General features: G+C 42.5%; 43 protein-coding genes (1 of these 43 only partly in view). 4 read left to right on the top strand and 39 right to left on the bottom strand.

Annotated elements, in window-relative coordinates:
* The 9 genes from DEALDRAFT_RS01960 to DEALDRAFT_RS01920 all read right to left on the bottom strand — a co-directional run.
* Positions 1–2,143, bottom strand: partial view of an ATP-binding protein gene (locus DEALDRAFT_RS01960; protein ID WP_008514341.1) — the start only. 3,086 nt of this gene lie to the left of the window's left edge; only the first 2,143 of its 5,229 coding nucleotides appear in the window; it begins with the start codon at positions 2,141–2,143; its stop codon lies beyond the left edge, outside the window.
* 5 nt (positions 2,144–2,148) lie between these two features.
* The gene (locus tag DEALDRAFT_RS01955) at positions 2,149–3,738 is read right to left on the bottom strand and encodes a hypothetical protein (protein WP_008514339.1); all 1,590 of its coding nucleotides are present in this window, start codon (positions 3,736–3,738) and stop codon (positions 2,149–2,151) included.
* Positions 3,735–8,309 carry a protein kinase domain-containing protein gene (locus DEALDRAFT_RS01950; protein WP_008514337.1) on the bottom strand — a complete coding sequence of 1,525 codons (4,575 nt, stop codon included), beginning with the start codon at positions 8,307–8,309 and terminating at the stop codon, positions 3,735–3,737. Before DEALDRAFT_RS01950 ends, DEALDRAFT_RS01955 begins: the two co-directional genes overlap by 4 nt.
* Before the next feature lie 28 nt (positions 8,310–8,337).
* Positions 8,338–9,138 carry a phosphoadenosine phosphosulfate reductase domain-containing protein gene (locus DEALDRAFT_RS01945; protein WP_008514335.1) on the bottom strand — a complete coding sequence of 267 codons (801 nt, stop codon included), beginning with the start codon at positions 9,136–9,138 and terminating at the stop codon, positions 8,338–8,340.
* 20 nt (positions 9,139–9,158) lie between these two features.
* Complete coding sequence (locus DEALDRAFT_RS01940) at positions 9,159–12,482, bottom strand: hypothetical protein (RefSeq protein WP_008514333.1); 3,324 nt, start codon at positions 12,480–12,482, stop codon at positions 9,159–9,161.
* Between the two features lie 10 nt (positions 12,483–12,492).
* Complete coding sequence (locus DEALDRAFT_RS01935; RefSeq protein ID WP_008514331.1) at positions 12,493–13,398, bottom strand: DUF4007 family protein; 906 nt, start codon at positions 13,396–13,398, stop codon at positions 12,493–12,495.
* A 169-nt stretch (positions 13,399–13,567) separates the two neighbouring features.
* Positions 13,568–14,341, bottom strand: a complete 774-nt coding sequence (locus DEALDRAFT_RS01930) for a hypothetical protein (RefSeq protein ID WP_008514329.1) — start codon at positions 14,339–14,341, stop codon at positions 13,568–13,570.
* 237 nt (positions 14,342–14,578) lie between these two features.
* Positions 14,579–15,721, bottom strand: a complete 1,143-nt coding sequence (locus DEALDRAFT_RS01925) for a hypothetical protein (protein ID WP_008514328.1) — start codon at positions 15,719–15,721, stop codon at positions 14,579–14,581.
* Between the two features lie 250 nt (positions 15,722–15,971).
* Positions 15,972–16,964 (bottom strand): hypothetical protein, encoded by a 993-nt coding sequence (locus DEALDRAFT_RS01920; protein WP_008514326.1) that lies wholly within the window; start codon positions 16,962–16,964, stop codon positions 15,972–15,974.
* 101 nt (positions 16,965–17,065) lie between these two features.
* Between DEALDRAFT_RS01920 and DEALDRAFT_RS01915 the strand changes: the two genes are divergently transcribed.
* Together DEALDRAFT_RS01915 and DEALDRAFT_RS01910 are read left to right on the top strand one after the other, a co-directional pair.
* On the top strand, positions 17,066–17,725 hold the full coding sequence (locus DEALDRAFT_RS01915; RefSeq protein ID WP_008514323.1) for a metallophosphoesterase family protein: 660 nt from the start codon (positions 17,066–17,068) through the stop codon (positions 17,723–17,725).
* A 26-nt stretch (positions 17,726–17,751) separates the two neighbouring features.
* A complete protein-coding gene (locus DEALDRAFT_RS01910) occupies positions 17,752–18,270 on the top strand; it encodes a hypothetical protein (protein ID WP_008514322.1) in 519 nt (172 codons plus the stop codon).
* Between the two features lie 127 nt (positions 18,271–18,397).
* Here DEALDRAFT_RS01910 and DEALDRAFT_RS15755 read toward each other — a convergent pair whose 3' ends face one another.
* From DEALDRAFT_RS15755 to DEALDRAFT_RS01890, 3 genes are all read right to left on the bottom strand, one after another.
* Positions 18,398–19,855, bottom strand: a complete 1,458-nt coding sequence (locus DEALDRAFT_RS15755) for a gamma-glutamylcyclotransferase family protein (protein WP_008514320.1) — start codon at positions 19,853–19,855, stop codon at positions 18,398–18,400.
* Positions 19,856–19,944: 89 nt separating this feature from the next.
* Positions 19,945–20,970: a hypothetical protein gene (locus DEALDRAFT_RS01895; RefSeq protein WP_008514318.1), complete on the bottom strand. Its 1,026-nt coding sequence runs from the start codon at positions 20,968–20,970 to the stop codon at positions 19,945–19,947.
* Between the two features lie 51 nt (positions 20,971–21,021).
* Entirely contained in the window at positions 21,022–21,378 is a 357-nt protein-coding gene (locus DEALDRAFT_RS01890) for a hypothetical protein (protein ID WP_008514317.1), read from the bottom strand.
* Between the two features lie 320 nt (positions 21,379–21,698).
* On the opposite strand from DEALDRAFT_RS01890, the gene DEALDRAFT_RS01885 reads away from it, so the two are divergent.
* Positions 21,699–22,496: a CPBP family intramembrane glutamic endopeptidase gene (locus tag DEALDRAFT_RS01885; protein ID WP_008514315.1), complete on the top strand. Its 798-nt coding sequence runs from the start codon at positions 21,699–21,701 to the stop codon at positions 22,494–22,496.
* Positions 22,497–22,504: 8 nt separating this feature from the next.
* On the opposite strand, the gene DEALDRAFT_RS01880 is transcribed toward DEALDRAFT_RS01885, so the two are convergent.
* The 23 genes from DEALDRAFT_RS01880 to DEALDRAFT_RS01765 all read right to left on the bottom strand — a co-directional run bounded on the left by DEALDRAFT_RS01880 (position 22,505) and on the right by DEALDRAFT_RS01765 (position 49,785).
* Entirely contained in the window at positions 22,505–25,216 is a 2,712-nt protein-coding gene (locus tag DEALDRAFT_RS01880; protein WP_008514313.1) for an AAA domain-containing protein, read from the bottom strand.
* Positions 25,217–25,357: 141 nt separating this feature from the next.
* Positions 25,358–25,873, bottom strand: coding sequence for a DUF2726 domain-containing protein (locus DEALDRAFT_RS01875; RefSeq protein ID WP_008514312.1), 516 nt, complete (start codon positions 25,871–25,873; stop codon positions 25,358–25,360).
* A 456-nt stretch (positions 25,874–26,329) separates the two neighbouring features.
* Complete coding sequence (locus tag DEALDRAFT_RS01870) at positions 26,330–26,938, bottom strand: DUF6789 family protein (protein WP_040378262.1); 609 nt, start codon at positions 26,936–26,938, stop codon at positions 26,330–26,332.
* A 964-nt stretch (positions 26,939–27,902) separates the two neighbouring features.
* Complete coding sequence (locus DEALDRAFT_RS01865) at positions 27,903–28,217, bottom strand: type II toxin-antitoxin system RelE/ParE family toxin (protein ID WP_008514308.1); 315 nt, start codon at positions 28,215–28,217, stop codon at positions 27,903–27,905.
* The gene (locus DEALDRAFT_RS01860; RefSeq protein ID WP_008514306.1) at positions 28,204–28,476 is read right to left on the bottom strand and encodes a type II toxin-antitoxin system Phd/YefM family antitoxin; all 273 of its coding nucleotides are present in this window, start codon (positions 28,474–28,476) and stop codon (positions 28,204–28,206) included. Before DEALDRAFT_RS01860 ends, DEALDRAFT_RS01865 begins: the two co-directional genes overlap by 14 nt.
* Positions 28,477–28,920: 444 nt before the next feature.
* On the bottom strand, positions 28,921–29,172 hold the full coding sequence (locus tag DEALDRAFT_RS01855; protein ID WP_008514304.1) for a hypothetical protein: 252 nt from the start codon (positions 29,170–29,172) through the stop codon (positions 28,921–28,923).
* A gap of 601 nt (positions 29,173–29,773) precedes the next feature.
* The gene (locus DEALDRAFT_RS01850; RefSeq protein ID WP_008514300.1) at positions 29,774–30,499 is read right to left on the bottom strand and encodes a class I SAM-dependent methyltransferase; all 726 of its coding nucleotides are present in this window, start codon (positions 30,497–30,499) and stop codon (positions 29,774–29,776) included.
* A 256-nt stretch (positions 30,500–30,755) separates the two neighbouring features.
* Positions 30,756–31,823, bottom strand: a complete 1,068-nt coding sequence (locus DEALDRAFT_RS01845; protein ID WP_008514298.1) for an alpha/beta fold hydrolase — start codon at positions 31,821–31,823, stop codon at positions 30,756–30,758.
* 367 nt (positions 31,824–32,190) lie between these two features.
* Positions 32,191–32,397, bottom strand: coding sequence for a hypothetical protein (locus DEALDRAFT_RS01840; RefSeq protein WP_008514296.1), 207 nt, complete (start codon positions 32,395–32,397; stop codon positions 32,191–32,193).
* A 315-nt stretch (positions 32,398–32,712) separates the two neighbouring features.
* On the bottom strand, positions 32,713–32,898 hold the full coding sequence (locus DEALDRAFT_RS01835) for a hypothetical protein (RefSeq protein WP_008514294.1): 186 nt from the start codon (positions 32,896–32,898) through the stop codon (positions 32,713–32,715).
* A 92-nt stretch (positions 32,899–32,990) separates the two neighbouring features.
* Positions 32,991–33,569 (bottom strand): hypothetical protein, encoded by a 579-nt coding sequence (locus DEALDRAFT_RS01830; RefSeq protein WP_008514292.1) that lies wholly within the window; start codon positions 33,567–33,569, stop codon positions 32,991–32,993.
* Positions 33,569–34,396 (bottom strand): hypothetical protein, encoded by an 828-nt coding sequence (locus tag DEALDRAFT_RS01825; RefSeq protein ID WP_008514291.1) that lies wholly within the window; start codon positions 34,394–34,396, stop codon positions 33,569–33,571. The genes DEALDRAFT_RS01830 and DEALDRAFT_RS01825 overlap by 1 nt, the downstream gene beginning before the upstream one ends.
* A 51-nt stretch (positions 34,397–34,447) precedes the next feature.
* A complete protein-coding gene (locus DEALDRAFT_RS01820) occupies positions 34,448–35,212 on the bottom strand; it encodes a hypothetical protein (RefSeq protein ID WP_008514290.1) in 765 nt (254 codons plus the stop codon).
* 460 nt (positions 35,213–35,672) lie between these two features.
* Complete coding sequence (locus DEALDRAFT_RS01810) at positions 35,673–36,545, bottom strand: SPL family radical SAM protein (protein ID WP_008514288.1); 873 nt, start codon at positions 36,543–36,545, stop codon at positions 35,673–35,675.
* Positions 36,538–37,338, bottom strand: coding sequence for a hypothetical protein (locus tag DEALDRAFT_RS01805; RefSeq protein WP_008514287.1), 801 nt, complete (start codon positions 37,336–37,338; stop codon positions 36,538–36,540). The genes DEALDRAFT_RS01810 and DEALDRAFT_RS01805 overlap by 8 nt, the downstream gene beginning before the upstream one ends.
* Before the next feature lie 173 nt (positions 37,339–37,511).
* Positions 37,512–37,718 carry a hypothetical protein gene (locus DEALDRAFT_RS01800; protein WP_008514286.1) on the bottom strand — a complete coding sequence of 69 codons (207 nt, stop codon included), beginning with the start codon at positions 37,716–37,718 and terminating at the stop codon, positions 37,512–37,514.
* A gap of 107 nt (positions 37,719–37,825) precedes the next feature.
* Positions 37,826–41,383: an SNF2-related protein gene (locus DEALDRAFT_RS01795; protein ID WP_008514285.1), complete on the bottom strand. Its 3,558-nt coding sequence runs from the start codon at positions 41,381–41,383 to the stop codon at positions 37,826–37,828.
* 300 nt (positions 41,384–41,683) lie between these two features.
* Positions 41,684–42,079 (bottom strand): nuclear transport factor 2 family protein, encoded by a 396-nt coding sequence (locus DEALDRAFT_RS01790; protein ID WP_008514284.1) that lies wholly within the window; start codon positions 42,077–42,079, stop codon positions 41,684–41,686.
* Positions 42,080–42,394: 315 nt separating this feature from the next.
* Positions 42,395–43,768, bottom strand: a complete 1,374-nt coding sequence (locus tag DEALDRAFT_RS01785; protein ID WP_040378321.1) for an aspartate aminotransferase family protein — start codon at positions 43,766–43,768, stop codon at positions 42,395–42,397.
* A gap of 269 nt (positions 43,769–44,037) precedes the next feature.
* Complete coding sequence (locus DEALDRAFT_RS01780) at positions 44,038–44,406, bottom strand: iron chaperone (RefSeq protein ID WP_008514281.1); 369 nt, start codon at positions 44,404–44,406, stop codon at positions 44,038–44,040.
* Between the two features lie 31 nt (positions 44,407–44,437).
* Positions 44,438–47,503 (bottom strand): AAA family ATPase, encoded by a 3,066-nt coding sequence (locus tag DEALDRAFT_RS01775; protein ID WP_008514280.1) that lies wholly within the window; start codon positions 47,501–47,503, stop codon positions 44,438–44,440.
* On the bottom strand, positions 47,503–48,804 hold the full coding sequence (locus DEALDRAFT_RS01770; RefSeq protein WP_008514279.1) for a metallophosphoesterase family protein: 1,302 nt from the start codon (positions 48,802–48,804) through the stop codon (positions 47,503–47,505). Before DEALDRAFT_RS01770 ends, DEALDRAFT_RS01775 begins: the two co-directional genes overlap by 1 nt.
* A 225-nt stretch (positions 48,805–49,029) precedes the next feature.
* Complete coding sequence (locus DEALDRAFT_RS01765; RefSeq protein ID WP_008514278.1) at positions 49,030–49,785, bottom strand: Uma2 family endonuclease; 756 nt, start codon at positions 49,783–49,785, stop codon at positions 49,030–49,032.
* Between the two features lie 335 nt (positions 49,786–50,120).
* On the opposite strand from DEALDRAFT_RS01765, the gene DEALDRAFT_RS01760 reads away from it, so the two are divergent.
* On the top strand, positions 50,121–50,462 hold the full coding sequence (locus DEALDRAFT_RS01760) for a DUF3221 domain-containing protein (RefSeq protein ID WP_008514277.1): 342 nt from the start codon (positions 50,121–50,123) through the stop codon (positions 50,460–50,462).
* Between the two features lie 39 nt (positions 50,463–50,501).
* Here DEALDRAFT_RS01760 and hepT read toward each other — a convergent pair whose 3' ends face one another.
* The 4 genes from hepT to DEALDRAFT_RS01740 form a co-directional block, all read right to left on the bottom strand.
* Positions 50,502–50,933: a type VII toxin-antitoxin system HepT family RNase toxin gene (gene hepT, locus DEALDRAFT_RS01755; RefSeq protein ID WP_008514276.1), complete on the bottom strand. Its 432-nt coding sequence runs from the start codon at positions 50,931–50,933 to the stop codon at positions 50,502–50,504.
* A complete protein-coding gene (gene mntA, locus DEALDRAFT_RS01750; protein WP_008514275.1) occupies positions 50,923–51,354 on the bottom strand; it encodes a type VII toxin-antitoxin system MntA family adenylyltransferase antitoxin in 432 nt (143 codons plus the stop codon). Before mntA ends, hepT begins: the two co-directional genes overlap by 11 nt.
* Before the next feature lie 82 nt (positions 51,355–51,436).
* Complete coding sequence (locus DEALDRAFT_RS01745) at positions 51,437–54,646, bottom strand: UvrD-helicase domain-containing protein (RefSeq protein WP_008514274.1); 3,210 nt, start codon at positions 54,644–54,646, stop codon at positions 51,437–51,439.
* On the bottom strand, positions 54,639–57,653 hold the full coding sequence (locus DEALDRAFT_RS01740; protein WP_008514273.1) for a PD-(D/E)XK nuclease family protein: 3,015 nt from the start codon (positions 57,651–57,653) through the stop codon (positions 54,639–54,641). Before DEALDRAFT_RS01740 ends, DEALDRAFT_RS01745 begins: the two co-directional genes overlap by 8 nt.
* Positions 57,654–57,671 lie beyond the last annotated feature (18 nt).

Raw genomic sequence — 57,671 nt, 5'->3', positions numbered from 1 at the left:
CATTTGTATTTAATATCTGATTTTTTTCCAACACCCCATAAATTGGCCGATTTAATGTAGCTAAATCCATCACTCGAGACCAACTTTTTTCTGTTAACATTTTACTTTTGGGTTGCGTCAATGCATCTTGCACATAAATCCGGAAACTGTCACACAAAAAAATGTGCTGATGACGAATCATTTCTAGCAATGCTGGATGTAGAGGAGTTACTACAGCACCCATTATATTATCTCTCCAGCCCCAATCAGTAAGTTTCATTTCTTCATCTGACACAATAAGAAACGCTTTAAAGAGAATAGGGGCTAATTCACTAGTAGACCGCGAATCTAAAAATGTAGTATAGGCATTAGTAAAATGTCTGCGAAGATTATCGTACTGTGAATTAAGCGCACTGAAAAAGCCCGACTCTACTGAGTCAAGTAAAAACTTTTGATATGAATAAGATAGATCTAGAAGCAGCTTCTTAACTTGGTCTTTTTTATCTATACCCGGAAGATTAAGAAGGTCGAAAAAGATAAAGTTTTTTTGTAACGCTGTATTCATAATTCGATTGGCTTCTTCTTCTTCACTGGCAGAAAAAATTTCAGACATATAGGGTAACCCAAATGCCGGCAGCGCATTACCCTTATAAACCTTAACCACATTTTCTATTAAGCTTGCTACAATACGGCACTGGTGATTAGGCGGTAAAGCCCATGTAAACTCTCTTTTTATCGACTTCGCTTGATCAGCGTGAACAATAACCTGAAACTTTAACCAAGGCTCTGCTGTATGTGATTTTTTATACGTTAAATCATCATTATTTTGAGGACTAAGGTTTGAAGCAAAATCAATCGCTACTTTTTCATCGTTTAGATCCAGTTCAATATTTATATGTTCTTTGAGGAATTCATCAATCCCACCAATAATTTGTGTTAGAAAGTATTTAGCTTTCTCATTTTCCGATAACTCATCGTCATCTCCGCCGCCTTCAAAATCATGACGAAAAGAGATACTACTAACAGTAATGCCTTTTAGATCTTCCCCAATAAACATGGAACTGGACTTCAGCTCGTCTTTGAAATCACCTAAAGTTAACCAGATCCCCCGCAGAAAAACATCAAGAGGCAGCCCTTTTAATTTTTTTGGGTTCTTTTTTGTTGAGCTTGTTGAGCCATTCTTCTTAAATTCAATTATTTTCTCAAGTAAAAAAACAAAGTCAACAGTATAAAGCTTTTTCTTTGATTCCTCTGAGCGTTTTTCTATATATTCCTTTAGAGTATCGACTACTTCCTCAATATTGTGAAACTCTCCCAAATGATCCTCGTCCGGCTGTTCTATTTCCCCATTGCCTAGCTCTTCTTTAAACTTATTAACCTTGCTGATAATTTTTTCTCTTGCATTAGATTCTAAAAACATGCTGTAACTAAAAAAGTTAAGCGAATTCTCTAAATAATGGGCAAATGTTTTTTTCTTTGCATATCGCGTAGAAAGGCCAATAAGCCGAGGCAATTTAAATGAGGAAAGATTGCTTAAAACCAATTTGTAAACGTCATTGCCATCCATAGCGACAGAAATGTCTTGCTGCTCCAAATAAGAACTTATTCTAATCAGATCTGCCAGACCATTAACGTGAAGCGTTATTAAAATATCTTCTATTTTATTTATGTCTTCTTCGCTATCATCCACATCAATTTGATTTTCTAAGCATTTTTTAAGCCAGCTCTTAAAAGATTTCTTCAGACATATATTCCACACCGCATGTTGATCGAGGTGAAAAAAGTCTCTTAAGCTTTCCCGATCGTTAATATACTCATAGCCAGCCATAACTACAACCAAATTGTCGTAGCCTTCTTGTTTTTGTGTATTACGGTATTCAGTTAAATTATCATCCTCATTATACCAGCCCTTATTCTTTACCAACTCAAAATTAGCTCTATCCGCAGAAGAACTGTTCTGCCATTTTTGACCCAACTTATAAGCTATCCCGTACTTGAATTGGATCTTCCTACCAGGGATATTTTCAAAATGCTCTTCAAGCTCACTTCCCACACCGAGCAATATTTCGGAAGTATAAGAAGGCAGTACAAAAACTACTTTGCCTGTTTTAGCTGTACATTCACCCTTTATAAAGTCAACAAGTGTTTCTATTAAATACTTCATAGTCATTACTCCTCGCCAAAGGGATTATTTACAATTGAACATGCATCAGACAGCTCTGTTAAAAATCCTCCTGCTCGTAACATTTCCGTTAGCCATGACGAACTAGTTTCCAAACCAGGAAGCCCTGTCCACAACATAGCATCATAAAGCTGCTCACCTTCAACCGCAATCCCAAAATGATTATAAATCCTTCTTAAAAATTCATCATAGGTACATTTGCTTCCTGGAGGCAAGACAGTAAGCACTAGATAACGAATAACTTTATCCGTCAGAATAAAACGTGCACCCCTGCCTGTATATGGCACTATAATTCCCATCTTTTTTCCAAGAGAAACAAAAAGCTTATGCCCGTATTTGGAATCAGCTTCCTTATAGTATTTATCTGCTCCCTTAGGCCCTTCTTTTGCATTCTCCACTAATGCTTCATACCTCAGGGCTTTTTGAATTAGACCCTGAACAGCAACCAGGCTCCGTTGTGAAGCTATCCGCTGTCCTCTCTCCGAAACTTGTGGATGTGAAAAAATCCAAGAATAACCAAGAGACCCACCGGAACCTAACTCTGAAACCTCCCCTGCATACCTAACACTCTGTGCACACAAACTCCTTAGCACTTGCAAAACACACCCTGTCATCAACATCTCCAACCTGTCAACAGGATCTAAGGTTGCATGGAGAATTCTATCCAACTCAATAGCAAACAAATACCCTTCCTGCCAACTTTCTTGAGGGCACCATTCGCATACTTGTAATCCTGCTCTCTCATTTGATAAACTATGAGTTTCAGGATCTAGCATCTCTATAAAATCAATCAGTTTATCAAAAGGGGTTAGATAGCTACTGTGCATATTTTCAAATCCATTTTGTAGGGATCTGTATAATTCATTTATAGGCTTGTTATCCTCAAGCGCAACACAAGAACTAGTTCTATATTCATTTAAAACTAAATCATCTTGAATAAAGGCATTACATAGCTGAAGATATAACAACTCTCCTCCCCTGGCCATAAAATTTCTCTTTGACCAAACGTAATAGTTGTTAAATCTGAGTATACTATCAATCCATGTTAGATCTTCATTTTTGGCTTTCGATGAACTCCAGATTGTTTCCCGTGTTAAAAGTGACTTGCTCAAAGGGAAAAAGTTTTTTGCACACCAGTCCCTAGAAAACCCTGTCCCAAGGAAACTCCTTAATAATACTTCTAGTTGGCCTACGATTTCATCAATAGTATCATCGTCTGATCTAATTTTTTCCTTGAGTCGTTTCGCTAACCTACTAAACTGCTCTTCGTGACTTTTATGTCTGGAATCAATACGTGAATTTCCGAGAAAGCTAAAAAGCTTTAAGTTTAATTTTACTGGCATATTGTAACTTAATTGAAAGTCATTTAGATATTTCAAATCTTCAAACTTAGCAAATGGAGTATTGAATGAAACATTGCCAACATTTTTTTCACTATAAATTAGTCCTAAGAATTCATTTAAAAACTCAGGTATTGTCTGGCCGTTATAAAATCTATTACCAAAAAGCCTTATTGCCGGGTTAGATTCATTTGATTCGTTATTCTTGGGAAATTTTAAGGGCAATCTGTCACTCATTGTATTACCTCCAGTTCACCGTCCTCAATGCTTATACTTATCATCCTAAAATCTCTATCATTACCAATGTTTAAAAGGCTAAGATTATTCGCATCTATGTTTTTATCTGCTATGTTTAGCAAATTGACCTTAAATTTATTAAGCCTGTCTGAATAGTACGATGACAGTTCTTCAGCAATCTCACCCTGATATCTTCTTGCTACATAATCAAGGAACGGCAGATCTAAATCTAAATTAACATTATTGTCTTTATAACTTAAAGTTAGAATATTATTTTTTTCTTCAGCAACCTGATATTTAGTTTTCACTCTTAATGTGAAATCAGATAGTCTAAAATCAGCTAATACAATCTGTGTTCCTGCTGCAAAACCTGCTCTATTTAAAGTAACATATAAATTGTCTGTTTTTTTCTCCCATTTCCCTTGTGGTAATCTAACATTGGTGATGAATTCCTGAAAGACCTGAAGTATTCTCATGCGGTATTTTTTTTCTTCCAATGAAGCTATTTTGGTATTTTTACCAGTATATTCTACATACTTTTCTAACATTGGAGATCGCAGAAATACTGACAGAAAATGACGTCCTTTCTTTTCTGTCATAGAACCATAAAAGTATAATAATCGTCTTACCTGTCGTCGCGAGCTATTCGTTTCCACATTATCAAACAGATATGACAATCTTTCAAGGAATTGTTCAGTAAGTTTCTCCTTTATGAGTGCATCCTTGTTTTGATTAATCCAAATTTTTCTTTCATATAAAGGATCTAAGAAAGAGCCAAAACCTACTGATTGCACGTGTCTAACGGGCAGCAACTGCTGAGCAATCGGAGAAGCATCTTGACCATCATCACCGAAAAATAGGTTGGAGAATAAAAATTTAGAGGTAGACTGCTTCAATTCAATTTTAGACATTGAAGCTATTTCCGTGCAAGTAAGACCTCCAGTTATTGAATAAGCTAAATGCCCAACCATTTGTCTCATTGTTAATCGAACATAATACTCATATAGTCGCCTATAGATTAATGCTATACGCTCAGTAACTATTTCTTCTTTTGCTTGTAATAACGATACATTAAAATGCATCGGGCAATCAGTATTTAAAGAGCATTGGGCGCACTTTTTCCAATTTTCGTTGGCTATCATACGCTTAAATACTTCACAAGCTGTATTAATACTATTTATACTCCCTATGTTGATAACTTCAAACTGGCCATCCAACAATCTTGATGGTTCACTACTTGAGAGAGCTTTTAATACAGTTTCTTGTTGAACCTTAACCCCTTTTTTTCCCAGTTGAGAAAAAGTATCTAGTAGAGTGCCTGAATTTGATATAAACAAATACCTATTTTCAGTGTCATTTATAGACTGATACACTATATCTAATCTTCTTTGTGTGTTCAGTTCACTCATATCTTTAACAATAATTAAATTCACTTCATTAAGCTCTTCAATATCTGCAAGTGGTTGTTTATCGCTTTGTATTTTATCCCTGATTTGTGAGGCGATAGTGGTTTTTCCGTCACCTGCATTACCGGTCAAAATAACATTACGTTTTTCAGAAAGAAGGACATTATGAATATACTCCGTTAAAGAGCTACGCACTGCTATTTTGGAAAAATACTTGCTTAGAGCTTGCGACTCAGCTGTAGCATTTTCGTTTCCTGCAGAAACATTAGACAAAGAATTTAGGTAAAAAACAAAGTCATTTTCGTAATCACCTTTAACTGTTAAGCTATCTTCATCAAGAGCATCTACCTGTTCTTCTATATGAGGCTCAGATTCATCTGCTTTTTCTTTGTCAAATTCATGGTCTTTGACTTTATCACTCGGTTTAAAAGCTGACTCCATTTCTTCAATGTTCTTGAAACGGGTATTAGCCTCAGATGCTACTGCTTTTAAAAACCAACTTTTTAAGTGCTCGGAAAGCTTAAAGGGTGCTTCTTTTGGAAAAGCAGGTATTGCTCCAATAACAGGATTATCATATGGCTTCTCACCAAAAACCCACTCCCATAATGTTACTCCCAACGAATAGAGATCTCCATCTTGAGAAAACTTCATATCTACTCCAAGAATACTATCCGGCGGTATATAATCACTCGTTCCCTGGAAGGAGTCAATCCTAGGCTCCCCTGCAATGCCAAAATCGATTAAAACTGGCTTGCCGTCTGGCAAAATAACTATATTATCTGGCTTGATATCATTATGCAGGTATGGTTTGGGAGTTTCCTCATCTACCTTGTAATTGTGGAATGCTTTTATTGCATCCATTATTCCATAAGCAACTTTCAAAAATTCATCCTGGCTTGGGTTAACTCCATTGTTAATATAATCCCGCAAAGTTTTGCCTTCAAGATAATCAAGGACGAGAAAATAACGGTCATTTTTTTTGTAACCTAATCTTTCACACCGGACGGTATATGCTGATTCAATAGCTTTAGTTATCCCATATTCCCTATATATTTTTTCTCTAGCAACTTCTTTGTTAAAAACTTTCAGAGCAACAATTTTTTCTTCATCTTCACCAATGTTTGGGTTAAATTGAAGGGTTTTTGCTTTATATATCTGCGCCTCTCCCCCTTCCCCTATTTTCTCAATGATCTCATAAAGATCATATTGCTCATATGGTTTTAATTCTAAATTCCCCGAGCTTATTGATAAACCTTGACTGTCTTTTTCAAAACCGAAAGCAGAAAAAATTACATTTGCATCCTTTAATCTTTTACTACGATCAGCAATGAGGAGTTGCTTAATAACAGATTTAACATTCTCTGGAGCATCTGAATTAGCGAGGATACGCGAAGCTTCCTCGCTTAAAATACCTCCCTGCGAATTAAATGCTCTGATGCTTGAAAAGGGTTTACGACCTGTATATAGTTCATAAGCAATAATGCCTAAATTGAAATAATCAGTGCTCTCATCTATATCCTGCCCTGACAAAATTTCTGGGGCAATATACCCGTCATCTTTTAATCGGCTAGCATCTGCGATTACCGTTACGCGGTTATCCTCAATCTGATAGGCTAAATCAAAGTTTATTAGTTTAGGGATATCATTGAACATCAAAACATTTTCAGGGCGGAGATTCCGATGTATTACTCCTGATTCATGTGCTGTATTCAGCGCCCTGGTAATAGAAAGACATATCTGCAGAGATTTTTCAACATCAGGTGCCTGGGATGAATTGTTGATAATATCCCGTAGGGTGCCAGTCTCAGACCACTCTGACCCTTCAACGATATCTCCCTCTTCGTTTTTAATAACCCATACCTTCAAAATATTAGGATGTTCACCTATTTGTGAAATACTGCTCATGGTGTTATAAGCACGCTTTTTAAAACGCTCTTTCTCTTCTGGAGAAGCGTTTAGGGGTGGTCTAAATATACGAAATCTATTTAGGCCATTTACTTTATTTTCAACAGGGCGAGCTATTAATTCAATGCAATCCTGCCTTTGCGAAATATATTCAAGCGTCTCATAGCCAGGAACTGTATATTTAATATCTCTCTTAGGTTGGTTAAGAGTTTTAAAATAATTGACTATATTGTCTACTTGTTGCTCATTTAATACTTTTTTCTTGGTTTCGTTGCTCTTTTTTATATAATCAATAAAATCTTGGATAGATGCAAAAGAGGGATTATGATTCTTCTCCTCAACTGCTGCCTTTGGGGTCGTATAACCTTCTACAGTAGCTTCAGGATTGGTTAATACAACTACAGATTGCACATACATACTTGGATATGTTCTAAATTCATTTTGGTAAATACCTTTTAATACTTTGCTCTTAAAGCTGTTAATTTTATGCGGATCGTTGCGATAACTATAATGATTTACTACCCAATTGTAAGGGGCTATTTCGATGTGTCCAGACCAATGCTTAAGTTCAACAACAAATACACCGAATTGAGTAACTAATACTACATCGTATTCTAAATAATTGTTAGATTGTTTATCGAAAAGTAGTAGGTTACTAATTATTTTGCCATAATTATTTTTTTCTATTGTGTTTCTTATAATGTCAATTGCGGTTTGCTCATGTTTAAATAAACTTTTTTCCTCTTTTAAGACGTCAGCATTATTGATAGTTTCTAAGTTATCATATCTCTCGTTTTTGATGCTGTGCTTTAACTTATTTTGGATTTCCATATTTAAAAATGACCTCACCTCTTTTTTTTTCAGCAGTTCAAAAATATCAGTAACAAAATAGCCGTACTCCACTGTTTCTTTTATTCTATTTTTAGTAAACCGTTTCTTATCATTTTTATAGTGATGAAAACGATGCTCTTGACTTGGCAAAACTTTGAGACTCCAAAAGCCATCGCCTTGCAAATAATAAAAAGGATGCTCCAGCATTTTTGTATACTCTGGCATAGATTCAAAATGATTATTAAAAAGAGATAAAAATACTGGCTCTATTTCGTCGAAAGAAAAACGATTTTCATGGTTAGGGTTTTCATCCAAAATTCTTATTATTGATAAAAGCATGATATATTTATGAGGGCTCACAATACCCCCTTTCCTCATAGATTTAATCTTATCAATAACCTCTTTAGCCTTGTTAATACTAACCGACATTTTAGAATCCCCCGATCATCTCTGTTTCCTAAAGATGACAAATTAGACAAGAAGAATCATCCTCATCATCGTCAAAAAGGTCTAGTAATTTCTGAGGCTTTGTCTCGCAACTATTTGCTTTCTTAGCCAAAGAATTTTGCTTAATTTGAGATACTCTGGATGGGTCAGCTAACTCATATAAACTCTCTCTTTCAATCCAAGTAAAGCGGCGCTCACCATTTTCTGGATTATCTTTCTCAAATGCAGCTGCTTTTTCAAAAAGATCGGGGTGCTTTTCTAATAAACCTACCCACTCTATTTTCTGTTGGAAGAAACAAAAATAGCATCCTGACCGTGATCTCCATTTATAATACTCAGGTATTCCAAGCCCGCTTTCTTCTAAAATTTGTATAACATCTTCTTTATTTAAGCCATCTTCAATAAAAGGGTATCGCGGTTCTATATTTGGTTTAGTTGAAATATAGCCTTTTCGATGCTCTTCATCAGCTCTAATTGCAATATAACTTACCACTTTATCAGTACCTACATAGTCTTCAAAAGGCTTAATTTTAAGCATTCTAGTGCACCATCTTGTTCTAGCATCTGGAAGAACTCCCCTATATATATCAAGATAATGCGTAAATGGCCTATCCGGATTAAGTCTAAAAATTTGCTGACCTAAAAAGGCTTCTAGCTTCTCTAGGTACTCATATGTTTCGGGAAGCTCTTCACCTGTATCACAGAAAATGTACTCTACATTTGGTATTTTCCCCTGCATATAGATAGCTAATGCAGTGCTGTCTTTTCCGCCGGATAGGGACAAAATATGTCGTTCTTTTTGTGTACTCATAATCTACTCCTTTGGGATAATCAATACTCTTGCAATAAACGAGAGAGCGCCACTCTAATAATTTGAGGAGATGAATCTTCTCTTAGGTTTGTTTTCAGTTGATCTATCAGCTTTTCACATGCAGCTTCTTCATCATCTGTTAAGACTGCATATTTCTGAGTAAACGTTATTAATTCGTTACCAATTTGCTTTGCTAGTTCAGGGAAATCATCAACCTCTTTGTCAGTCCAGCTACGAGGAGGTCTGTTTGCTATTTGAGCAAGAACACTTTCAACAACAGCATTTATTTCATTTGGGGTTGTAAGACGAGTAATCAATGGATTCAACTTATCGCTTACTGGCTTAGATTTTAAATCGTGCGCAGTCTGAATTAGCGCCTTCCAACCTTCTACACCTTCAGGCATGTTGCAAGCCGCTAATAGTTCTTTACTTGCCTTAGCTATGTGAGTGTCCGTAACTTCTCTCCACGATGTGATAGCTTCATTTAATTTATTGAAGAATCTAATGATGTGCTCATTGGAATCCACAGGCTGGTCTGTAAAAGGCTCTTCGCCTACTGCTTCAGGGATATCGACAAAAAGTAGTTTTTCAGGGGAGCGTGCTTGCTCAATAGCGGTGCGGAGTTTTAAAACCTCCCCGGGCAACTTACGAGTACGCCAAGCGTGGTCGGGTAGCGACTTGAGCATACCTATCAAAGCCCGAGCGACAGATAAAGTTGTCGGCCTAACTCTAAGACTATTAGCGATACGTTGAACCACCAACATGCGCTCACCCTCAAGACGGCTACCTGCAACTGCATATAATTCGGGGCGACGCATTAACACTTCAAAATCTGCTATATTAGGTTCTGGGATAAAAACACCTTCGCGGTAGAGACTGATTTCATCAGGAAAAGATAACATAAATGCTACTAGTAAAACGGGGAAAACGCCGGGCATAACACCGATTGGGGGGCCAGACAGATCTTTTAGCAGCTTTTCTATAGAATAAGGTTCATCTAAAGAACTAAAAACTAGTTCTTCCATGCGTTTAAAGGCTGGGTATAGATTTAGAGAATCGTTTGCAGAAGGAAGATTCCAGCATTGATCCCCAGGTTGATGAATTCCAGATGCTTTTAACACTGATTCATAAATACTACGTTCAGGGGGGTAACCTTCCATTCCTAGTAACAGTTCATTTTCATTAGAGAGCATCCGTTCTACCAGGTTACGACGAGCGGCGGCAGCAGCAGCTGAAATACCGCGTCTGTTTATCAACTCGTTTTTTATGGTGGGAGAATCGCTATACACTTTATCCATAACTCGTGATAGTAACTCTGAGATGCCACGCAATGATTCCACTTTCTCTATTTCGCCCATATAATACCATGCAGCATTGGAGCCATTAGGCTCTGGTCTAGGATCTAAAATATGTTGTACTGCTTGTGTCAGCATTTGTTCAATCAAAGTATTACGTTCTGCTAGCTCACGGCGTGCGATACGGTCATCACGCAGCTCAGGAGTATTTTGCCAAACCCAGTGAATAGCTCTTAGTTCAGAAGCAGCATCCCTCAAAGTTCCTATTTGTTGAGGAACCACTATCAAAACATTTTTGAGCTGGCAAATCTCTTCATTCTTTACCCAGTTAACAAAAGTATCAATTTGATCACGCATGCTTGGCAGACAACAAACAATAACACCGTCTATCCCCTCTGAAGGTAACAGATGCTTTGCTTGAACCATTGAGTCAATATAGCGAAGCTCGAAATAGCGCATAGCACCTTTTTCGTGGCTATGTCTCCTTGCTACCAAAGGACGCTTAGGCAGAAACTTTTGAAGGTCATCAGCTAAAAGTAACCCCTGCGTGTTTCTACGGCCATCTTCAAGGCGTGCTTCAATATCTACATCGCTACCTTCCCATATTTTATATGTGTTATTATAGCGACGAAAAACAATTAAAGATCTTTTCTGAAGTGATGCTAAACATTCTTCAATAGTTTTATCTTGAATCTCATCAGATAAAGCTATGCTGATAAACTCACGAGTTGCACTCATAAAGCTAATTTCACCTAAAATACCTAACAAGCCGATTGTCTTGAGCACGCTCACCTCTTCGGAGGTTAAATCTGGTGTTCTCTCGAGAGCATCAGCTACTTCAATCCAGCGTCTGCTATAAGCTTGTTTTGTAATATTATTACTAATATTAGCGTGGAAGTAATCAAAAAGATTCGGGAGACGGATAAAGTCTCCACTGCTTTTAGCTAACTGTTCTTGCAAGCCAAAAGTTTCCTTACTTAAAAGGTACGCAAATAGAGACCGTTCATTTTGAGCAAAACGCTTAAAAAGATGTGGAAGCGCAAATAGAACAGTTAGATGCAATGGGTAAGAACTAGACGCTATATCCTGTACTTCTCTTGGCTTTAATCCACTGGGTATATATCCCTTCTCGATCAACTTACGTGAAACACTAGATGCTCTTTCTTTCTCATCCGCGTGTATATCTATTTCAAGAGAAGAAATGGCCTGGACAGCTAAACGAATTTGCTGTTCTGGTGGCTCTATGAAAGCAATGTCGCAAAATCTTCCTTGTATTTTCGCCCACTCTTGACGAGCAGCATGATCTAAATATTCTCCATACTGTTCGAAAGACTGGTGGAGGATTCCGAACAACAGAAATGGTTTGTCTCCACTACGTGAAGCAAACTCTGCTAACTCTTGTAGTAAGTAGACATCTTCACCGGTATAACGCGCAGCATATTCAAGTGCTTTTCCTAGTTCATCTAGAACCAGTACCATTCCCTTGTAATGCTTAGGCAAAACATCAATGAAAGCAGCAATTCGTGCTTTAATTATTTCGCCGGAAAGGTTAGCGTGCGATAAATCGTTTTTAATTTCAACAATAAGATTGCGCACGCTCTTTGACTGCCGAACTTTGTGTAAAGCAAAAACAAGCCCTTCTAAAATAGAATAACTTAAAGGAGCTCTCCTCAATGTTAGAACAACAGGGTATAAACCATTGCCATCAAGAGTGTTTGCGTAGTTTTCGGATAGCCGTAAATCTTGATTTTTCAATAGATCAAAAGCTATATTCGAACCATCGTAACTTTTATTGTTTAACAGATGACATAGAAATAGAGCAAACGCTGACTTTCCGCTCCCGTATGGTCCGGTTAATGTAAATGCTCGTTCTTTGGCGTGATCATTTACCCCCTCTTCAATGCGTCCTAGCACATAAAGGACATGGTTTGTAAGTGAATAACCACTAAGGTTGTTTATGTCATTTATATCGCTGTCTAAACGAATTGAACGAAAGAACCTTTTTGGTCGCTCCATATTCTTCACAGCACTATTGTTTATATTAGTCATAACAAGCTCCTTAACCATAGTAAGTTTCTAAAAGTGACTCGGGGTCAAGTTCATTTTTAGCATAAACCTGCTTTAATCCCGCGGTTTCATCTAATTCGATACTTCCAGCAGTAGATTTCTGCAACTGTTCTACATACTCGACAAGAGAGTTTTCATCCAACTTAAAGACTTGTCCTGGACTTCCTGCTCTGTACAAACAATCACTAATAGAAATTGTCTTTCGCCTACTTTGCTCTAACTTTATGTAAGTTAAAAGAGCATATCCTATGACTTCAGATGGCAATGATGGCTTAGGGCCAATGTTAAACTGATAACTGTCGTTATCACGTAATTTACTTAACAATTCTAGCTCATTAAGCGGGCAACTAAACTTGTCTTCAACGCTCGTCTTTGCTTTCTGCACCGGCAAATAAGTACGTATGAAACAATCGACATCACGACCAATTGTTGTTCCCTTAATTTTAATGCTGTGGCGATCAGCATAATCTACAATGAATTCAAGAATCTGATCTTTTGTAAAATCTGGTCTTGGGTATTTATTAAACGCCAAGTACCAAACAGCTGCTCTAGAGGGGTTTGTTGCTAACAACCAATGTGTTAGCCAAAGTGAAGCAGGATCCTCTAAAAAAGGATCCCATTGGTTTAGTAATTTATGACCAAAATTTGATACTTTAAGTTCCTTGTTCTCCTCTTCAAGAACCTGAGTAGCAAGCCCCCAAAACTTAATACTTTGCACCATATTTTTTCCTACACCAAATTCAACAATAGCATCATCCCTTTTAAACACTTTTGGATCTGAGCCTATACCATCTACAGCTTTTTTTAACCACCCGTACCGAAAAGTAAAGGTCTCATGTCCTGCGAATTTGAAGGTAACACTATTTGCAGATTTGCTTGTAGGCTGAGACATTTGCATGGATTTCTCCTCTCTATATGTAAAGCAATTAATTTAAGTATAACGTTTATTCTGGACACAAGCGTGTCTCTTAAAAACACTCTACAAAACAATCAATCACCTATTTCGACAAAACCGTTTATATACCTCCCGGCAGAAAAACCTAAATGTAGACCTCTTGTTTTACAAATCACTTTGGTTGTTTTTGCTTGTTATTTTTTAGAACGAACTCCCAGTCCTTTTTGATAGTATTTACGTTATTTTTCATTACAGCAAGTTTTTTTGATATTTGTATTAACCTATCAAGCTCATCATAATCTTCTTCTGAATTTGCTAAAAGGGCCTTTTCTTTTTCAAGTTTGAACCGTTTTATTATTTCTATTTCGAGATTATTAATTAATGTTGAGATAGTGTTGTTATTAATAGAAGCACTGTCTTCATATAAAATATCTTTTAAAATATCGTTAAAAGAGTCTTCTTCACTCTGTTCCGATGGCATGCTTGTTCTTTCGTTTTCAATGGGTTGAAATTTTTCTGTATCAGTACAATTAACTTTGAGTGGTTTAATATTTTCATCAACTGTAAGCTCGGGCAATTCCCTTAGAAATATTTTTTCATCTCGCTTTATTAAGTTGATTTTTTTCTCTTTCTTCTTGTCCATTGAACACCTCATAAGCAAATTTTTAACCTCGTTTGGTTCAAGCAATAAATATGAGTCTCTATTTTCTTCATGCATAATAAAAGCAACATAAATGGGGTCATTTCTATAATCTTTTTCTGAGATTCCGTACCACCATTTCGAAGAGCCAGGAATAAAACTTGAAAACAATGCTACCACTTTTACTCCATTTTCAAAGTGAATCCATTTTCTATCCACAATAATTCCTTGACCCCAGGATTTAGCAGTAGAAAGCTGTTCGCTAAGTACTTCACGTAAGTGAATCCCTGTAGTCCTCTTACCCATAGTACCACTCCTTTTTCCCGGGAGATTGATCATATCTGTCTTTCATTGGGTGTTTAGTATATTTAAGTAAAGTTCTATTCTTTTAGAATGCCTTGTTTTGTCAGTCCCAAAGAAAGGCCCAGGTATTCTTCCACTTGCGAGCGTAGGTATTTTGGGTCAAGGTCAATGAGTATCATAATAGAGTAGAGCCGTAATAAGACCAAGCTATTTCTGTCATTGCAAATTAACAGATTAATCCTAACTATTTTTTAATTTATTCCACATATCATTAACTTCCAGAAGTTTAGAGTAAATTAGATCTATTGACTGTACTTGGTTAACTGATGATTTTGCTCGGTCGAAATTATCAGTCATAAGTGTTTCAGAAATTTCTTTTTTAAGAGCTGATTTCATATTACTAAAATCATCTATTAAGTTACTAATAACATTATCAATTTTGTCGAAATGTTTAATGGATAAGGTTTTGTCCTCATCTAGTATCTCATTACTCGTTTCTTTTTTTTCTGTAACCTTATTGTCTAGTATTATTTCAATTCTCGGGTTTTTCACAGAAAAATCACTCTTAGCTTCTTGACTAAAATCTGTTTTGCTCTGTTTTGGATCAATACTCTTGACTTTATTACTAATATTGAATTCTGGATACTGTTGAAAACTATATGTGTTTTCTTCTTTGACTATTGTAAAAATAAAACGGGAACCAACATTACATCGTTTCACTAGAGTTTTTAATTCTTCCGGCTTTAATAATAAATAATTATAAACATTTTCATGCTCCAAAATAAAAGCAGTATATATATCCCAAGAAAGATAATGATGTGGCAATCCATAAGTCCACTGATTTCCTTCATCACGAGAAAAAAGTGTAGCCACTCTTATACTTTGTGACTCTATCCATGTATCATTCAACTCTAATTCTTTCCAACCGTATTCTATACGTAACTGCTGACACAATGCTTTGCGTGCAGCTTTTATTGTATACTTTTCTCTATTGTTGGAAGATTTTATCTCGTCTTTAAAGCTAACTTGAAAGGCATCAATATCTTCGCTTTTATAAAATATCATATATGGCCCTTCTATCTTTCTCCCTTTATCTGCATTGCTATAGAAGCTTGGAAAGTTTTTTCTTAATAAATCAGCAAAACTTAGGGACCAAAACAGTCTGATTTCGGTGCCATTAGAAATTTCTAAAAAAGCATCGAAGGCTGTGTTATTTAACATTAACTTAATGTGCTTTGGGTACTTAGCTTTAGCTCGTGTAATGTGAAAAAAGTCTTGAACTTCAAGAGGAACTATAATACTTCTAAAAACAAAAGCTGATTTATCAAGCTTTTTTGCTAGCTGATTGCCACCTAATACAATCCAAGAATCAATAGTCTGCACCTTTGTTTCCCCCTTGTTCTATAATTCAAATAATAGGCTATGTTTTTACCAGCAACGAAATCCCGAACCAGGTCGGTTTTGGAGTAACCCGTCCACACCTTTTATCATAAAAAGCAAACGTATATGTAGAATTTTTTTTTATGATGTCAATATAGTTAGTCAGGTTAAAGAACAGAACAAAAATGCAGAAATTTATAAGCGCAAGAAATAAGTTATGGTATTAATTCCATATGTTGCCTACTATTTCCTTTCATTTATTTTTATACTTCATCGGATAATGATCTGCTGCTCTACAGATATTGACTACATCATCCATATACACATCTATACCCACACCATCCGCTTGAACAACAACCCTATCATATCCGCCCTCATCTAAATGAAGAGTTCCAATTACTTCAGCCTCTTTCCCGTTTTGCAGGTATGTTACCTTACAGGGTATAGGCTCTTTTAGGTAGTAGGCAAATGGCGTTCTGCTTTGTTGCATTAATGAGTATGTACCGATGAAGTCCAGAGTGCCGTCGTTGAAGGTTACCTTTTCACCGTCGGTGTGGCTGTCTGCTATTTGGGTTGCGTGGTCGGAGAGCTGTTTGTAGATTTTATCGGCTACGCGGTTCATGGATTCTTCGAAGACTGTGCCGTAGCTTAGTAGTTTTAAGCCTACGGTCATGGAGTAGATTTCTTCGGTGTTTAGGGCCAGGAATATGGGGTGGATCATGGAGGTGTAGGTGTTCTTTCCTCGCTCCAGTTTGCGGATTTGCATGTTACTGCCCATAAAGTCAAAGCCGTCTTGGAGGGTTTTTAGGTCGCTTGCCAGTGCCCTGTCGGATATTCCGAAGTTTTCGGCTATGTCCTGGCGGCTTTTTTCACCGGTGTGGAGGTATTTTAGGATCTTTAGCAGGCGCTCGTTTTTATCTTTGTGTTTGAAGTTCTCAAGGAGTGTGTCTGTTAGAGTGAAGTTGTTTTTGAGGTTTAGGTAGAAGATGAGTTGCTCTAGCCTGCAGGTCAGGGTGTACTTATCGTTGGGATAGGATTTTAAGCCTTCTTGGATGTCCAGAGCAAAATTGTTCTGGTCTTTTTTTATGTCCTGGATTGATTTATCTAAGATCGTGGGGTTTTGATTGTCTTTGCCGCCGTAGTAGTTCTCAAAGAAGTGGGTCACTGTGTTGACGTAGTCTTCTTTGGTTTTGCGGGTGTGGTGATAAAAATTGGCTGTGTTTGTGATTGCATCAAGCAGTTGCATCTTGTCCCTCCTTATCTGAATATGAAGCTGGGCTTCATCGTAGTTTCTCTGTGTTGATTCTATAATTAAGTCAAGAAAACACACTCAAGGGGGATGAACAAATGAAAACATTTGTGATTAGTGATGTACACGGTTTTTTTAAGGAACTGGAGAGTCTGCTGGATGTGATTGAGCTTGATCTGAGGTGTGACCGTTTAGTTATGTTGGGTGATTATATTGACCGGGGACCTGACAGCTACCTGGTGGTACAGAAGATTATGGAGCTTGAGCAGAAGTTTGGTAAGGACCATGTGGTGCTTTTAAGGGGCAATCATGAACAGATGGCGATTAATTATTGTGAGGGCACTGGCAGCAGCTTTTTTTACAACGGTGGTGATGAAACTATTCACGACTTCCACAGAAATGGTGATAACCTTGTAAACTATTTGGACTTTTTTAAGAGCCTGCGTACTTACTTTGAGGATGAGCACTTCATTTATGTTCATGCGGGTATCCGGTCAGGGGTTCGGTTGGCTGAGCAACGAGATCATGATTTGTTGTGGATTCGTGAGGAGTTTTATTTGAATCCTGTGGCTGAAGAAAAGCCGGTTATCTTTGGGCATACGTCATCGCTTTTTATTACCGGCTTGAGCCAGCCGTTTGTATATCAAGGGCGCATTGGTATCGATACCGGATGTTATTTTGGAGGTTGTTTAAGTGCTGTGGAGTTGGTTGAGGGAGAGCTTAAAAAGGTTCACCAGGTTAGAGCTGAAGCTGCGTAAGAGAAAATAATTAGGGGGTATGTATTATGATGAAGAGAAAAGATTTAGCGTTTGTTTACGGGTATTTGGTACATCTGTATTTTCAGGCGAAGAAAGCCTCCCCTACTTTGAAGAAATATCCTGATGGCAAAAGCGGGATAAAAGACAATATTCCAGGGGAGCTGCGGCGGAAGTTAAGAGTGCTCTATGAGATTTTGGAGATGGCCAGCGAAACGGCAATAAATATCTATGCTGAAGAGGGAACTAAAGTTATGCATGATGGGCATACAGGCTCCGCAGCTAATAACCTGGAGGAAAATGCCCGCAATCTGCTAGTGAAAGGCAAGATCTATACCATTGATACATCCTTGCCTGCTGACTGGTTTACACTGGTGCAACTTAAAGAGTTTCCCGGGGTATTGTTTAGTTCATCTGTATTTACTCCGGTTGAGAAATCCTCCAGGAGTTTTGAAGATTTATTGGCTGAGTATGGTCCTGATTTAGAGAGTGATTTTGAGGCAGCAAAATGGACGCATAGGTTATTAAAGAAGCAGGGTAAGATTTAATATATGGTATTAATTCCATATATTACTGATATCTCCTCCATTGAAAATCTAATGAAGCTGCTGCACCACGAGTGATCGCAGTGCAGCAGCTTTTTATAGTTCGGTTAACATGGACTCGCAACCTTCGTTATTGGGATCCGCATGCTACTAAATACTTCATTATCTCAAAATCAGTCATGGTGGGGTAGGTTTCTTTGAGCCCCATTTTTAACACGTTCAGGTAGTTGTCTGCGGGAGCATTTTGTGGCCGTTTTCCGCTGTTTGTTAATGTTACTATCTTTATTCCTTTGTGCTCACCCAGTTCCACCGCTTGGTTATACCAGTTGGGGCGGTTGCTTTCCTGGATACCCACTTCTCTCAGCTGCTCTTTTGTAATCAGATACATTCTGCCTAAGGTTTCGGCTTTAGTGTTTAGATCAAGGAAGGAAACGCCGCCATTGTTCCAGGAGCCGCTGTTGTTTCCGAAATACATTTTGTAGGGGATTGTGATGGGGAGACTGGCTTTGGGAGGGGTTTTGTCTGTGCAGCCGGGGTAGCTTCTATTGTTGAAACGGCTGGTGCCGCCTTCGATGTAGGTCATGAAGCGTTCGTACAGGAGGTTGGAGCCAAATCCGGCGTACCAAACATATTCTTTCTCGGGGGCTTTGCCCCAGGTTTGGGCTTCAAAGGGGATTGTGCTGTCTTTGGGGACTCTATTGTTGTAGATGTAGGTGCTCACATTGTAGAACTGCTGGGTGCCGCAGATTACGTCTGTGGTTTGGCGAAGATAGAGGCTTCCTTCGCCCTCAAGCATATCGATCTGGGAAAGGGTCTGGGCATCTACTTTGTACACTTCGCCTTTGACAAGGCCTTTTTTGCTGCGTTTAATGCCGGGATAAGAGCCCAGGTGGTGGAGCGTGAATCCATTGATGACACCTTCACCCAGGAATTTGGCGGTGGATAAAAACCGGTTGTGGTTGCTGCGGCCTTTTAGGAGGGTGCCATAGACAAAGATTAGTGTACCTTCTTGCAGGTGAAAGCCGGCAAGCGCTTTTTTTATGTCTTCCTGGTATTCTTCGCCCCAGTCGCCTCTGGTTTCACCTGACATTAAAGCATTGTTAAAACCCTCTGCAATTTTAGATATAAGAGTTGTAAAACCGGGGGCTAGATTGGGGTATTGCTCTAGGAATTTTATCACGTTACCCTTTTTAAATATTTCCACTGCCTGGATTCTGCCGCGGAGAGCATCGTGGCCGTGCCCATTCAGGCTACCTTTTGTAGATGCCTGCAATCCTTTTATTAGAGCATCTTCAATCAGGGATTTGTTCTTGGCATCGGCTTGTAGGTAGTAGTGCATGAGAAAGGCTGAGGCAATGTAGGTGGGCATAAACCAGTAGGCCACTCTGATATCACCGTCTACATTTGGGCTGGGGATCAGGGGCCAGTAGCCTTCCTCATTTTGTGTATGAAGTAATGATTGGATAAGCTGGTGGACCTGCTTATGTTCTGCTTTACCGCTGGCCAGTTCATCTAAGGACTGATTGAATTGGTTCATGAAACCTTCCAATTCATTAACGTTTAAGTTGCGCTTGAATTCTTTTAACATTGCTATCCCTCCGGTTATTGGTTTTCCCTTGCGGGTTAGTTAGATAATAGCATGGCAAAAAAAATGGAGTGCGAAAAATTTTTCGCACTTCATGTTAATATCTCTATCTCTAATATTTTAACTTCCCGCAAGTGGTGTTCGCCAAGGGGGGTGGACAATCTTATCTCAGATGCTACCGGGTTAAAGAAGCTTACTGTACAATCCTGCAGCTCGGCCTGTTGGCCCTTTTCGTCCTGGTAAGTCAGGTTAAAGGGCATCTGGTTTTTGGCCAGATACATTAATTGGCTCATGGGGTCGGTCTCAGACATTTTAGTCTCTGATAAAAAGCGGTTAACCATGTTGCTGTCAGAGCTTAGATTTAAGTACCAATCTATATTTGCATCCTGGCCCATAAGTTCTAAGGCATCTAAGATCTTGTTTTGTGCATACTCCGTCAACTGGTTCCAGATATTTATGGCAGTGTAGTGGGCAAAGGTGCTGTATGCCTGGACTTTTTCCATTGCTCTTAGGCCTTCAAGCAGGACCAGGATCTGCGAGATATTTTGCATAAGTACGATGGGGTGTGGCGTGGACTGCATGTTTAATACGCTGTTTTCCTCGTCCACTAACTTAATATTTTGTCCTAAGAGTTTAAAGCCGGTAAGGGTAATTCTTTTGATATCTAATTCCAGGGATCTTTTGCTGCAACCTAGTTTATCTGCTATTTCTGTGATCTTCATACTTCCTTGGCCGTGCTCACTTCGCTCTGTCTCCCGCAACAGATACACCCAGCGCTCTTCCGGGCTCCCTATAATTGTGCTGGTGGTATCACTAATATCAATATTAAAGCCGTATTTCCCTGCCAGATAATCTACAAACTCCTGGTAGACTTCCTTGGCTAAAACCTTATGATCAACTTTCTTAATCTTTTCAAAGGATGCTGCAATGGCCTCTGCGATTTGCGGGTTTAGCAGATCCTTATTTGTGGACTTGATGATGTTTTTATCGAGGATCTCGCTAATCTCCTCTTGATTGAGCAGGGAAAATTCTTCTTCACCAACCAATAATCCTTGTGCTCTTTTCTCCCAGTAAAGGCTTTCATTAAATTCAACAATCATATTACGTAACGTAGGCATAGGTCAACGCTCCCATTATACGTCTAGAAATACCTGTCGGTTCTATTAAAGTTACTTTCTCATTTGATCTACAATTGCTTGTAAACCTGTTAAATTCCCTTTTCCTAATGTAGAGTAGTACTCTATGTGTCTTTGAACTGCGTTTAACGCATTTTCAAAGAACTTCTCTCCATAATCCCGCCGAATACTTTCAAGCAAAAATTTATTTGTATCATTGTTAAAGGCTCTTTTATATTCATCTCCATTCATCATAGCCAAAAATATAGTAATGAAAGCCTGTGCAGAACCCTCATTCATAGACGTAACCCTGTTTATCTCAACCTTTCCCTCAGTTCTTGACAATTGTCCTGAATACACTTTTTTTGCCACTTCATAGGCACCTTTACTCATTTCCATAGTAATCTTCATCTTCTTCCCCCCGATTATCTGCCCCTATTAATTAGATTTAATTCCATATGTTTACTTCTATTTCCTTCAAATGGATATTAAATCCTCTAAGTTAATGTCACCGGCATTTGAGCCGGGGACATTGCCAATTATTATTTTAATTTTCCAAGATTTTGCCCGGGAAATCGTTCAGGTAGTCCTCCCACTGACACCTTTCGTTAGGTGACTTGTATCACCTGCATTTTAGTCCCAGTCTCTGCTTTCAAGATTATTGTTTTGTTTTTGTTCAGTATAGTAGTTTAGAATATGTTATAGCTCAATTAATGAAAGAGGTAATAAGAATGGAACTATGGATTCATCTGTTTATTTTTGGGGTTACTGGGCTTCTTATATATCTGGGTATCTTTTATGGTGTTCCAATACTGTTAAGACGGGGCGTGCCGCTTTTAAATGCGTTCTTTATGTTTCTTTGGGCGCCTGTTTTTCCACTGCTGCCCTTATCTTTGTACTTGTACATCATTAGGGAAGGGGGCACAATTGGTGGTGTAGCTGAAAGATTTCGTTTTACTCCTATTGAGGGAAGAGACTGGATCTGGGTTGGTGTTGCAATAATATTAACCATTGTCTTTGATGAGCTATTTAAGCCTATTGGAAAATACTTTGCAAAAAAGAGGTTTTTTGCACCGCCTGAATTTTTGCCGGCACCTTTTAATCCTTTAAAAGAATTCACCTTCCCACCTAAGGATTTTCTGGGGACGCAGTTGAAAGGTAATTGGAAGCTGCTGGTGGTATTCATTCCCCTGCACTTGTTGGCAATGTTTAGCGAAGAAATAATGTGGCGTGGCTATATGCTACCTTTACAGGAAGGTATATTCGGTGGTTGGGCTTGGGTATTTAATGGTTTTCTTTGGGCATGGGTGGTTCATGCAGTGTTAAAGTGGCATTTCATTGGGATGCTTCCCGGTATGTTAATAGCGCCACTTATTGCCCAGCATACGCAATCCACATGGGCTTCGTTTTTAACTCATGCGGTTCCTAACTCCATTTTATGGGTCCTGCTGCTAATAGGGGTTCTTGGTGTTGGCGATAAGAAGAATTCAAATAATAGCGAAGACGCTACCAGTAATAATGTTGCATAATGAATTTTCTAATTCAGAATCTGGCTGAGTTTAGTACGGAGCCTTCTTTCCTCTCCGCTTTCATTTGTTTTTAGTCTTAGGATGGGGATATTGTACTTTTCCAGGATGATGTCTTTCATTTTGTCACGTTCTAACTGTTTGGGGTTATTGGCGTGGTAGGCGTAGCCGTCCACTTCCACTACTAAGATGGGCATTTTGTTTAGCTTGTTGAAGATAACAAAGTCGGTGTGGGTTAAGACATTCATGGCAAATCTACATTCGTCATCGTTAAGTTTTTCGGCGTTGCGAATGAGCATCTTTAATGGTTGATGCATTACATGGGAGAGGTTTTGGTACTCTGGCAGGTCCAGGACTTTTTCTATTACGGCGTTGATTAGGTTTTCCGATTCGTATTGTGAGACTTTCTTGCGATGCTTCATGCTTGCTAATAGTTTCTCAGAATAGTTTTGGTAAAGCAGATCAAAAACCGAATATATCTCACTGTCGATGATCTCGTAATTGTTGTAATCTATGTATCTGATTAGATCACCAATGTTGGAATTATCGTTTTTCTCGTTGTCCGATACCACCAGGATTAACTTGTCCACTGCTCGGGAAACGGCCACGTTTATTAAGTTGGCATTGTCTACGAATTCATTAACTTCATTGACAACTGTTGTGAGAATGATAATATCCTTTTCCCGGCCCTGGTACTTGTGCACTGTATCTATTTCTACGTTTTCCAGGCCCGCCGCTTTAAGCTTTTCAGTCTGTAGGCGGTAAGGTGAGATAATCCCGACGGATTGCTCTTTGTTTTTATCAACGTGATTGGGGAGAATTTCTTCTAGAATCACGTCAATTTGACGCTGATTGTATTTACCCCGGGCGTGGTTACCCTTTACCGTTTTGTAAGCAACTAATGGTCTATCACGGTCGGCTTCATCAGTCAGTGCGATGAGCTGATTGTTGTAGAATTTCTGATTACAGAAACCGATAATTTTAGGATGGCAGCGGTAGTGCTCCTTAAGTAATGTTTTAGGAACATCGCCAAACAGTTTTACTACAGAAGAAAGAATGCTGTTGTTGGCATAGTGATAGGCATTATTTAAATCAAATTTATTAAAGATTAGAGTGGTCTCTTCCTTTTCCTGCTCTGGCACAACATTGGGTAATTGTTTCAGGTCACCGACAATGACAGCGTTTTTTGCACAGGATAACGCCAAAGCACCTGTAACAATATCAACTTGTGATGCTTCATCCATAATCACATAGTCAAACAGATAGTTGGCACTGGCACAGCTGCGTAAAGAATGTGTTGTGCTTAAAATAACCGGGTACTCTTTGTTAAAAGTACGGAAATCCTGCCAGAGAGATTTATCTGTGAATTTCGGTCTGGTAAAGGTGATGTAGCGAGTCGCAAGTTTTGCTTTAAACAGCTTCATTGAATCTTCACTGTATTTTTTCATAGCTTTATCGAACTGGTAATTCTGCAGCTGCTCCGAGAGTTTATTAATTTGTTGTTCTAATTCCGTCATCCTATATTCGTAATATTGCTTTTGGAAGAAAGCAATAATCTTATCATGTGTGTTGTTATAAAACGAAAAGCTGACGATGCCGTAACGAAGCAGATATTTGAGTTTATCCTTAACCGTTACTCCTCGGTCTTCTGCAATGATTCGCTGATAATCAATCCATAGAGCCATTACTTTTTCTGAGCTATGGCGATATAAAGAGCGATATGGCTTACTATCTTCGTTAGTCTCTTTATAATAAGTATCAAAATATTTCTTTTCTACTGACAGACTGGATAGTTCTTGCTTAAAAACGGCCATCTTGTTATTAGCCTCTAGCATGGCATTTAATTCCTGCCCTCTCTCTTGGAGGGTAGTCCTTAATTGATCATAATCATCGGAACTCATCTCCCAGGCAGTCATATCAGGATAAGTCTGCGTTTGCTCAGCCAGGAACCTATCTTTGTTTTCCTTATTTCCCAGATAGGCAGCTATTAAATCAACTTCATACTTGGTCAGTTTCTCTAAAACATTTGACGTGGCTGAGTTATTGTTAGACACCACGGCAACTGTTTTTTCATTTATCACTGCATTGGCAATGATATTTAAAATAGTTTGGGTTTTCCCTGTCCCGGGAGGACCCTCAATAACGCTAATTTGTTGAGACAGGGCGTTGTCGGTGGCCTCTTTTTGACTTAAGTTAAACCCAAAAGGAAAGATCGGTATTAACTCTGCTTCAGATTTATCCAGTTTTGTGGGATTAAGATATTTGGCTAAAACGCTGCTTGGGCTTACCCAGGTTAGTTTCTTAAATTGCTCACTTAATAAGCTCTTGCCCTCTTCATTGGAGATACCTACTTTGTCAGACAACTGTTTTAGATAAACAAAACAGCTGTGTGCATCTGCATTTTTCAGGCAGCTTTGTTCTAGCTTAAGTTCATTTTTGCTATACACTTTTTTGTACCCGGTTGCAAAACAAATTCTAATATGGTACTTAAAGACCATTATTTTTTGTACACCGGATAATGGTTCATCACCATGATAGACCACAGTTTCTGCTGGGTCGTGTATAGCGGGATTATTGAACCGCTCTACATTGCTGTAGCTATAAGAGAAGGTTTTGCCTCCCCCAAATTGAATCTGCCACTTACCATTTTTATATTCACATCTGCTTATCTGTTCTGTCTTGTCCTCACCTTTTACCAAGATAAGGTTATTGTCAGTATTCAATCGCAATCCTCCCCTCTCTGTTTTGTAAGGGAATGAAGCCATACTATTGCTTACATCCACCGCTAAAAGTGCCGGGGTGCAAAAAGAAGCAGTGTATTTTACTGCTTCTTTTTATACTCTTTCAGGGGTATATCCTGCCCCTTATCTACTGCTCTCATTTGTAGCCGCAGCTTCCAGCTGAGACAATGTTTGGCTTAAAGCTTGTTCAACACTCTCCTGGCTGTATGTTTGCTGCTTGGGAACCCGCACTAATGGTACCCCAGCAGCAGCAAAGACTTGTTCTACAAAGTCACTTTTATTATTTGCAGAGTTCCCCGCCTCAATGGCAAACCTAGGCCGCAGATAAGTAGCGTCACATATCAAAAAATCAATGCTTTTTCCCTGAATTTTATTCCAATATGTCTGTCTCTTTTCTGTATTATTGGGCAGATATAATATGTCCCCCATCCTGACCTTGGCAAACACATAATACCCTCGGCTACCCAATAACTGATTCAGGGCATTAAACAAAGCTCGATCTCCCTTGGAAAGTAAAAAATCCTTTTTCTTATAAGGTAAAACTTCACTGTGCTCGCTAATTGAATCTTTCGCCGGTGGCTTTTTTGCAAAAACAACAACTAATACAACAATAACGATTAACGCTCCTACCCAACCCATCCAAATGACCTCCAGTTATCTTTTACCCTTCCAAATTCCCTACTTTATGCATATGTCCTTCATAAATTGGAGTAAATTACAAAATCTGAGACTTGGGTCCTAACTATTAGTTGTTTTATGTGAACTATCGTCTTTGCATGGTAATAAAATAAAAAAAAGAAGCCATTGGTCTCATGACTTCTAAAATGCTTGAATATCTAAATGATGCTTAGCTTGTTTAATAATATTTTGTATTTGTAGACCAGGCATTTACGCTGAATCAGAGCATCTGTTACGGCAAAATTAAACATCCGTAACAAATAATATAATTGTTTTCGTTTGGGAGTGTTCCCTAGATTAACCGCAAGCCCGTGCCAATTTAGCAATTGAACTAATGTTTGGAAGCCACTATTTTACTTTACCGGAGCCACCTATTTAACGTATTGATACATAGCTCAGGCTGGGACTTTATTGTCGTTAGATTTTTTTTCTTCTCAAAAGCTTGTTTGCTGCTTTTCCGAAGATATTCGTTTTACGGTGATGGTGTAATTCTTTAGTTTGTTCAGAAAGCAGAGTATATTTTTTTGATGTTATTAGCGGCTTTTTTATTTTGACCTTTTCTGTTTCCAGAGCTTTGTCTTCACCTATTAATTCCTTTTCATCAAGATAATTATAGGCTACTGCCAAAACTAATCCATAAATCATGTTGGCAACTGTGTTTGCAATTGATGTAGTCAATGTTATAACTTCCACTTGTCCAACAATGGTCAAAAGCACAAAAGAGTACCAGAGATAAAAAACTATGGGACCGTAAAGGAGTCCTTTGAGATACAAGTATTTGCTATCAATGGCCAAGATTAAATAGGCAAATAATGCCCCAAATATTCCCGCAAACCCTATGCCAATAATTGTTGCCCAAACAATCTCACTGGTCATCATAGCAGGTCTGCCATAAAGCAGCTTAGCTGTAAAATCTACTGCTTGAACCTCAGCAAACCCCAAAGCTTGCAGTATAAAACTGATTGGAACCCCAATTAAGCTACCAACAATACCAGAGATGAATCCATTTGTAAATCGGTCTCTCACCAATAAGTCCTCCTGCTGGATCGTTGAACATAGTATTTCCCAAAATCCGAATTAATCATGTCTTCAGCAGTGAAGTACGGTTCCTAACTCCATTTTATGGGTCCTGCTACTAATAGGGGGTCTTGGAGTTGGGGATAAGAAGAATTCAAATAAAAATAGCGAAGACGCTACCAGTAATAGAACTGCCGTGTTACATAATGGATCTTCTAATTCAGAATCTGGATGAGTTTGTATGGGCATTTTGTTTAGATTGTTGAAGATAACAAAGTCGCTTTTGGATAATGCGGAATCCAGATTGTTTTTCGGTCGGGGACTCATGCATCATAATCCTGATGCATCCTTTCCCAAGAAAATAAAAAGAGGTCTGCAGCTATGCAGACCTCTTTTACAAGTAGCACCATCCCTATAGGTTTACCAAACAACTTGACAAACACACTCGAGAAACTTCTACTAACATTAACCTCTTAAAGATACTTAAAGCACTTCCTTACTTCTTACATCTTGCTTTTACTTGTTACTTTTAATCTTTACTTCTCACTAACTTCTCCATCTTACTTTTAATGCTTACTTCTCTTAACTTACTCTTACTGTTAACCTTTTACACTTACTTCTTACTCTTTACTTTTTACTTTTTAACTTCCAACCTCTTACCTTCTTAATACCAAATTGCTTCTTCTTACTTGTTAAAACACTAAACCGAAAACAAAAAAACACGATCCACTTAAAAGACTGGTAACTACTTCCTGCAAAAAACGAAATCGCTCTTACAAAAAATGTTTAACCTGACTTACTATAGGGATGGTGCTTAGTGACATTGTAGCAGATTATTTTTTTCATTGCAAGCGTTTTTATAAAAAAATTTTTGGGGTTTTTTAAGCAATATTTCCGCGAAATAGTAGGACCGCTGGTGTCAGAAAATATCCCTGGGGACAACATTCAAAGTGGCCGCAGACGGAAAAGACATTTAGAGGAAACGGTGCCAGTCGCGTCTTGTGTAGAGGATTCTCTCCACATCAACGACTTTTGACTTTTCGTTTATCGTGAAAAAGACAATATAGTTCTTTACGGGCAGCTTGCGATATCCTAACATTGCAAGTCTTTCATCCGTCACAAAAGAGCATTTTTGCGGCATAAGAGCAAGTCCCGCTATCGCTTCGTTCATGGTATCCATCATCTTAATTGCCGTCATAGGCGCAGACAGTTGCGCGGAGATATATCTAACAATGTCGCGAAGGTCGTTTTCAGCAGGTTCAGATATGTCAACCTTATATCTTGCCATCTTTAATTTCCTGGCGGATGTCTCTCATGACATCTTCGAGCGGACGCTTCCTGCCCTCTGCTACCGCCGCCCTTCCCTCGTCAAGCTGGCGGTATAGTTCAAGCTTACCGATTAGCATCTCATAAACCTCCATGCTCATAACGGCCAAATCACCCTGTCCGTTTTTCGTAATAAAGACAGGCTCCCTGCTTTCACGGCAGAATGTAGAAATTTCATTATAGTTATTCCTTAAGTCCGTACTGGATTTAATGTTTGGCATGAAACCATCCCCCTTACCAATCTAAAGATATTATATACTAATTTCTTTAGCCCAACAAGTCTGGTGGTATAACAAGCTGCTATTGTTGTGGTAGATACCGTAGGCGTAGCGATTTTTACATGAAGTACCTGGCAAGCTACGAACGTTGCTTTAGATTACTGCGGTCTTTTCTGTTTAATAGATACCTAGGATCCAGCCTTCACGCGTAACGATTCTATTTCTTCGTCTGTGAGGGATGGGTCCGGTCTTCACCAGAAGTTTGCCATTTTGGATCAGAGAATTGTGTGGTACGGAAGCATTAATTTACTAAGCTTTGGTCGGTCTGAGGAAAGTATTATGAGGCTAGACAGTTTGAGTATTGCCAATGAGCTGACGTGTTCCCTGGAAAAAGAAAAACAATGCTCATAGGGAACAAAATCCAGGTAGCTTCACCAACCACCTGGATTAAACGATTTTTCTTTTGGGATTTGCTTTTTTAATTCTACCATATTTTATCTTAACGCTAGGTGCGCATGTAGCTTTTGATTTTTTTTTGGACAGATCAATATCAGCTGCCTTAACTATTTTTTCCGGCATAGCTTCGTCCACAATAATGCATGGTGTATCACTGCACACTTGGGCAGCCCCACTTTTTAATCCTTTGAGAAATGAAGTCTGATACTTTTTAGGCAACTCTTTTTGTCCGAAAATCTTCATGACGGGTCACCTCATCTTTCATGCTTTTTCATTCTCTGTGGGGACCAGACTCTTTCTTCATCATTAATTTCCAGAGCATATAATTCTGTTGTTTCTTTCCCCAGAACTTCATTTTTACATACTTAAACGAGCAAACGATTAAGGAAACAAAGTTCTTCATTTTACCAAACATTTCCTCGCCCTTGCCCCTTCATTCTTTATACGTAGACAAATTATAACTTCTACAAAATAACTATTTCTTTTCAATACTACCAAATCCTTCTAATGCTCAATCTAATACCAGATATTTTGACAAAGAAAAGTGTGCACTAATAGGCCGTACGGGCGTACGGAAGCACCGGGTCTGGTTATAGATGCGAACATGCCATTGGTTTAGGTGTATGTATTATTTGACCGGGGGGGAGTCCAAATGCAGTACATGACAATGATTTGTGATATAAAAAATTCTGAGCAGCTTGAAAACCGTGAAGCTGTTCAATATTTGCTAATAAATTATAGCAATATTTACCTGTTTGCGCAATTTAAAACAACCAAAAATACAGACTGTTGATTCTTCTTTATAACAAACTACCGGCCTTTATGGCCGGCAGTTTGTTTAGTATTAGTCTGATTTCTGCATTACATAAAATACATATCCGTAGTTATCGGAATACCGGCGGTAAAGGTCAATTTCGGCTGCTACCTCATCAGCTATTGCTAATACGGCATTATTGCCGGAGTATTTTTTCCGAAACCACTCGATTCTGGAAAGAAGCGGGAAGTAATAGTCTTCCCACCAAGAGCTTTCCGGCAGTACAAAGTTGCCTATGTTGCGATATTCGCTTGATTTGATAGTTTTCAGGTTTTCTGCTACCGTCTTCATCTCAGGGTATGCAGCTTGCCAAAAAGACTTTGGCTCGTGATGTGGGTTATCATTTAACCAGGTAATTTCGGTAACAGCCATATACCCTCCGGGACTTAAGAAATCACGCCAGTAATTCAAGCCGTTTTCAAATCCCATTAAATAGATAGCACCTTCAGACCAAATCAAATCAAACGTGCCTTTGTCAAAGGGTAGCTGATCCATAGAAGCGTTAACAGTCTTTACATTGTGCTTGGCATTAGCCAGGAGAACATCGAGAAACGGTTGGTAGTTATCTACTCCTGTAACTGTTCCATTTGTCGCTCGGGCAAGTTCTATGGTCTGCATTCCTGAGCCGCAGCCGATATCTAGAATCAACGGCTTTTCCGGTAAAACAGGAATTAAGCTTAATGCTCTTTTTGTAGAGGCATTATCTCCAGGCCCTTGTCTTGGCAGGTCATTATACAACTCATATATATGTTCCATTACTGCTCCTCCTTGTAGGTTACAATTTATTTTTGTGTAACCCTGCCAGAGGAAACTCCGTTACTTAATTTGATGTGCAGGAGCTTTCTCTGGCTCCCGGCACCGACTGCAGTTTTTTAGACATAAAAACATTCCTCCCTTAAATTTCAATAAAATAATATCACGGCTGTTAATAAAGGTAAAGCACATGGTCTACAACCTCAACGTCACATTCTTTTCGTGCATACATAAGTGGCCAAAAAACCGTTAAAATAGTTTACTCTGTCCCAATTATTTCTTCTTTTACCCTGACCAATTCTTGGTTGAACTTCTCAGCCTCGGCCATAAATGGTGCGTGCGCCGATTCTTCAAACCGAACCAGTTGCTTACCGTAGGGAGCATCAAGATAGGCATAATACTGTTTCACAAGTTTGAAGGGCGTGTTATAGTCAAGGACACCGGAAAAAAAGTAAATCGGCACCATAATCTGCGGTACGTCTCTAAACATGTTGAATTCTCTGGTCTCCTCCCACATTGCGCCGCTACCCCGGGTTGAACCCTGCAGCCAGGAAACATAATCTGCCGCCCGATACTCTGGTGCACGCAGGGCGATTACGGCCAGCCTTCCAACACCCACGTCCAGACCGCCGCCCGCTGAGATGATCATTTGAGCGAACTTGACATACATTTGGTGGTCGGTGTACGGAGGTAGTCCCAGCTCCTCCAAGCGCTGCAATTCCCTGGTGTTGCCACTCTCTTCAAACTGTTCCCGCAGCCAGGCATAAGCAATGCTGCTACCCCTGGCAGAGTCGACCGTCTGGCTTACCCCCACGAAGGCATGATAATCCTCGGGATAGGACTGCACCACCTTAATTCCAAGCTGAGAACCCCAGGAATGGCCGACCAGGAATATCTGCTCCCGGTTGAAGCGCTCTTTCAGGTATTGTGTCAGTTCATGAGTATCACTGATAAACTGCTCAAAAGCCATGGACTGTTCATCAAAATCACGGGGGTTCGATTTACCGGCGCCGCGCTGATCCCAATGAACGACGATAAAATCGTCTTCCAGAATCCCGTTGTAATGCCGGGCTATCGGGATCTGGGCCGCTCCCGGGCCACCGTGCAGCCATAGCAATACCGGATTGGCCGTATCACGGCCCCGGATCAGAATCCATTGATCCATACCGCCGATTTGTATCTTCTCCAGAGTCGCGATGCTCTGTGGTACTATATTGCCCCGATCATCTTTTATTGGCGGAGTTGAAGCGGGATACAGCCCCCACAAAGCAATTATAAGAATCACCCCCAACACCACGCCAAAGGCAAGCTTTTGTCTGCGCAACAATTATTGTCACTCCCAACATACTTATCTGTTAACACTTACTGTCGATAGACAGGCAAACTTTGATTGATGCTTTACTTTATTAGAACAACCTTGTAAATTGCTCCATTACTAAATTCTTCCAGAAGGCCTGATCCCATCCAAATTATTCTATTGAGCACAGGGATTACCCTTTAAGAGGCAGACATCATCGCCCAGTTAGTAATCTTTACCTATTCGGCAGAGGGCAGAGGAATCCTTCTGGCATAGGAGTTGCCACACTGAGCAGAGGCAGCCTATTTTGTTGAACCAGCGTATCAGTCAGCGAGACGGTTTCTGTGTACGAAAGGGAAGAAAAAAAGCCCTAAGGTTTAGGGCCCAGGCGTCTATTCTAGCCAAAGAAGAATACTATAAAACCCACAACAATTAAGACAAGGGACATTAATCTGATGAACCTTACTGTCTTCGCTGTATAGCGAAACTCGGCTCCCATCACCTGATAGGTTTCTGTCTGAACCTTTAACAATTGTTCAGGGAAAAGCATGAATAACGCCGACACAGCCCACAGAACAATGGCGCCGATAAGAGCATCTTCCATTTGAGAACCTCCTCAAAGATTTTTACTGTCTTGCTTTTATCATAAAGGCGCTCTCTAAACAAATTCTAAACAATTTCAGAACCAAGGGGACGGTGTGTGCTTTATTGCCGGTGGCTATGTTTTACTAAGGGTAAAGAGTTCTTTTAGGTCTAATTTCCCAGAAGGGGTCAGTCCCTCACCCCTTTAAAGAATTGAAGTGATTTTTTCAATTTCTGCATTGAAATGCTCATCGCTTAGGCTGCTTATGGATAAAGGGTTGTGCTCAGCAGACCTAAAATCATAGACAGGCAAGAGGCACACTTTTTATGCACTCTTTCATTGTTTTGTAACCCTTTCTGAATAGGCGACTAATGTTCCAGCAAATGCAATCACTAATCCTACAACGAAAATCCAAAACAGTAAATCAGGAATAGGCTGATTAAATAAAACCAGAAGTATCATGATGACAAGTGCTATGATCTCTATTATGATTCCGGCTTTTGCTGCCTTATTTATCTTCATAATTCTCCCTCCATATCTATTGATGAGTCTCGAAATGTGAAAAGACGGTTATCCTACTTTCGATTAAGACCGCAGGAGCGTTCTTTTTGGATTTAAATACCCGGGTACAGGCTTTCGCCCAACTGCCTTTGGGCATGGCGCAAGAAAAACAGGAAAGCAATATGGACAAGTAATAATATGATGTAGAGAATAATTAAGGGTGTATTATTGCCAAGGAGAATAGTAAGTGTAAATGGAGTGGTTAGTAAGATGGCAGCGGATGTGGCCAGAAAAACAAGCCAGAGATTGTGGCTTTCGTTGTGGAGATGTGCTAATCCATTAGAATTAGCCAGTGCTGAAACTGCGCCACAGATATAGTAGATTAACAATATAGACATAATCATTTGTATCTGGCTCAGCAATATTAAAAAAAGGTTCTGATTTGCTATCGGATTGGTTAGTAGATTTTGGTTATGCAGTTCAAAGGTGTTTGGTAATGATAAGAATATTAGGATGAGGGCAAACGGTTTTGCTTTATTATAGTTGTCATGTTGTTGTGCTAATTTATCTAATGCATTGTAAATAATAATAAACCCGACGAAATCAGGTGTTATACTAATGCCGGATATTCTCAGATCAAAAAATGCCAGGAAAAAGCCCCAAAACAAATTATTGTAAAAGGTTGCATACACTAGAGCTCACCTCGGTTCCTGAGAAGTTTCTTCATTTCATTTACCTGGAGTTGAAAATAATCGATTCTAAAGTGTGTTTGCCCTTTTTCTCCATCTTCAGTTCTAGTTAACAAGGTCAGGCCCCTGGCGAAATTAAAGTCCTGGAAATCATGTGGAGATTCCAGTGCATATTCCACATTTAACCGTCTGCCTGTAGTGACAGTGAAAGGAAACAGATCTTGGGAAATAGATTCGCCGTTTAGCCTTATATCCGGCAAATCATAATCGCCCGCAGAATCAAGCCCCACAACTTCAACCGTTTCATTTGCCACGAAATTATGATTACCGGTGTTATTGCCACCGCCTCCCCAGGATTGCCAGGCAAAGTGGCTGGGGACCGGTTCTGCGTGGAGACGAATCTGGCCAATATTGAAGGTACCTTCAATACCATTATCAAAGGTAACATTGGCCTCTTCCAAGAGTACTTCTGAAGCATCCAGAGAACTTATGAGTTCTTCATTTAGTTGAACTTGGACTTGTTTTATTAGATAATAATCACCGCGCTGCTGATACCGCACGGATGGATATATACTTAATGTTGAATCTAAAGCGGGAAAGCTTAAAAAGATAACTTCAGCCTTATCATTTGCACTAACCAAATAATACAAATCCAGTATATCTGTGTCATTATAGTTAAGCTCATAATTGTGCGGCAGAAACAGTGGCTCAGTAAGTTGGTACTGCTGAAAGGTATAAATATTGCCAACCCAAATCAAAGCTAATAATATAGCCCCTACAATAACGGATTGGACAAAACGGTCTTGTAAGTATCCTCTTTCCACTGGCATAAATCTCTGCTCCTTCTGTGTAGAAGTATTTCTTTTTGCGGTCTTTTTTGTTTAATAGATTCCCAGGATCCAGCCTTCACGGGAAACGATTTCTATTTCTTCGTCTGTGAGGGGCGGGTTAAAATAGTTATTGAGGATTCCTTTGTTGTCTGCTTCGTTTAGCCAGCGGGAGATTGAGTAGGCGTCGTGTTGGTCTGGGTTGCGGTCTTCTTTGAGGTAGCGGTTTTTCAGGATGGATGGGTATACTTCAGCGATGACGCTTTTTAGAGGTGGGATTTCAAAGCCGTCATAGGGCCAGAAATGGACGCGGTTGCCGATTTGTTGGCGGATGTGGTAAAGCCAGGGGATACCGGCATGGGAGGATTTGGCCACCTGTCCCTGTACGTCAAAGTGGAAGACACTTTTTGCTGAGGATGTCCAGGATTCTGTGAGGCGCAGGTCAGTGTTGTTACCTGTACGGGGGTTATTGTCTCTGAGGTCGTCTACATAATAGGGTTCGTGGGTGGGCCAATGCTGACAGAAATCTGTGAGGAACTCATCCCAGGTTTGTAATCCGTAGCGTTTGAAATAGGAGTCGGGGAAGGAAAAAGAATGATCTATTCCGATAATCACTAAATCCTCTTTTATTTGTTCTATGAGCCAGTGGGCCACTTCTTTTCTACTCCAGTTCCAATGCTGATTGGCAGGTTCTGAGGGTGTTTTGACTATTTGGGGTAATTGAGAGTGCTTACTGAGGTAAACCTGTAGTCCGCTTAATCGGCATTGGGGTGATCGGGCACCGGAATAGTCAATCCCTATATATTTATTAAACTGCATCTGCGGCACCTTCCTCTTTAGGTGTTTAGTTTCTATATGCGGCTAGTGTTCCAGCCAGTGCGATTACTAATCCTAGAACGAAAATCCAAAACACTATATTAGGAATGGGCTTAAATGCTTTTGTCGGAACAATAAATAAACTTTCTATAGTTTATAATTTCTACGACTATACGATAACAAATTGCACCCAAAAGCACATAGACTAAGTTGAAATCAATATTAAAAAATCTCCGAATACCAGCAAATAATAACAAGACTACAGCACAAAGTAACAGGTTTCTGATTATAATTTCGCCCGATTTAATCAAAAAATATTGAGATAACATGTAAATTACTCCCTTATTGTATTGGTATCCCCGCTTCTTATTATCTTTTTTTCTATTGAGCACAGCGATTACCCTTTAATGGCAGAGAAAAAAGCATTTGATTGTAAATCAGATGCTTTTTCTGGTGGAAAGCGTTATTTAGGTAGTTTCTCTTTCATGGGAGCCATGTAGCTGCTGGAGAGATTATATTTGGTTCTTAGGCGGTTGACCATTTCATAGAGCTTTGTTTTATAGGCTTTGTCCGCGCCGCCTGTTTTATAGATGGTACTTAATTCTGCGGTTAAATGAGGAAACTCCCTTTCAATAAAGGCAAAAAAGTGTTTGCGGGTGCTTCCTCTTAAATAGAGGGTGCCCGGTAGTACATAGTGGACATTACTTGTTTTAGCGGCTTCGAACATCTGGGTAAAATTAGATTCATTGTCGGTGATACGTGGTATGATCGGCATAACATGCAGGCCGGTGCTGGCATTGGTTTTTCTAAAGGTTTTTAAGACTTCAAACCGCTGGATACTGGTGGCGCTGCCGGGCTCTACTTTTTCTCTTATGGCCCCATCCATGGTGGTGATGGTAGCGGCTATGTTTACATACGTAATGCGGGACAACTCGTCAATGAGGTCATAATCTCTTAGGACAAGGTTTGATTTAGTTGAAATAATGGCCGGTGTTTTATATTTGATCAAGAGTTTTAGGATCTGGGGCATTAACTTAAGGTCCTGTTCTGCCGGCTGATAACTGTCGGTTACTCCGCCAATGTTTATTACTTCCCTTTGCCAGGAGTCAGCGCTAAGTTCTTTTTCCAACAGTTCAACGATGTTTTCCTTAACACAGATATCCTGGAAGAAATTCTTATCTCCCAGATGTTTGTGAGAGTACATGGCATAACAGTACTGACAGGCGTGTTCACAACCACGGTAAATATTTAAATCCCATCCGTAGGGGATTTTTCGCTTTAATTTGTTTAAAGCGCTTTGGGCTGTAATTGGTTCAACGGTTTTTGTTCTATCCATTATTCACGCTCTTTCCTGCCATGTTTGTCAACATGTACACGCTGACAATGATGCCGGCTATGGTTAAGATAATCCACATCGGCATTTCTGCCGTTGCTCCGGCAGAATAGGAGCCAACTGCCAAAACCAGGGTGTAGATGGCTCCTTTGACATTAAGAATAAACGCCAGGGCATAGCCCCAGGGCTGTTGTTTCCACAGCCAGATGGCGGTGAGAACAAAGGGGACTATGAGAAAGGGGAAATCAATGGCAAAGACAATACTGGTGGGGTGCCCTGTTATCTCCACAATCTCGGGAAGCTGTTCGGTTACAATGAAATTAAGGGATTGTATGGTGTATACAACACTTAAGCCTGCGGCTACAAAAAGCATATAGCCGCTGATCCACTTAACGGACAAATCAGCGGGAAACCGTTCTTTTATTTTTGTAATATCTAAATGGGGCAGTCCGAAAACGAGGGCATAAAGCGACAGGGTAAACAGTGTTACATAGAGCAAAAAGAAGGCATTAAACGCGGCGCCGAATAAGTAAAAGATGTAATTATAGAAAGTGTACCACAGCATGGCAAACCAGATTAAAAGGGCTCTGGGCTCCCCTTTTCTGGCACCAAGCAGGGAGATTATAAATATGGGGACAGCCACAATTAGTGTGACATAGTCATTACTGCGCCATAACGCGCTTACAAAGGCATTATCGCGGTATAGGTTATCTATTAATAGCCCTCCCACAGAGCTGATTATCATTAGAATAACAATTATACCGGATAGATTATATGGAACCTTTTGTTCTTTCATAATTAAGCCTCCTTCTTAGTAATCTTTACCTATTCGCCATAGCGCAGAGGAATCCTTTATGGTATAAGAGTTGTCACACCTCTTCCGTTGAAACAGCGTATCAGCAAGCGAAACGGTTTCTGTTTATAAAAGAGCAGAAAAAAAGCCCTAATGTTTTAGGGCAGGCGTCTGTTCTAACCAAAAAAGAATACTATAAAACCCACAACGATTAAGACAAGGGAAATTAACCTGATGAACCTTACTGTTTTAGCGGTATAACGAAACTCCGCTCCCATTATCTTATAGGTTTCTGTCTGCACCTTTAACAATTGTTCAGGGAAAAGCATGAATAAAGCCGACACAGCCCACAGAACAATGGCGCCAATAAGAGCATCTTCCATTTGAGAACCTCCTCAAAAATATTAACTGTCTTGCTTTTATAATAGAGGAGCTCTCTAAACAAATTCTAAACAATTTCAGAACCAAGGAGACCGTTGTGTGCCGTTGGCTATGTTTTGCTTAAGCTAAAGAGTTCTTTTAGGTCTGTGTCGGACATTTCAGTGAGCCAAGTTTCGCCGGCGGAGATGGTGAGATCGGCTAAGTCTTTTTTGGCTGTTAGGATGGTGTCTATTTTTTCTTCCAGGGTGCCCAGGGTGATAAAGCGGTGTACGGTGACGTTTTTGGTTTGGCCGATGCGATAGGCACGGTCTGTGGCCTGGTCTTCTACGGCGGGGTTCCACCAGAGGTCATAGTGGAGGACGTGGGTGGCGGCGGTAAGATTCAGGCCGGTGCCGCCGGCTTTAAGAGAGACCACCATTAGTGGGGTGTGGGGATTGTTTTGGAACTCTTCTATGCGTTGTTCTCTTTGTTTTGGGGTGAGGCTGCCGTGGAAAAATGGCAATGGTTGATTTAGCTCTGCCTCCAGCATGCGGATGAGGATATCACCCATTTGTTTGTACTGTGTAAAAATCAGGGCTTTTTCTCCGTCCTGGAGGATTTGGCGCAAAAGTTGAAAGGCTAATTGGGCTTTGCCGGAGTTTTGAGGATAAGGGGCACCGTTTTTGGAGAAATGGACAGGATGGTTGCAGATTTGTTTCAGTGAGGTCATTAAGGCTAAGATGCGGCCTCTTCTTTCCATGCCTGAGCTTTCTGAGACGGCGGACATTTCCCGCTCCACTATTTGCTGGTAGAGTGCTGCCTGCTGGGTGGTGAGGTGGCAATACTGGGGCTTGATGATTTTATCCGGCAGGTCGGCTATGACGTTTTTATCGGTTTTCATGCGGCGGAGAATAAACGGGGAAGTTGCTTTGCGCAGTGTTGCTACCTTTTCTGCATCGTGGTACTTTTCGATGGGGATGGAGAAGCGGCGGGAAAAAGCATCCCGGGAGCCAAGAAAGCCGGGGAGCAAAAAGTCGAAGATGCTCCACAGTTCGTCTAATCTGTTTTCCACCGGAGTACCGCTCAGGGCAATATGGCCCTGGGCGGTTATTTCTTTTATGGCCCGAGCCTGGGCGGTGTCCGCGTTTTTTATGTTTTGTGCTTCGTCGATGATTAAAAGCGGCCAGTTTAGTTTGGCAAAAGTCTTTTTGTCGTTGCGAAGAACACCGTAGGAGGTGATGACAAGGTCGGTATCGTCGGTTATTAGTTTACGGGCGGGACCGTGGCAGACTGTTGTTTTTAGGGTGGGAGCAAAACGGGCACACTCCTTTTCCCAGTTACCAAGAAGTGTGGTGGGACAGACGACGAGGGCCGGTTTTTGCAGGGCATTTTCTTCTTTTAGTTTGAGTAGGAGGGTGATGACCTGCAGGGTTTTACCCAGGCCCATATCGTCTGCCAGGCAGGAGCCCAGGCCTCTATGGTGATTGGTATAGAGCCAGCGCCAGCCTCTTTGTTGATAGGGGCGGAGATTGGCTTTTAAGTCTTTTGGCTGGGGGGGTTCCTCGATGGTGTGTAGATTGGCTAAAAGGTTTTTTAGGGTGTGGTCTGCTTCAAAGATGGCCTCTCCTGCTTCACCGGTTAAGCCGGCGCGTAATACCTTGAAGGAGTTCATCTTGGGTAAGGGTTTATCCAACTGGGTTAAGATGCGCTTCACATCGGCGGCATCCAACATGAAATAGCGGTCGCGCCAACGCACGATTCCATGGGCGTTTTGGGCCAGGGCAATAAACTCTTCCTTGCTTAAGCGCTCATCTCCCAGGGCCACATCCAGGGAAAAGTCCAGCATCTCTGCTAAGGAAAGATAGCTGACAGTTTTTTTGCGTGTTTTAGCCGTTAGGACTAAACGGGCACTTGCGGCGGTACGCAGTTCCTTGGGGAGGATGATGCTAAGGCCGGGCAATTGAGAGCTTTTGGCAGAATTTAGGAAGGTTAGCAGCTCATCGCCCGTTAGTGTAATGGGGCCGCCGTCTGCGGCGAAGAGATCTTTTAGTTCAGTGCGGTAGCGGCCGGCTATGGTGACGATGGTGCTGATGTCGGCCAGGACATCGCTTGTGGGAGAGCCAAAGGCTGTTTTGGCGGATAATATCTGGGCCAGGGGGATTGGCGTAGCCAGTGGATCATTTCTGTCTTCTACATCCAGCCAGAGACGAAACTCTTTTTGCTTACCTGTGGGTGGCTCTACCCGGATTACCGGAGAGAAACGCGACGAGGCCATGGCCAGAGGCGCCAGCCAGTCGGCCACAGCTTTTATTGTTTGTTGCTCTGTGAAACTTTGGGCTTCATAGGGGGCGTGGCAGGAAAAGGCCGCACTTATTTTATCGTCCCAAAACATCTGGGCATATTCTTGGACCAGAAATGACAGGTACAGGGAGAGTACTTCCTCCACTCCCTCCTGTCCTGAGAGTACTGTTTGGTCGGTTTTGCGATAGATCAGTGATGGCGGCATCATGGCTGCCAGGGTAGTTATTACTTCTTGGACATGTTCATCTTTTATGAGGGGACGGTAGCGGATATAGAAGTTTCCCCGGGCAAGGGGTACTGCTTCAGGGATGAAAAGAGAGAGTTTTGCCAGGATAAGTGCTGTGGAGGCTGCGGCGCTTAAAAAGCGGATTTCCGGGGTGCCTGCCATAATAAGGTTTTGGCAAAGCATCATGTCCAGTAAGGACTTTGCGGTGGTTACTTTACCGCTGATGGGTTTGATGGTAAGGTTGTTGTTTTGTGGTACCGGCACTTCATAGGTGGCATTTTTTGCGGCCATATCCTGGTGTAATGTGTCTTCGGGGTAAAAAAAGGCTTGGGTGTTCATGAGGGGGTGGCCTTTTGGGCCATAGATTAAGGTTATGTGCGTGTTTTGTATATCGGGGAGATGGTCTTTAGAAAGATTCATCTTTTTTGCTGCCGATTTGGCTACTGCTTTATAGCCATTTAGGAGTACCGTTTTAAAGTTTTCCTGTTTATAGAACAGTGGAGAGTCATTTAACATGGAGAATACTGTATTTAGCTCACTTTGTCTTTCGGCAAGGCTTGTTAGGGTAAGGTCCGGGTCTGTTGTTTTTTGAAGTGCCACTTCAGCGATGGGTATGAAGTGGTCTTTGGCGGTTGGAATCTTTTTTGGGCCGGCGGCAACTACCAGCTCCTGACGGCTTACTCCGCGCAACTCAAAGAGAATTAACGGGTCCTTGTCTACTTTGCCGGAGAGAATCAAAAAGACTGCCACCAGGTGTTTGCAGGGATTGGCCCAGTCCAGGCAGGAGCAGTTGGCATTAACTGCTTTCCAGCTGGCGGGGAACAGAGATATGTTTTGCTGTCTTAAGGTGGAGATCAAAGCATCCGGCAGACTTCCCATGCACAGCTCAGTTGCCAGGGCAGGGTTTGCGGTGATCAGTTTTTTAATGGTTTTCTTTTCTGCAGGGGAAAAGGGCTCCAACCGGATGGTAATGCTGTAGGCTGTTTTGCGCCAGGCCTGCACTAGGGCAGTGACGGTACCGTCTTTGATGTTTACCTCCCGGACCGCACCCTCGGTGGCGTAGCTTTTACCCCGGGGGAGCCGGCTGCTAAAGCCGGTATGGCGAAGGGTCTCTATCCAGTTTTTACCCCACCATGTTTTTGCAAATCCTTGTCTTGTCAAATGCGTTCTCCCCTTATGTTGGATCTAAAGGCTATGGCATGAAGAAAACCGTGGTTTCCCACGGTATAATGCTATCCCTTTATTTTATCATAAATACGGTGAATATTGTGCAATAAAACTGGCGGATATGTTTTTAATTACGGCGAAAGACATCTTCAAACTGGATAATAACAGAACTCATTTCTTTAAACATATCGACCCAATGCCTTCTTTTTACATCAATCAATCTGTCATTATAAGCAGTAAGAGTGAACTTTTTCCACCATGTTTTGTGCATAGTGGTAGCTGGTCGTCAGTACTTTAATCCTCATTTGGGTCAAAGGAATAATGAATATGACGTATGCGCCAACTCATTTCTTCTTTTTCCAGATAATATGTAGACCTGACCCCCGGTTTCGGTTTGTCTGAGTATCTTAATGTAACAATAATGCAGGCACTATTATTGTTCTCATAGACAATCATATTCTCATAAAGCAGATTAACAATATTTCCTGTTTCAAAGAAATGTTTGACTTTTTTTAGATGGTCATCTATATCAAATGAATCGCAATCTTTATGATTATCAAAATAGATTATATCTCCGTCATTAGCATGGATTTTTCTTAATTCACTTAAATCTTTTTCATACCAGCATTTATTATATGAAGCTAGAAAATCCTCAAATTCCTGCAATCTTTCTCTTGTTACTCTCGGCATATAAAATCCTCCTATTTTAGGCTAGGCCATCTCCGCTAATGAATACAGGGTCATTAAGCACTCCTAGAAATCGTTCTTAGGAATCCATAAAAATCACCTCCCTGCTTCTCTCAGCTTACATCTGTAATTAACTCATGTCAATATAAGTTAACACTATACAGGCTAAGGTGACTTATTAATCGAAAAATAATAGAAAGAACACAGGGGAGGCAAGAAGACTGCGATCCTTAGCAGCTTCGCAAACTGCGAAGCGTTATAATTTCCCGGTATAAAAAAGGAGCCTGCCTTGGTTGAAGCAGGCTCCTATTTGGTTAGTTAGACTTTTTTTACTGCATCGAGGAAGATTTCTGTGGCTTTGTGGGCGTGTTCGCGGGTGAGAACCAGAGAGGGCATAAAGCGGAAGACGTTACCGTAGCGGCCACAGGGGACCATGATGATGCCTTTGTTGAGAAGGTCCATCATCAGACCGCCCATGGTGTCCCCGTCAAGCGGTGTGCGGGATTCTTTGTCTTTGACCATTTCGATGCCGATCATTAAGCCTTTGCCACGGACATCACCGATGGTTTCGATGTCTTTTGCGGCTTCGCGGATCTGGGCTGAGATTTCTTCGCCCAGTTCGGCGCAGCGGTTGATGAGGGCCTTGTCATTTTCAGTGAGGATTTCGATGTTGGTCAGGGAGGCGGCGCAGGTCATGGCATTGGCCGCCCAGGTATTCGGCTGGGAGTAGTCGGCTACTTTTTCAGCCAGGTCTTTGCGCAGGGTGAGGCCGGCCATGGAGACGTCGCCGCCCATTCCTTTGCCCCAGGTGATCATGTCGGGCTCGACGTCGTAGTGTTCGATGCACCACATTTTGCCGGTACGGCCAGCGCCGGCCTGGACTTCGTCGGAGATGTAGAGGGCTCCGTGTTTTTCACAGGCTTCCTTGACTATTTCCAGGTACCCCGGTGGGGCGGGCACATAGCCGGATTCGCCCTGTTGGGCTTCGATGATTAAGGCCCCCACGTCGTCGGCTCCGGTGTAGGGAGTGTTTAGGACATAGTCGACGTATTTGGCGCACTGGAGCTTACAGCTGGGGTATTCCAGACCAAAGCAGCAGCGGTAGCAATAGGGGTAGGGCAGATGGATCACACCGGGCATGAAGGGACCGTAGCCTTTGCGGTACTGGTCGCCGGTTGTCAGAGAGTTGCCACCAAGCCAAACGCCGTGATAGGCGCCGTGGAAGGCGACAATCTGGCTGCGTCCGGTAATGCTGCGGACAAACTTGATGGCGGTTTCCACAGCACCGGAGCCGGACTGGGTGAAATAGGTGGTGCAGTTATCACGCAGGCCCGGCGGTGCAACGGAGGCTACTTTTTTGGCCAGTTCGGTGCGTTTAATGTTGGACATATCACCGGCGTGGAGCAGCTTGCCCATTTGCTCCTGCATGGCGGAGATGACTCGGGGGTGTAGGCGGCCAACGGAGTTTACGGCCACACCGGCGGTGATGTCGATAAAGACATTGCCGTCTGGATCTTTGACGGTTGCGCCTTTGCCCTCGGCATAGACCATGGGGTAGCGGCCTGCGCCGCGAGCCATGGATTCATAGGCGAAGGAATCTTCAAGAACTTCGCTTCCTTTGGGGCCGGGTACCTTTGTGACCATTTTCGGTGCTTCATCATACGACAAAGCGGCGAGATCTTTTTCATTAATCATTGGACACTCTTCCTCTCCTCTGGGTTCCATCTACTTTGCAGTTTTGAGAACTGCATGATGTTACGAAATATTATACTATGAATGATAGGTAGCAGAAAGAAATATTTCATTATTCATACGAATCTTTCATGATGTGAAACTCAATAGGGTTAATGGGTGGACTGTGAGAAACTGACCCCAGGATTGTAATCCGTTTATCGCAGCAAAGATAAGAAGCACTGTCCGTCCATAGAAGAAACCGCCGGTCAAATGACCGGCGGTTTCTTCTATTTCCGCCAAAAAGTTGAACAGTCTGCCTTATCCAAAATATTAAAACGGATCTTCTCAAGTAATGAAAAATCAACAGAGTTGTCCCACTTGATACGTATCAACTCCTTGGTGTGATCATAGCCGGCCTTCACAATCTCATCAGAGAAATGATTAATCCCCGCCCTTTCAGGGGCCACAGCCAAATGATATTTGGCTACACTAAAGCCGATAATAAATGTGCCATGATCGGTGAACATAGGCTGATTCCAGGCAATTTTTGGTCTTAGCTGAGGAAATTTCTTAGTTACCCACCTTAAAACTTCCTCCATCCGGGCCCGGTGCTGCGGGTTATCAATACGAGCTAAGTATTCTGCAAAAACCTCCATGCTGTATCCCTCCTCCACAGTTTAGGAGTCTTTAGTACATCTTAACTCCGGTGCCGGTGCCCTCGTCTTTTTCCAGGGATATTGTGTTTTCTGTGAGGGTATCAAAAGCGTCGTCATGGCTGATAACAAAGAGCTGCTCAAATCCTTTGGTGGACTTTTGAATGGCCATGGCCAGGTTTTGGCGTCTGGAAGAATCCAGGTTTGTTGTTGGCTCATCAAAGAAGCCCAACTTCACATCGGAGAGCATCTTCATCAGGGCAAGCCTGACCGCTAATGCTGCGGTCATTTGCTCGCCGCCGGAGAGTTGTTTAAAGACGCGAACTCTTTCTTTGGCATGGAAGTTATCTTTAAGCTGCAGTTCATACTCTGAGGCCCACTCAACCTGAACATTTTCGTTGGAAACATGCCGGTAGATTTCATTGGCCTCGGCGGACAGGTACTGGCGGTAGACGTGGGCCACAGGGTCCGCCGCATCTTTTATGGTCTCTCTGATGGTTTGGGCCAGTTCCCTGGTTTTATTCTTGACCAGGAGTTTATATCTGTTTTGCTCCCATTGTGATTTCTTCTTTAATAACTCATCTAATTGCTCTTTTAGGCGCTTGGCGTCTTTTTTAATTTGCTCAAGGTAAACTTTGAGTTCCGTTACCTGTTCGCTTGCTTTTTTTAGCTCATCTTTGATGTCCTGATGCTTTGCTGAGTCATAGTGGCTTAGCAGCTCATTTAGTTCTGCTTGCAGGGCTTCAATTTTTTGGTTAGTTTCACTGACTGTGGCTTGGCATTCTTTTATCTCCTGCTCGATTATTTCCAATCGCTCTGAGGCCTGCTTGTTTTCATTATATAAGTCGTAGGATTTTTGGTCGTTTTCCAGGGCTTTTTTCAGGGAATCTACTTTATCTTCCACCTGGGAAAATTGCGCCAGGCTATCCGTTAGCTTATCTATCTCTTTTTGAAGTAATTTCAGGTTTTCTCTTCTGGTTTCCAATTCGGCATTCTTATCCTTTAGGTGCTGCTCTTGGTTCTGGTAGTCTTTTATTTCGTTTAAGCAGAATTCGTGCTGCTGCTTAATCTCCTGCTCTTTTAATCTTACAGCCTGCAAAATATCGCTTAGCCATTTTTGATATTCTTTAACCTGTTCCTGGGCTTGTTCCAGCCACTTTTGGGAACCTGCCTCCAGCTGGTCCCATTTTGTTAGCCAGTCTCTGATTTGTCCGGCATCATCCAGGCCCGCTCTTTCTATTTCTGTAAGCAGGTCTAAAATGGCCTGGCAATGTAGCGGCTGATAATTAAAGGGCTCTACTGTGATAAAGTCTTTAGCAGAGAGCCAGAGGTTTATTTCATTAACCAGTTGTTCTAATGCCAGGTATTCTCTTTGCCCGGTTTTTATTAAATCCAGTGCTTCTTTGAGGGAGACCTTTTTTACTAACCGGCGCAGTTCTTCTGTTTTTTCTTCCTGGAGTTTTTCTTTTTTCTCCATTGTGCTTTTTTGATTTCTGGCCAATGTGAGCTGGTCCTTTAGCTCATCATGTTTCACTTTTTGTTTTTCATGTTGAGCCAGCTGCTCGGTTAGCTGGGCTAGCCCTTCTTCAATTTCTTTTAGTTCGTTGGCAAAATAGCTGCTTAAATCCCCGGCTACTTTTTGGCTGGGGCAGGCCTCCTGGATAATTGGGCAGCGCCCTGCAGCTAAGTGGGTCTCATTTTGGACAAGGGCCTCTTTTCTTGCTATCAGGGAGGATTTCTTTTGCAATAACTCTTCTCCCTTGGCAATTGAAGTTACAAGCAAAGAAAGGTCTTCTTCCTTTTGGGGCAAATCTTGAATCTCGTTTTGAATTTCCTTAATTTCAGCAGTTAATTCCTCCACCGACTGTAGGGCGTAGTGTGCATCTGCCATTAAACTGCTGTTGTTATTAAACCAGGTTTGCCAAGGATCAAAAAACCGGGATACTTCTCTGGTTTCCCAGGACATTACCCGCTTAAGGTCGTCTTCAATTGCCTGCAAACTTTGGGCTGTGGCGGATTCTTTAGTTTGCAAGGCTTTAAGCTTGTCTTGCAGCTCTTGGGCTCTTAGCTCATTGTTTTTTGTCTCTACCTCAATACCTTTTTCTTCGGTGGAATGATCTTTTGCAGCTTTGTCCAGATCTTCTTTTAGGGCATCCCTTTGCTTTTTCTTTTCTTCCCACCCTCTTAGATCTTGCTGGTTATTCTGGTAGCGCAGATAGGCCTCTTTTGTCTCTGCCAGGATATCCCGTGCCTTTTTTGCTTCTTTTTTTTGTTTGTCTAAGGAGTCCATTTTTTCTTTTAGGGAGATAAGTGTCTGCTCTAAAAGGTTTTTCTCATTTTGCCGGGCATCTATTGTTTCCTTTAACTTGGTCCACTCTGTGTCTTTTTGTTCCAGTTGCTGCTTTTTTTGTTGCGCTGCCGCATAGTTTTGGGTTTGTTTTTCATATTCCTGCTGGTTTTTAGTGATTTCTTCTTGGATTGTGGGAATGTCTTTTATTTCTTCTTCCAGGTGCTCTGTTATGGCTTTTAGTTCCTTTTCTTCTCCTTCAATATAGCTTTTCAGGGATCTGCTTTTTTCAAAGGCTTCACGGTAGCCGGCAACTTTTAGGATCTCATCAAAAATCCTTTTGCGGTTTGCGTTGGTTTCTAAAAAGGGCGCGGCAAAAAGCCCCTGATTAACAGCGATTACCTGCTCAAAAATCTTTTCCAGGCTATCTTCCGGATCTATGCCGATGCTCTCTTTTATCCAGCGGGAAACGTCATCACTGCCGTGGAGTTCATCAAGGCAAGTGTTTGTTTCTTCATCATAGACTTCCCATTTCAAGGTTTTTGTGGTTTTGTTGAACTTACGGATGATCCTGTAGAGCCTTTCATCCTTTGCTTCGATGAGAGCCTGGATTTCGCCGCTCTTTTTGCCGTCCCGGACAAATTGTTTGGCATTGTAGGGTAAAAAGTTAAACAGAACCAGTCCGATGGCCTCAATGATGGTGGTCTTTCCCGCTCCGTTTACACCGGAAATAAAGTTTAGACCCTCCTGAAAGTTGATGGTCTCATCCTCATAACATTTGCAGTTTTTTAAGTGAAGTTCATATATTTTCATTACGCTTCACTTCCCTCATCATTGGATTCCATTGCAGCAGCCACTTGTTCTTCACAATCCTGAACCAAATCCTCTGCCACAATTTTTTCTGCCAGACTTTCAACAAGAGCAGAGACGGACTGCTCATCTGCCTCTTTTAGGATGAGTTCCTTAACGTTTCGGGAGAGATCCACCAGCTCATCTACCCAGGGGGACAGATTACCTTTTTCCATAAAGAGGCCGCGCAACACTTCCCGTTCCAAATCATCCCGATTCATTTCAGGGCCATCGGAGGTGGCGTGGTGGCTGCCTTTCATCACAGCGTTATTTACCACTTCCACAATCAGGCAGTCCAGGGTGTTGGCTATTTTTTCTTCCAACAGCTTAGTATCAATGGCCAGGGGATTAAAAGGGGTATAGCCTTTAATTATCAGCTGGACAATGGGGCGGCTGTCTTCTTTTATATCCAGCTTGTCCACTTCTTCATCACAAAGAGCGTAAACTTCATCTAACTCTTCACACCCGGAAACATTAACGGCCAAGGAATGAACGGGGCGCTTTAAACTGGGAACAAAGGTTACATTTTTTTGGCCATCGGCAAAAACAACATGGTAAAAACCTTTTTCCTTAGCGCCTTCTCCCACATCCCAGCACTCCGGACTGCCGGGATTATAGATCCAGTGGTCTAGTTCGTAGCGCTGATGGATATGGCCCATGGCCACATAATCTATTTTTTCTTTTAATAGCGCAATATCTTCATATTTTATGCCGCCAAGATGCAGCAGGTTATTGACGGCTGAATGCAGTAGTAAGATAGTAACCTCTTCTGATTTTTCCAGCTGCTCATTAAGCTCAGAGAGCCTGCGGGCGGTCATAGAACCCTGATAACCAAGGCCCACAAACCTAATCCCGGGAAATGCCACCAGGCTTCCACCCTGTTTTTGTTCATATGCCTCCAAAACAAGATCTCCCTGGTCAAAGCGAGGGTTTAGCAGGTAAAAGTATTCTTGTTGGTTTAAAAAATCCATCCAGGAATCTCCCTGGCCGTAGGGAGCTTTATCGTGGTTTCCCTCAATGGCAATTACCCGAATTTCTTTTTTTCTGAGTCTGTTTAATCCGTCAATGGCCTGACTTAGCGTTCTGGGATTAATACTGCGCTTATTAAAGAAATCACCGGCGATAACAAAATAATCCACCCTGTTTTCTATGGCATAGTCTACGATATTTAAAAATGAGCGGTGAAAGTCATGAAATCTTTCTTCGCTGTTATATTGATCAAAGCCTAAATGAATGTCTCCGCAATGAATCATACTGATGGTCATTTGATCACTCCCTGAAATTCAAAGTTCATCTGCTTCGGCCATTTTTGGGTGATGGCCTGCACATTTACAAATACCGCCCGCTCTTTTGCAGTATGCAGGCAGAGTCAGGCGGTATTTACAGATAAGTTGATATTATTTAATTTCTATTCAGGACTTATCATTCCTTTATTTTGAGCATTATGAACCGAAGAAAAACGTGACCCGTGAGTTAAGCAGCTTCGTTCTTCAGCTTGGTTTGCTAAACAGCGTTTCAATATCAAAAGAAAGCCCTGTGAAACTTGGGTGAGAGAAAGTGCCTGTGTGAGCTCTGACCATGGACACATAATGTCCCTCCCGCAATTCATAAGCCTCTATAATGCCTTCTTCCGGATCTACAATCCAATAATGAAGGATTCCCGCTGCCTGATAGTGGTTCAGTTTTAGGACCCGATCCTTTTTGCCGGTAGAAGGTGAAATAACTTCCACAACCAACTCCGGAACAACATCTATCGGGTTATTTTGGGGAGGCCTGCTGCCCGGCAGGTATAATAAATCAGGTTGTACCACAGTATACTCGGCTAAGGAAAGATCGAGCGGGGCATCAAAAACTTCGCCCTTTGGATCCACCTTGAAAAAGTAATCTTCCAGTATTCGCTGCAGCCGTCTGGAAACACGTTGGTGGTGAAAGGTCGGAGAAGGATCGCGCAAGAGTACTCCGTCTATAATCTCATGGCGATAGCCAGGCTCTTCTGGGAGTTTTGCATAATCTGCATAGGTTAGTTTCTTTTTGTCCTGGTAGGGAGCTGATTCTTCCTTGGCAAGAGCACAAAAATCTTCTCCCGACAACGCTTTTAGCACACTCTGTTTATTATACCGGTACTGCCTTTGACCAATCTCCACATAAGGAATTCTTTTTTCCCGGGTATATCTCCAGATTGTATCTACAGAAAGCCTTAAAGAATCGGCTAACTCCTGAGCTGTAATAAGCTCTCGGGAATCCATAAAAACTCACCCCCCAGTTGCTTTCAGTTTACAACTATTATTAACTCTTGTCAATATAAGTTAACAAGATGCAAGCTAAAGGACTCATTGCCGGTAGAATAGTAAAAACAACACAAAAAGGGAAAAACTTATGGCGGCCAAAAGTCCACAATTACAGAAAATGAGCTGGTTAACAAATGACCCGCCCATGGTACGATTATTATGCAATTTTGTATCCCGCTTAATCGTCCTTCTGAAATAGCATGCTACCTTACAGGCTCTATGGAGTAATGTATCCACAGAGGCCTGGAACAAACTTAAAATATATTTAGTCCAATAAACCAGGGGGTGTTTCTATGAAGAAAATTTGTGTTTTGGTTATCTGTGTGGCGATTTTTATCATGGTGGCAGGGTGCAATCGATTTATTGAAGGCACTGATTTTACCGCCACAGTGCTTGAGAATGAGGACACTTCATTATTGGTGGAACCTGATGAGGGCTCTGCTGAATTAAGCTCTGCGGACCGTATTTTTGTTTACGTCGGTGAGGCGGAACTGGTGGATGCTCAAGGCAGAGAAATATCTGTTGGGGATATAGAAAGCGGAATGCGGGTCGAGATTTATTACACAGGCGGTGTTGCCGAGAGCTATCCGGCACAGATTCACGGAGCTTATAAAGTTAGGCTACTGGAAAACTAATCGAGCTCTTCTGAATACTTATAGGGAAAAATGGTCCGTCTATTTTTGCGGATTGCTAAAATTGTTTTTGGCTATTGATTTAAGAAAGCGGGAAAAATCCTGTAGATTTTCCTGTAGTATCTTGTATACTTCCTTTTCATTGATGTCGTGATAGAGATCTACAACTCTGTTGCGAAACTTAATCATTTTAGTAAACAGTTCTTCTTCTGCTTCTGAGAAATATCCTTTTTCCCGTAACAACCTGATGGAATCAGCGCTTTTATCAGGAGTGCCCCAGCGATTTCTGGCAATGATATGGTTGGAGATGTCCAACATTGCTTCAATGGAAACCTGTAACAGGTGCTTTGCTGTTTCTATATTACGAAAGTCTTCAATAAACTCCTGTGACGACAGTTGCTTTAGGTAAGCCAGCTTCTCGAGATTGGCTTCAATGTATTGAACTTTTTTGCGTAGCACGTCTTTATTCACCATCCCGGTACGCCTCCCTAAAGGACTGATCATAAACCCGATTAAACTTGTGAAGGGTGATGGCATAATCCTGGTAATATTTTATAACTTTCTCTATAAAATCACAGGTTGCAATATAGTCGCGTTCATAGATGATTTTACCTTCGGAAATTACATTAAACTGAAGCGATAATGGTGCTTTATTCAGATTTACCAAGTCCACCCTGTCTGTGTCCAAAGCGATTGAAAGCTTACTTAGCAGATCTGCTTCATCGTCAACAGATACCTTTTTATTAAAGTAGACGGCAAAATCAATATCACTGAGAGGCGTTTGATACTCTGTACCGTAGGAGCCGAATAAAAATACTGTTTGCACATGGGGTAGTGCAGGAAACAGTTCACGCAAGGCCAAGAGTTTGTCATCTAATTTCAGCATTTCCGACATAAACCCACCTCCAGTTACCATAATTATATCAGGGAAAAACAGGAAGAGCAAAAACATTTCAGTTCAAGTCAACAGCCTAATCCTATATAGATGCATAAAACATTTCATCTATCAGCAGAATACCTTTAGCTTTTACCCTCTCCCCCGTCATCTCTTCCCACCTTTTGGCGTATTCTTTTAGCTGCGGGGTGTAGTAGTTGACTAATTCCTGGCGGTGGACATCGTCGCGGACTGTGTCGGTTTTGTAGTCTACCAGGACCCAGCCTTCTGCTTCGCGGAAGGCCAGATCAATGGTGCCGGTGAGGTAGTGGTCATTTTCGTAGATGCCAAAAGGTATTTCGGTGTGCTTTTCGGAGGCGCTTTGCACGCGCTGCCAAAATGGTGTTTCTGTTATTTCTTGAAGAAGTGTAAGCACTTCTTCTTTTTCATCTTCAGCGCGTCCTTCCTGCTGCAGTAATTGGGGAATCAGGGCTTCCAGGTCTATGTTTTCGTACTTAACCAGGGCTTCTAGAGCATTGTGGATTACGTTACCCCAGCTCATACCGCGGCCGGTGTGCCGGCGTTCGGGAGCTTGGGCGTCTTTGGTTAGGTCCGTTACCGTGCAGCGGGTATAGGTGGGGGTAATTACCCGGGCAATGTTTTCCTGGATTTGTTGGTTTACGGCTTGGAGGGTTTCCGGTGTGATCTGGGTTTGCGGTTCTTCTTTTGCAGGCAGTTGCACTTGGGGGATGTCCAGGGTTGGGATGCTTTCCATGAATTCTTCCAAAGGGTGCCAGGGGCTTTTGTCTGCTTTGGCCGGGTAGGTGCTGATGATGAGGATGTTTTTGGCGCGGGTGGCGGCAACATAGAGCAGGCGTGCTTCCTCTGCCTGTTGGTAGAGGGTTTCTTCGGCTTGGTGTACTTCCCAGTTGGTGGGTTGGGCAAATATTTCGGAAGCGTAGTTTTCCCGTTTGCTGATTTGCAGGTAGCCCTTTGGGGTTCCTGATGTGCGGGAGACGTGGAGGTTTGGTTCGCGGGTGACCGTTTTTCCGGGGTTAGCCAGAAAGACTACCGGTGCTTCCAGCCCTTTTGCTTTGTGCAGGTTCATGATGCGCACCGCCGGGGCGATGCCCGCTTCCACGTCCAGCTCCTCTTCCATGCCCGCTTCCAATAGCTCACTGATAAAATCTACGGTGGCGGGGAAGGTGGTTTGGCCGTTTTGTTCGCGGCTGCGGATTAGCTCCAGGAGCTGGAGAATATAGCCGGTGCGGCCTTTGCCCATGCTGCCGGCCAAGGCATAGGGAATTAAGCCCAGGTCGGAAATGATGTTTTCAATGGCACTGCTGGGCGGCAACTCGCGGGTCCAGGCGCGGTATTGTTGGAGTTTTTCCCAGATGGGGATGAAGCTTTCTACTGTGGGGTCGTCGGGGATTGGGGAAAGTAAACAGAAACGGCCGTTTGCTTTCTTTAGCCGGTAGAGGTCCTCATCGCTTACGCCAAAGAACAGGCCGCGGAGCGTGGCCACCAGAGGCACCGGGTTGTCCGGGTCGGCCAGGGCTTGTAGAAGGAGATGTAATTCCTGTAGTTCCCGGGAAGCGGCGATGTCGCTGGCGCCGGAGAGGGAAAACGGGATGTTGTACTCTTCTAAGGCGCGGGCGTAGAGAGACATGTAGTCTTTATAGCGCACCAGGATTAAGAAATCGTTTGGTGATGGTGTGGCAGACAGGCCTGCCTGTTCTTCCTCGGCGGTGCGGGTCAGGGTTACGTTTCCGTCCAGGCAAGTGCGTATCCAGGCGGCGATGCGGGCGGCGTCTTCTGAGACGATGGTTTCCTGTTTGTGGTAGGTGATACCGGGGATTTCAATTTTAAAGATTCCGCCGGTGTTGTCCGGGTGGTTTTTACGGACGGGCTGCATGGGAACGGCGTCTGCCTGGTATGGAGCAACCGATTGGGTCAGGAGGTCATCAAAGACCGGATTGACCCAGTCAATGATTTCAGTAAGGGAGCGGAAATTGGCGGTGAGGTGTAATACTTCACCGTTTGCTTTTTTTATCAGGTCTTTAACCCGGTTGTAGGTGTCGATGTCGGCGCGGCGAAAGCGGTAGATGGACTGTTTAGGGTCCCCCACCACAAAGAGGGCGCCGGGTTTAGGCGAGATTTTGGTCCAGTCGGTTTCAGTGAGGTCACAACCGGTGAGAAACATCATGATTTCAGCCTGGATGGGGTCGGTATCCTGGAATTCGTCTACTAACAGATGGGTGTAGCGGTTTTGGAAATAGCCGCGCACTTCACTGTTGTTTTTTAGCAGTGCGGCGGTGCGCATTAAAAGGTCCTGGAAGTTGACCTGGTTTTCCCTTTGGCGCACGGTTTGGAAATGGGCTACGGCGGGCAAGAGGAATTCCAAGAGATGGGGATAACGGTATTCCCACCACTGGCGGAGGGTGGGCTGGATGTCGCTTTCCCGGAAATGATCGAAAAAGGCCTGGATTTGTTTGGCGGTCTCTTTGGTGAGCCATTTTTTTTGCACTACTTTTTTCTTTTTGTTTAGTTTGGACAGCAGGCGAATCAGGTTGCGGTCATCACTTAAGTCAAAAAAGCGTCGCCAGCGCAGAGCCTGGCGCAACAGGCGCTGGAGTTGGTCCCAGCCTCCATCAGGGGGATTTAGCGGTAGTGCTGTTTCGGCTAAGAGCAAGAGATCGTTTAGGGATTTGCGGGCCGGGGCAAAGTCGGGGTATGATGCGGAAGTTGTGGCCAGTTCCACATCGGGATAGAGGGTTAGCTGGTGGTAGGCTTCTTTTAGGTCCTGGGGTGAGACATCTATTTGGCGGATTTGTTTTAAGAGTTGGGGTTGGGTAAAACGCACTTCCAGGAGGTACTCCTCCCAGGCGGTCTGGGCCAGGATCTTCTCTTCCAGTCCTTCAATTTCGGTAAAGTCCGGGGACATGCCCGCTTCCACCGGGCGCTCGCGCAAAAGCCGGGAACAAAAGGAATGGATGGTGCCTATAAAGGCGCGGTCCAGCTGGGAAAGAGCTGTTTCCAGGGTTTGTTTGGTGGTGGGGTCCGTTGTGCTTTGGTACTCCTTTTCCAGCTTTTCCTGAAAGCGCTCCCGCAGCTCACCGGCGGCTTTGCGGGTGAAAGTGACGGCGGCCATGTTTTCCATTTGGCATTGACCGGTAGAAATTAAGGCGGTCATGCGTTGGACCAGGCTGGTGGTTTTACCTGAGCCTGCACCCGCCTCCACCAGGAAGGTTTCAGTTAAGCGGGTTTTAATGGCCTGGCGGGCCTGTTCATCTTGGAGTTGTACCCTATTCATAGTCTTCTAACCCCCTCCAGGCATCCAGATCGGGATGCTCTTTTTTCTCTTTGGCTTGTATGCTTGCTTGTGGGTGTCTGCAGACAATTTTAAAATCACAGAAAGTGCAGCGGTTCTGGTCATCGGTGGCACAAAATGTGCCGGTGGCCACAATGTCCAGTCCTTGGCTGAGAAGCTCCAGGATCTGGTGGCGGTTGGCCTGCAGGCGGGCAAAGCGCTGGCCTTCCCCTTTGTCTGTGGGAAACAGGTAGCCGGAGGCTTCCACTTTTGCGTTGTGGTCTGTGCCGGACTGTTTGAGGATGGCTTCGGCGGCAAAGGCATAGAGGGCGTGTTGGATCTGGCGGCCCTGCTTAAATACTGCCTGTTCTTCGTAGCCGTAGGTGCTGCCGGTTTTAAAGTCCCAGACCTGGTAGAGGTTCTCTGCGGTGCCGTAGTCGATGCGGTCGATGCGGCCGCGGATGCGGATTTCTTTGCCGTCGGACAGGGTGACGGTAACCGGCTCGGAGAGGCCCAGTCCCGCTTCTTCTGCTTCCTGTTGGCCAAAACCAAAGGGCACTTCAAAGAAGGCGGGCTTGGTCTGGGCGGACTCTTCTACGCGCCAGAAGACTTCCAGGCCGCGGAGGAGCTCTTCTTTCTCGTGCTCAAAGACCATGTCGCTGGGCGGCGGCAGGGTTTGTTTGGTTTGATTGATGAGGTCTTCGGCTATGGATAGCAGTGTTTGTTTGTTGGGAGGCTGGGGGTTATCCGGGTTGTGTGTTTGGCGCAGGTAGGTGCAGTAGATGTCGTGGAGTAAGGAGCCGCGGGTTAAGGGGTCCAGCCAGGTGCCGGGATCGTACTCTGCATCCTCCGGTGGTTGGATGCGCAGTACGTAGCGCAGAAAGTAGCCGAAAGGACAGTTGGCCAGGTTTTCAAATTGGGTGGCAGACAGGGTCAGGGTTTGGGAAATGCGGGGATCGCGGTCCAAATCCGGGTCTACCCTGCCGTCATAAGGGGTAAAGTCGGTGCCTGCTCTGTGTTGGTGGGCTTCTAATCCGGAGGCAATGTGGGGATAACAGGCTGTTACCGTGTTAATGTTGTGGGCAGAGAGATTTTTAAGCGTGGTTGTTAACCACCATTCTTCCAGGGTGGTGAATTGGTCCGGTGATGGGGCCAGAAAGCCGGCCGGTGTGGTGAGTGATTCTTGTAGAGCGGAGTAGTCGGCGGTGGGGTTGTTGGTTTGCAGGCGGTGGGCCTGCAAAAGGATGGCGGCGGGGGAAGTATGGCGGCCTTCTACTGTATCGTAGGATGGGTAGCTGAGGATGATTTGGCCGCGGCGAGAAGACAGGTAGCGGGCCAGGCGGTATTGTCTTTTGGCAGGTTCGTGGGTCAGAAGGGATAATTCCGGGTGGATCTGCTCTCTTTCCTGGTCTAGAAGGACCGGATCCTGCAGGCCGGAGCCTGGGAAGTTGGCGTCCAGGCCCACCATGAAGGTTACCGGGCGGTGGGTAAAGGCTGCCTGGTTTAGGCCGGTGATGTGTAGGTGGCCCGGTTTAGGGGGTGAGGCGGCGGTGTGGAGAGTATCCAGGACCTGATGCAGGCGGCGCAGTGCTTCGCGCAAAGGGAGTGTGCCGCTGAAGGCGTGGGCTGCTTCGGTGAGGGTGTCCTGGATGGCGGCCAGTGCCAGGCCGTCTGTGGGGGAGCTGATGCGGGCGTAGGTGGAGGTGGTCTGGGAGATTCCCCGGCAAAGCTTAGGGAAGCTGACGTTACCGTCGGTGGCGTCGGGGATGCGGGAGAAGATTTGGGTTAGGGTTTGTTTTAGTGTAGATACATGCTCGGCTTGTTGGTGGAGATATTGGGCGTAGGGGTCGTTTCCTTCATTGGTGGCTGCGGTTGCTTTTTGCAGGATGGATTGATGAAGCGATTCTGTGCAGGGTATGTAGCGGCTGCGCTCCCAACCGATGTTTGCCTGGCGCAGCAGACGGGCTTGTGTGGTGGCTGAGGTCAGACGCATGTCGCCGCTGGTCATCAGTTGGTGAAGGATTAAAGAAGTGTAGCGCTCTTCTATCCAGCGGATTAACTGCAGGGTGAAGCGGCCCGGCCGGGTAAAGCCTAAGGGAATACCTTCGGCAAAGGTTACCGGTATGTTTTGGCTGGCTGTGATGGTTAAGATCAGGGGAATATATTTGGTGCTGGTGTGGCAGACTACGGCGTTATCTAAGGGGATGTTTTCTTGTTGCAGATGGCGCAGAACCTGACGGATTTCGTTTGTCTGACCGTAAGCACGCAGGATGGTAAGCTCCGGGGGTTGCGGTGAGTTTTGGGGGTCAAAGAGCCAGGACAGGGGGCTTTGGGGAGTAGGTTGTGGTGTGGTAAAAGTATGGCTGTGAGAATGGTTTAGGACTGGGTCCTGAGGGAGGATAATTTGCTTGTGGGATGTCAGGTGTTTGACAAAGGTCAGCTCCAGCGGTGATAGATCCAGGTCTTCGGGAATAAGGTAGTAAGGACTGCTGTTTGTTTTGGTTTGAAGGGCTATGTTATAGATGGTGGCGGCATCAGCCCAGTTTAGGGAGGATAGTTTTTCTTCCCAGAGAGTAAGGACTGTGATTATTTCCTGGCCTTTACAGGGGTCCACAAAGGATGATTCGTTTAGTTGGGAAGCAGTGATGCCGGTGAGGCGTAGTTCTTTGATGGTAGGGTAGAGTACTCGGGTCAGGGAGTTTTGGTTATGTAGTTCGGCAAAATATTGGAGTTGGGAGTTAGCCCGCATTTGTTGGAGGATTTCTTCTAAGAGGAACAGGAGTTGTCCTTCGGTGGGAATGGTTATGTTTTTGGTAAGTAGCATGGGTTTGGCCTGTTCTGTGGCCAGTTCCAAGGGTGTGACGGGACGCAGGTTTAGCCAGGGCACATTCTCTTTGCTCAGGCTCTCCAGGAGTTGATGGCCGGTGGAGAGAGTATTGCAGAGCAAAAGTTTTTCCTGGATTTTATGGGTCCGGCAGATTTGGGCCAGGGTTTTTAACAGGATGTTCATGGAAATCCCCCTTATGAA

This window comes from Dethiobacter alkaliphilus AHT 1 (assembly GCF_000174415.1).
Lineage (GTDB): Bacteria > Bacillota > Dethiobacteria > Dethiobacterales > Dethiobacteraceae > Dethiobacter > Dethiobacter alkaliphilus.
The sequence above is the reverse complement of the archived record's forward strand: the minus strand, read 5'-3'. Positions and strand labels throughout refer to the sequence as shown.

Coding starts and splice junctions, on each gene's coding strand:
- DEALDRAFT_RS01955 (WP_008514339.1), bottom strand. CDS start 3,738: ATGAGTGACAGATTGCCCTTAAAATTTCCCAAGAATAACGAATCAAAT.
- DEALDRAFT_RS01950 (WP_008514337.1), bottom strand. CDS start 8,309: ATGTCGGTTAGTATTAACAAGGCTAAAGAGGTTATTGATAAGATTAAA.
- DEALDRAFT_RS01945 (WP_008514335.1), bottom strand. CDS start 9,138: ATGAGTACACAAAAAGAACGACATATTTTGTCCCTATCCGGCGGAAAA.
- DEALDRAFT_RS01940 (WP_008514333.1), bottom strand. CDS start 12,482: ATGACTAATATAAACAATAGTGCTGTGAAGAATATGGAGCGACCAAAA.
- DEALDRAFT_RS01935 (WP_008514331.1), bottom strand. CDS start 13,398: ATGCAAATGTCTCAGCCTACAAGCAAATCTGCAAATAGTGTTACCTTC.
- DEALDRAFT_RS01930 (WP_008514329.1), bottom strand. CDS start 14,341: ATGGGTAAGAGGACTACAGGGATTCACTTACGTGAAGTACTTAGCGAA.
- DEALDRAFT_RS01920 (WP_008514326.1), bottom strand. CDS start 16,964: ATGCAACTGCTTGATGCAATCACAAACACAGCCAATTTTTATCACCAC.
- DEALDRAFT_RS01915 (WP_008514323.1), top strand. CDS start 17,066: ATGAAAACATTTGTGATTAGTGATGTACACGGTTTTTTTAAGGAACTG.
- DEALDRAFT_RS01910 (WP_008514322.1), top strand. CDS start 17,752: ATGATGAAGAGAAAAGATTTAGCGTTTGTTTACGGGTATTTGGTACAT.
- DEALDRAFT_RS15755 (WP_008514320.1), bottom strand. CDS start 19,855: ATGTTAAAAGAATTCAAGCGCAACTTAAACGTTAATGAATTGGAAGGT.
- DEALDRAFT_RS01895 (WP_008514318.1), bottom strand. CDS start 20,970: ATGCCTACGTTACGTAATATGATTGTTGAATTTAATGAAAGCCTTTAC.
- DEALDRAFT_RS01890 (WP_008514317.1), bottom strand. CDS start 21,378: ATGAAGATTACTATGGAAATGAGTAAAGGTGCCTATGAAGTGGCAAAA.
- DEALDRAFT_RS01885 (WP_008514315.1), top strand. CDS start 21,699: ATGGAACTATGGATTCATCTGTTTATTTTTGGGGTTACTGGGCTTCTT.
- DEALDRAFT_RS01875 (WP_008514312.1), bottom strand. CDS start 25,873: ATGGGTTGGGTAGGAGCGTTAATCGTTATTGTTGTATTAGTTGTTGTT.
- DEALDRAFT_RS01865 (WP_008514308.1), bottom strand. CDS start 28,217: ATGGCAAGATATAAGGTTGACATATCTGAACCTGCTGAAAACGACCTT.
- DEALDRAFT_RS01860 (WP_008514306.1), bottom strand. CDS start 28,476: ATGCCAAACATTAAATCCAGTACGGACTTAAGGAATAACTATAATGAA.
- DEALDRAFT_RS01855 (WP_008514304.1), bottom strand. CDS start 29,172: ATGAAGATTTTCGGACAAAAAGAGTTGCCTAAAAAGTATCAGACTTCA.
- DEALDRAFT_RS01850 (WP_008514300.1), bottom strand. CDS start 30,499: ATGGAACATATATATGAGTTGTATAATGACCTGCCAAGACAAGGGCCT.
- DEALDRAFT_RS01840 (WP_008514296.1), bottom strand. CDS start 32,397: ATGGAAGATGCTCTTATCGGCGCCATTGTTCTGTGGGCTGTGTCGGCG.
- DEALDRAFT_RS01835 (WP_008514294.1), bottom strand. CDS start 32,898: ATGAAGATAAATAAGGCAGCAAAAGCCGGAATCATAATAGAGATCATA.
- DEALDRAFT_RS01825 (WP_008514291.1), bottom strand. CDS start 34,396: ATGCCAGTGGAAAGAGGATACTTACAAGACCGTTTTGTCCAATCCGTT.
- DEALDRAFT_RS01820 (WP_008514290.1), bottom strand. CDS start 35,212: ATGCAGTTTAATAAATATATAGGGATTGACTATTCCGGTGCCCGATCA.
- DEALDRAFT_RS01810 (WP_008514288.1), bottom strand. CDS start 36,545: ATGGATAGAACAAAAACCGTTGAACCAATTACAGCCCAAAGCGCTTTA.
- DEALDRAFT_RS01805 (WP_008514287.1), bottom strand. CDS start 37,338: ATGAAAGAACAAAAGGTTCCATATAATCTATCCGGTATAATTGTTATT.
- DEALDRAFT_RS01800 (WP_008514286.1), bottom strand. CDS start 37,718: ATGGAAGATGCTCTTATTGGCGCCATTGTTCTGTGGGCTGTGTCGGCT.
- DEALDRAFT_RS01790 (WP_008514284.1), bottom strand. CDS start 42,079: ATGCCGAGAGTAACAAGAGAAAGATTGCAGGAATTTGAGGATTTTCTA.
- DEALDRAFT_RS01780 (WP_008514281.1), bottom strand. CDS start 44,406: ATGGAGGTTTTTGCAGAATACTTAGCTCGTATTGATAACCCGCAGCAC.
- DEALDRAFT_RS01775 (WP_008514280.1), bottom strand. CDS start 47,503: ATGAAAATATATGAACTTCACTTAAAAAACTGCAAATGTTATGAGGAT.
- DEALDRAFT_RS01770 (WP_008514279.1), bottom strand. CDS start 48,804: ATGACCATCAGTATGATTCATTGCGGAGACATTCATTTAGGCTTTGAT.
- DEALDRAFT_RS01765 (WP_008514278.1), bottom strand. CDS start 49,785: ATGGATTCCCGAGAGCTTATTACAGCTCAGGAGTTAGCCGATTCTTTA.
- DEALDRAFT_RS01760 (WP_008514277.1), top strand. CDS start 50,121: ATGAAGAAAATTTGTGTTTTGGTTATCTGTGTGGCGATTTTTATCATG.
- hepT (WP_008514276.1), bottom strand. CDS start 50,933: ATGGTGAATAAAGACGTGCTACGCAAAAAAGTTCAATACATTGAAGCC.
- mntA (WP_008514275.1), bottom strand. CDS start 51,354: ATGTCGGAAATGCTGAAATTAGATGACAAACTCTTGGCCTTGCGTGAA.
- DEALDRAFT_RS01745 (WP_008514274.1), bottom strand. CDS start 54,646: ATGAATAGGGTACAACTCCAAGATGAACAGGCCCGCCAGGCCATTAAA.
- DEALDRAFT_RS01740 (WP_008514273.1), bottom strand. CDS start 57,653: ATGAACATCCTGTTAAAAACCCTGGCCCAAATCTGCCGGACCCATAAA.